Origin of the sequence: Arcticibacter tournemirensis (genome assembly GCF_006716645.1) — a bacterium.
Lineage (GTDB): Bacteria > Bacteroidota > Bacteroidia > Sphingobacteriales > Sphingobacteriaceae > Arcticibacter > Arcticibacter tournemirensis.
Window position 1 is genome coordinate 3,400,174 of record NZ_VFPL01000001.1, and the last position, 57,671, is coordinate 3,457,844.

Genomic DNA, 57,671 nt, shown 5'->3' on the forward strand with positions numbered 1-57,671 from the left:
ACAGCTACCCTGCAGGTTTAAATTACTATTATTTCCTCGCTAACTTATTAACGTTTGTACAGCAAATGATTATACGGCAGTGGGTGAATGATGATAAGATTCACGCCCGTATTCAGGAGAATAAAAAGAAGCCAACTACCGAAAAGAAGAAATCAAAGTTCCAGCAACGCATGGACGACTATATGCGTCAGCAACAAGCTAAGGCAAAGGAACAACCTAAGAAAAAATAAAACAGGTTTAACAACTGAAAGCAGACTGCTTTCAGTTGTTATTCTTAAAATCATCCCGTTTACGTAACTCCTTCACCAGATAAACCCTTCATCAACAGATCCACACCTGGCTTGTTAAAAGAGTTAATTGAGTTATTGAACGCCGTTTCAGGCTTTCAACCTTACGCTGTCAACTCTTAACTTTATTCTGTGAGGAAGCCTAAAAAGACACTATTGTCTGTCCTTCTTCATCAGCTTTTTCCTCTTTACTAATACATAAAACAGCGCTATAAATGTAACCCCAGCTGAAAGGTAGAAGTTTAAGGGAATGTTACTGATAACATCCTGATAGATCCAGCCTGCGAATAACGCTCCGAGGCCAATACCGGCCTCAAGTGCGATATACATCGTTGCCATTGCTTTTCCGCGGCGATCGGGATGACTCAGGTCGGCGGTCCAGGCATTGGTTGCCGGCGACAATACACCGGTAGCAATGCCATAAACTACAGAAGCTACAAGCAACATGCCGACGGAGGTTGCATACCCTATCAGGATGAAAGCCACTCCAAGAATAAATAAAGCCACTATAATTACCTTGACGCGTCCATACTGATCTGACACTTTTCCTGCCACAAAGCGGATAAGCAAAGAAGATATCGTAAAGGTCATGAAGAACAAGCCTTTGTTCGCTATCCCGAGGTGATCAGCCCAGTCTGGCACCAGCGTGAGCAAGACGCCATAACCCATATACGAGAGGAATGTTACCAGGGCAGCGGGAAGTACTCGGCCCTCAATGATCTCATTTGGAGAGATCTTTAGAAGTGAAAAGCTAAACTTATGCTTAATCTTCACCGTCTCTTTCATGTTCATGAGAATAACGATAGACATGAGAGCAAAAAGCGAGGAGCAATAAAACAATACATTTATGGAATAATATGCTGTAATAGCGCTTCCTATAGCCGGCCCTATAGCCATTCCTGTACTAAAACACAATCCATGGATTCCGATTGCTTCTCCCCAACGACTTACAGGAATAATATCCGCGACATATGCAGCTGTTGCGGTAGGTTTAAATCCGGTCGAAAACCCATGCAGTAAGCGCAGAAAAAGAAAACCAGAAACGGTGGTTAACACAGGATAAAGGAACCCACAAACAAAACATACTATTGATCCAACCGCCATTACCGGTACACGTCCTATAGTATCGGTTAGCTTTCCGCTGAAGGGTCGTGATATGCCAGCCGTTACAGTGAACAATGCGATAATTAGACCTTTATATTCCGCTCCTCCCATGGCGCTTAGGTAAGCCGGAAGTTCAGGGATGAGCATGTTAAAGCTGGCCGAGAAAAGCAGAGAACTGAGGCAAAGAAGGCCGAACGACCAATTGTATATAGGGTGATGTTGTCGCAACATAATGAAGGCGCAAAAGTAAGAACTATCCGAATAAATTATTAGCTATCTTTGTATTATATGTTTACCAATGCAACGAAATACAGCAAACTCATTAAGGATGAAGCTTTAAAGCTTGGATTTATGTTCTGTGGTATTTCAAAAGCTACCTATCTTGAAGAGGAGGCTCCACGACTCGAGGCATGGCTTAGTCAGGGCAAGCATGGTAAAATGGCATACATGGAAAACCACTTCGATAAGCGACTCGATCCACGTAAGCTGGTAGAAGGTGCAAAGTCGGTAATTTCGTTGGGACTTAATTATTATACCGATGCCCAACCAATCGACACCATGGCCCCGAAAATTTCTAAATATGCTTATGGCAAGGATTATCACGATGTTATTAAAGAAAAGCTGAAAGAACTGTTTAAGATAATGTCTGATAATATAGGCGATATAGGAGGACGCGCATTTGTAGACTCTGCACCGGTTCTTGACAGGGCGTGGGCCAAAAGGTCCGGACTGGGGTGGATTGGCAAAAACTCAAACCTCATCAACAAGCATAGCGGATCATTCTTCTTTCTGGCAGAATTAATTGTAGACCTGGAACTGGAATATGATATGCCCCTCGCCAAAGACCACTGTGGCACCTGTACCCGGTGTATTGATGCCTGCCCTACCGAAGCTATTGTAGCTCCACAAGTTGTTGATGGTAGCCGATGCATCTCCTATCTCACCATTGAGCTGAAAGAAGAGCTGCCAATTGAATTTAAAGATAAGATGGATAACTGGATGTTTGGATGCGATATCTGCCAGGACGTTTGTCCATGGAATCGTTTCTCTACCCTGCATAATGAAGCTGCGTTTACACCGCATCCATCCTTGCTTGACATGAATAGAACCGAATGGGAGGAGATCACAGAAGATATATTTCAACAGCTATTTAAAGGATCGCCTGTCAAACGAACGAAATTTACCGGACTAAAGAGAAATATCGATTTTCTGAGAACTCTCGAAAATGTCCCCTCCTTTACAGAAGGGGACTAAAATATCTTATTTACCGAACTTCTGTTTTAAAAGCTCAAGCATATCAGTTGTAATAGGCTCTGCTTTTTCTTTCTTATATTCGGGTCTGGGATTGTTAGGTTTAAAATCTCTCTTTTGAAACTGAGGTCTTGGTGCAGCTTCTGGTTGCGGCGCCTTCGCATCGGGCCTGTCTATCACAACCGTTTTCTCAGTTTGCTGTTTAATAATCACCTTCTTTTCGTTCCAACGTATCCAGATTTTTTCAAGGCATCGTTTGGTATAAAGGGGAAAATCTCCCTGCTGCATCCACGAATAATAACTTGGTTCTGCATGAAAAACATCTTCAACGCATTTACCTTTATGTTTACCAAAATTAAACACTTCTATACCGTCTTCATTGAACACAATCCTGCCGGCAAAGTCAACCGGCCTGCTCAAATTCGTAAAAGTGTGCAGTGCGTCAATGTCGTTCTTAACAGGAACAGAAATGTTTCCTTTTTTATCTTCCCATTCCTTGTCTTTATATTTATCCAGCTGCGCTAGTAATACTTCATAGGTTGCGAGTGTATCAGCTTCGGCCGAATGAGCATTTTCTATCTTTTTGCCGCAATAAAATTGGTAGGCTGCTTTCAGCGTACGCTGTTCCATCTGGTGAAAGATATTCTGAACATCCACAAAACGCCTGCTTTCGAGATCGAACTCTACCCCCGCACGAAGAAATTCCTCCATCAGCATAGGGATGTCAAACTTGTTTGAGTTGTAGCCGGCAAGATCGCAGTCGGCCAGAAACTCTGCAAAGTCTGCAGCAACCTGCTTAAATGAAGGTGCATCCTTTACGTCTTCATCAAAGATACCATGTATCATTGACGTTTCGTAAGGGATAGACATCTGCGGATTGATTCGCGAGCTTTTCATTTCCTTTGAACCGTCGGGCGATACCTTAAGTATTGCTATCTCAACAATTCTGTCTAATCCAATAATGGTACCCGTGGTTTCGAGATCGAAAAAAGCAATCGGACGTGTAAGATTAAGATTCATTACTAATTTGTTAAAGGCAGAAGAGCTCCTGCCCTGCTTGCTGTTTTACAAAAGTCGGAAATTTATATCAGATAATTCAGTTCTGTGTGATTTTGATTTTTAACGCTTTAAATATTTTACCCATAAAAATTTGAAATACAATAATCACTACCTATCTTTCACCAACCAAATATCCTTATTTCAATGAACAAGTTTTTACTTATCATGGTAGCAGTAATAAGCACCACTTATGCTGTTGCCCAACCTGAAGAATTTCCTTTTGCCAAACCTACCCCAGCCGAGTTTGACTTAAAGAAGTATGATCGTGATACCACTGCAAATGCAGTAGTTTTGAGAGAATACGGTACAGCCTACATCAGTACAAATGTGGATCTGCGCCTTGTTTTTGAATACCATGTCCGCATTAAAATATTTAATGAAAAGGGGTTTAATGCAGGAGATGTAAAGATCCGGCTTCACAAAAATGACAATAACACATTTGAGACTGTCGGTGATATAGAAGCGATTACGTTTTACCCAGACGACCAGGACCTGATCAGGAAGAGCGTTCTGGATCCGAAACAAATATTTAAGGAAAACAGTAATAAATATACTGATGTTACAAAATTTGCCATGCCTAACCTTCGTTCCGGCTGTATTATTGAGTATAAGTACCGCTTAGAATCTCCCTTTATTCACCACTTTCGCAGTTGGGAATTTCAGGCGGAAATCCCTAAGATCTACAGCGAGTATTTCGTCCGTATCCCCGCGGTATTTAATTACAATATCTCTCTCCGTGGCCCCTATAAACTCACTAAAAACACGGGGAGAGTCGAAAAAGATTGTTATAGCGGAGGCGGCTTTAAGTCAGACTGTTCTGCTATGACTTATGTGATGGAGAATGTGCCCGCCTTTGTCGAGGAAGATAATATGACTTCCCCCGCGAATTTCCTGTCGGCTATGTATTTCGAGCTTTCTGATTATGTAGACCCTCGCGGCATTACGCACAAGTTGACTAAAGAATGGAGCAGCATTGACCAGGAAATGAAATCATACGAGTCTTTTGGAGGACAGCTAAAGAAGAGAGATTATTTCAAGGATAAATTAGCCCAGGTTACTGGCGGAATAACCGACCCTTTAGCCAAAGCAAAGGCGATATACAACCATATGCATACATGGTTCAAATGGAACAATTTTTATGGCATCTATAGCGATAACGGAATAAAAAAGGCCTACGAAAGCCATACAGGCAATGTTGCAGATATTAACCTTTCGCTTACTGCATTCATGTTAGCTGCCGGTTTGGATGCCGAAGCCGTTATGCTTTCTACACGAAGAAACGGGCTTATAAACAAGCTGTTTCCGGGAACAAGCGACTTTGACTACGTGGTTTCAAAAGTGAATATAGCGGGCCAGTCGTACCTTCTGGATGCGACGGAACCTCTTCTACCATGGGGACTGCTTCCCATGCGTTGCATCAACGATCAGGGCCGTGTAATGAGCCTTAAAAAACCATCTTACTGGATCGATCTGAAGGCCTCACAAAAGGACCAGAAAACATATACACTTGCACTAACCCTGCAGGAGGACGGAAAGCTAACCGGAAAGATCACCTTTATATCTTCGGGATATGCGGCATATAAGAAAAGGAATTCTATCAAAGCAAATAACTCCTTAGAAGAGTATGTAGAAAAGCTGGAAGAGCGATGGCCCAAAATGAAGATCCATAAATTCAATATCGTAAACGTCGACTCGCTGGAAAAACCAGTTTACGAAGAATACGAAGTGGAAACGAATGCATTCGATAACCTCAACAAAGAGAAATTATTTTTCAATCCCTTCATATTAGATCGCATTTCAGAAAATCCCTTTAAGCTGGCTGAACGAAGCTACCCCGTTGACTTAGGTGCAGCGTCGGAAACCAGAGTAAATATGCAGCTAACCTTCCCTGCTAAGTTTGAGGTCGCAAGTAAGCCGGAGACCGTCGGACTGGCGTTGCCAAATAAGGGTGGTAAGTTTGTAATGCAGGTTAGCGACGAGGGGAATGTGCTTAGTTTGTATCAGTTCACCCAACTCGACAAATCGGTTTATGACGCCAGTGAATATCCTTATTTAAAGGAATTATTTAATAAAATAGTGCTATCTCAAAAGGCCGACATTGTGTTAAAGAAAAAGATATGATCCGATTTGTAATCGCTTTCCTTGCCTTATTTATCTGTAATGCAACTATGGGACAGGAAAACTACGCCGTTTCGGCTATTCCGAAAGCCTTACTTACACGTGCCTCTGCGGTAATAAGAAACGACGAGCTGACGATACAGGTAAATGGACTTGATGACGTCACCCGCCATAGAAAAACAGCTGTGACGATTTTAAACAGCGCGGGCGATGATGAATCCCAGATTGTATTGTTTTACGATAAAAACAATCAAATAAAGTCTTTGAAAGGCATAATTTACAATGAGTTCGGGCTTCCTGCCGGCAAGTTCGGTGAAAAGGACTTTAAGGATATGAGTGCCGTCTCCGACGGCACTCTATACCAGGATGACCGGGTTAAAGTATTTGAGCCGGCACAGACGACCTATCCCTATACCGTTGTTTACGAGTATGAAATAAAGTCGAAACAAAGCCTGTTCTTTCCGCGATGGAAGCCGGTAACGTCAACCGGCGTGTCCATAGAGAAAAGCTCGCTCCGCTTTATTTGTCCTCCCGACTTTACCCTTCGGCATCAGGAGATCAATTACCCCGGCAAACCAGATGAAAGTACAGGCAAGGATACCAGGATCTTTACCTGGCAGGTAAAAGATGTTCAGGCTATCCGGTCTGAGCCTTTTAGCCCCGATCCTGAACGATTTATGACGTCTGTTAAACTCGCTCCTGAGAGCTTCGCCTATCGCGGCTTGAAAGGCCGTTTCAGCAACTGGACCGAATATGGAAAATGGATGTATGAAAATCTGCTGCGCGAAAGAGAAGCATTACCCGAAACCACAAAGTTATTTATAAATGAGCTAGTTAAAGATATTCCGGATCCGAAGGCAAAGGCAAAAAAGATCTATACTTACATGCAGGATAAGACAAGGTATATCAGCGTCCAAATTGGGATTGGCGGCTTCCAGCCCTATCCGGCAGCTGATGTAGATCGCTTAAGTTACGGCGATTGTAAAGGCCTTGTGAATTATACGAGAGCGCTCTTAAAAGCTGTAAATATTGAATCCTATTATTGCATAGTAAATTCCGGGTCTTTTAAAAAGGATGTATCAACCGACTTTGCCAGTATCAACGACGGCGATCATATTATTCTATGTCTGCCATTTAAAAATGACACAACGTGGCTCGAATGTACCAACAAACGTATTCCTTTTGGTTTTCTCGGTGATTTTACGGACGACAGACTTGTATTAGCCTGTACACCGGATGGGGGCAAATTGCTGCGTACACCGAAATTTACCTATTCGGATAACAGGCAAACCCGGAAAGCCAGCTTCTCCCTTGAAGAGAACGGCAATCTGAAAGGTAGTATTACTACGCGTTTTGAGGGCACTCAATACGACAATCATGATATTCTTGAAGAAGAGCCCTTTAAAGAACAGGTAAAGCACTTAGCTAAATTGTATTCCATTCCAAATTTTGACATTCATTCACTTGAGTTTAAAAAAGAAAAAGACGTTAAGCCGGTCACAATAGAAAATATAAATTTTTCATCGAGGGAGTACGCTTCTTTAAGTAACGGTCGTATGTATTTATCAATGAATGTGTTGAATAAAGAAGATCATACAATTCCGGACATTCGAAATCGAACAAACCTTGTTTATATTAACCGGGGGTTTCTGGATGAAGACGAGTACATATTCGAAATTCCAGCAAAGTTAAAGGCGGAACATATCCCAGGAAATACCGTTATAGAGAAACCTTTTGGGAAATACTCGGCTGTTATATCAATAAAGGGCAATGTTATAACCTATCATCGTACCTTGCAGTTTAATGAAGGAACATATCCAAAGGAGCAGTATAGCGACTTGGCAAAGTTTTATCAGGATATTGTCGAGGCTGATAACTCCAGGCTGGTACTAAAACTGTAATGTATCAGAAGGTATTTTATTAAGCTACCTCGGCCTTTCAGGATAATTGACTGATTTGTTGTCATCGACAGAACCGCAACGTGAAAAGTACTTATAATACCAGGGATCTTTTAAATCACTGATAATTACACCGCGACTGGTAGATACGTGAACAAACTTATTGTTATGGAGGTATATTCCCACGTGATCAAATTTCTTACCACTGAAATCAAAAAAAACAAGGTCTCCTTCTTTTAGTTCTTCCTCGTATTTACGTTTTACAAAATCAGCCATTCCACTTGCAGTCCGCGGCATGGTCCGGTTATAGATCTCCTTCTGAAGAATTGTCGTGAAGCCTGAACAATCTATACCTCCTTTGTCCATCCCGCCGGCCCGGTGAGGAACGCCCATCCACGAATCAATGAACTTATATAGTTTTTCATTAGTAATTTCGTTCTCGGGTATGTTAAGCAGAACTGAATAACGCTCTTTAACAGTCCCAGAAACGTTCTTTCCTCTAAGTCCCGACGCATCAGTGATAACCTTCCTGGTTTTGCATGAAGACAAAACGATACAGAATATAAAAAAAAGAAAGATCGCGGGCCGTTTAAAAATTACCATATCAGCACTTTAAATTTATCCTTTCAGTATCCTTTGTATATCATCAAGCTTCATCAAAGCCTCCACCGGCGTAAGCGTATTTACGTCGAGATTATTAAGCATATCTCGTATTTTCACTAAAACCGGGTCATCAATAGAGAACATCTGCAACTGGTAGGCCTGCTGTTGCACCTTTTTTATGCTGTCTTTTATATGCTCGCCACCTGTGCGCTCCTGTTCGAGCCTTTTTAAAATTTCGTTGGCGCGGTTTATGAGCTTTGGCGGCATGCCGGCCATTTTAGCTACATGGATACCGAAACTGTGTTCGCTCCCTCCCGGAACCAGCTTACGGAGAAATATGACCTTGTTACCAACCTCTTTAACAGAAACATTATAATTTTTTATCCTGTTAAAAGAACCTGCAAGTTCATTTAACTCATGGTAGTGTGTTGCAAACAACGTTTTTGCCTTCGCTGTGGGATGGTTATGAAGAAATTCGGCAATAGCCCATGCAATGGATATACCATCGTAAGTGGATGTTCCGCGACCAATTTCATCAAGTAATATCAAACTCCTGTCCGACAGGTTATTCAGAATACTTGCGGTTTCGTTCATTTCGACCATGAACGTAGATTCTCCCGACGATAAGTTGTCAGAAGCCCCTACCCTGGTAAAGATCTTATCCACCAGCCCAATGCGGGCTTCTTTCGCAGGTACAAAACAACCCATCTGAGCCATCAAAACGATTAGTCCGCTTTGACGAAGCAAAGCCGATTTACCGGCCATGTTAGGACCGGTTATGATAATGATCTGTTGCGTTTCGTTGTCGAGATATACATCGTTCGTTATATAATCCTCCCCAACCGGTAAATGTTTCTCAATAACAGGATGCCGACCGCCTTTTATGTCCAGCAGGTTATCTTCTGTGATTTGCGGTTTTACATAAAAGTTCTTCGTAGCAACAGTAGCAAAACATAATAAAACGTCGAGCTGAGCTGTTAGCTGGGCATTTAGCTGAATAGGCTTAATATACTCTGATAAAGTATATACCAGCTCATTATATAACCTCGTCTCCAGGCTAAGAATCTTTTCCTCTGCACCGAGGATCTGTTCTTCATATTCTTTCAGCTCGGGAGTAATGTACCGCTCGGCATTTACAAGCGTTTGTTTACGGATCCAGTCAGAAGGAACCTTGTCTTTATGAGAATTCGTTACCTCCAGATAATAGCCAAAGACATTGTTGAAAGCTACTTTCAAAGACGGAATGCCGGTAGCCTCTGCTTCTCTTTTCTGAATTTCAACCAGATAACCTTTCCCGCCGAACGCTATTTTCCGAAGGCGATCAAGTTCTTCGTTTACACCAGATGATATGACGCCTCCTTTTGCGATCATTACCGGGGGCTCTGCGTGAAGTTCCTTTTCTATTTTCTCCCGTATAAGGACACAAGGATTGAGCTGTTCTCCAATGGTTTTAAGTGACTCGCTTGAAGAAGATGTGCAATAGTTTTTGATATTTTCAATAGAGTACAGAGCCTTTTTAAGCTGGCAAACCTCTCTTGGATTGGCTTTCTGAAGGCCTATTTTGGAGATCAGGCGTTCCAAATCGCCTATCTGCCTTATCTCCTGAAGCAGGTTTTCGCGTAATTCTTCATTTTGAAGAAGGAACTCTACAACATTTAGCCGGTCTTCAATAGGCTTACGTTCCTTTAGTGGCATAATGATCCACCGTCTTAACATACGGGCCCCCATAGGCGAGCAAGTATGATCAAGCACATCAACCAGAGTTACAGCATTTTCATTTGCCGATCCAATCAGTTCAAGGTTCCGGATTGTGAAACGGTCGAGCCACATGTATTTCTCTTCCTCGATCCGGGCAACCGATGAAATATGTTGCAGGTTGCGGTGTTCTGTTTCATTCAGGTAATGCAGTGCCACTCCCGCTGCGATAACTGCTAACGAAAGCCTCTCGATACCAAATCCCTTCAGCGACTTTACCTCAAAATGCTTAAGTAAACTTTCGTAAGCATAGTCGCCTGTATAGGCCCATTCATCAAGTGCATAAGTATAAAAACGATCACCATACGTTTCGGTAAACTCTTTGTACCTGCTCTTTGGAAAAATAACTTCACTGGGCTTAAAACTCTGAAGGAGCTTATCAATATAGTCGCTATTGCCCTGTGCAACAAGGAATTCACCCGTTGATATATCTATAAACGCAATTCCGGCGCTATTTTTCTCAAAGAATAGCGAAGCAAGATAGTTATTCGATTTTTGCTGAAGTATGTTATCGCTATAAGAAACTCCAGGGGTAACAAGTTCTGTCACTCCGCGTTTAACGATGGTCTTTACCGTTTTCGGATCTTCAAGCTGATCGCAGATAGCGACTCTTTGCCCGGCCCTTACCAATTTCGGAAGGTATGTTTCGAGTGAGTGATGCGGGAAGCCTGCCAGCTCGATATGCGAAGCAGAACCATTGGCCCTTTTGGTAAGAACAATACCTAAAATACCGGATGCTTTTATCGCATCCTCCCCGAATGTTTCATAAAAATCACCTACCCTGAATAACAATAAGGCACCTGGGTATTTCGCCTTAATGGTATTGTATTGCTGCATTAACGGGGTTTCTTTCGTAGTGCTCTTTGCCAAGCGGTTCTCCTTTTTAAACCTGCTAAGTTAATTTATTATGTTTATCCCTTCTGTTTTTGTTGAAAAATGAATGAATGTGGAAAGGGTGGATGCAACCTGCTTTAACAATAAATCGTCTTTATCATAGTTGAGTAACAATTAAGAGAGGAAAACATAACGGATAAACCTTTATAAAGTTAACTCATCAAACACATAAACACACACGAAGATGAAAGTATTAAAGAGAGTTTTGCTGCTTTGTCTATTGTTTCTGATAACAGGCAGTCTTACAGGTACAGGGAGAGCGGCTGCACAGCCAGGGGTAAGTGTCTCTTTTCAGTCCTTCTACGATGAACTGGCCCCCTACGGGCGATGGGTCGAGAACCGTGACTATGGGCGGGTATGGATTCCCCGCGTCGAAGCGGGATTTCAACCTTATGGCACCCGCGGGCACTGGGTAGTTACCGAATACGGGAATACCTGGGTATCGGACTATGAATGGGGATGGGCGCCTTTTCACTATGGCCGATGGGTTTTTGATGACTATTACGGATGGATCTGGGTTCCGGGAGAAGAATGGGGACCAGCATGGGTAACGTGGCGATCCGGAGGCGGCTACTACGGCTGGGCACCACTATCTCCAGGGCTTGATATCAATATCAACATTAACATCCCGCTATTACGATGGATTTTTGTGCCCCAACGCTACATTACGAGCCACTCGGTGTACTCCTACTGCGTTCCCCATCGTCATTCTGTAAATATTTACCGGTCTACTACGGTGATCAATAATATCTACGTCAATAATAACAGACGATATTTCTACGGGCCCCGTCCGCAAGAGATTGAAAGGGTTACCAGGAGCCGGGTCAGGGTACATCATATAGATAATATGGACCGCCCGGGAAGAGCAATGGCAAACAACGGTTCTCTAAGAATATACAGGCCAGAGATTCGCGACGGAAGAAGTTCAGACCGTGAAACAGGCAGGCCTTCCTCCTACAGAAACAGAAGTAGCGATTATCATCCTTCCGCTCCGGGAAATACAAGGCCCGATCGTAGTCGTCCTGACGTTCGAAACGCTTATCCTGAAAACGAAAGAGATAACAGGCGAAATAACCAAGATGCGGACAATAACAATATGAACCGCGAAATGCAACGTCCACCCAGGGAAGCCAGGCCTTCTCAGCCGTCCCGTGATCAGAACGACGCAGAGGTGGAACGCAGAGAGCAGTATCAGCGTCCCGTTAGAACAGCGCCCCGGCCAGAATCTTCAGGAGCAGAACGAAACAATATTGATCGCCGGCGGGAAGAAGCGCCTCAACGTTTAAACACTCCCTCCAGGCCTTCCCGATCCGAACAAGGCAGACCGCAGGGTGGATCAGGTAACGGTGAAAGCAGAAGATCTGGTGGCGACCGGCCTTCAAGAACCGGAGGAAGATCCGTTTAGTTAGTGTCCTGATTTCTACTAGAAAGAAGAGCAGCTGTTTAATACGCTGCTCTTCTTTTTTATAAAATAAGTACCGCCAACCCTGCTGATGCGACCTACTGATCTTCTTTTAGCTTCTTATCTAGATTGATCTCAGCTGAAGCCTTATCCAGGTTTTCGCGGAAATTTTCGCGGAGATTATCTGCGGGATATTTCGCCTGGTCTTTAGTCATATCGCCTGTGTTGCCAGAATCAAATGCCTTTTGCTCACTTCCCGGAGGGTTGTCACCTAATAGATTTTTAGAAACAGGCCTGTCATCTCCTGCTGGTGCATATCCCTCTCCACCAGGAAGCTCCCTTTCGGTATAGTCATTTAGCTCTTCTTCGCCCGGCGAGGGCTCATCTATAACTTCCTCTTTATCGTCATAATCATCGTTTAACGGGTCGTTTTCTTCTTCAAGCCGTTGTACGAGATCCTCATCGTTTCGCTGCTCCTGTTCTTCAATACTCATGGAGTTAACATCATTCAGGTTCTGATCGTCCTGTCCGGGAAGTTCATTGTCCTCCATAGGAAAATTTTCTTTTTCAATCATAGGTTCGTTTTCAATTTGCAGATCTGCTGTAAAAACAGGCAGAACGATCAATTGTTCTTGAAATAGCCAATTGCCTGTGTATTTCCGCTTCCCGAACTACGAACCTCCAATAGCGACTGTATTTAATGTTTCAGTATCCGTTCTATACTGTTTAGTTCATCTTCGCTGAATGTTAAATTTTCAAGGCATTTCAAAGAATCGGTTACCTGCTGAGGTTTGCTCGCACCGATCAGCACAGACGTTACGCGCGGATCTTTAAGCACCCAGGCCAAAGCCATCTGCGCCAGACTCTGATCACGCTGCAATGCCAGCTCGTTCAGCTTATATATTTGCGTTAACCGTTTTTCGGAAAGATCGCTTTCTTTCAAGAAGACGCCTCTTGAAGCTCTTGATCCTGCCGGTATGCCATCCAGATATTTATTGGTAAGCATGCCCTGTGCCAATGGAGAAAAAGGAATGCAGCCCACTCCCTCCTCATCAAGTACGTTTAACAGACCACCTTCAATCCAACGCTCAAACATAGAATATTTAGGTTGATGGATCAGACAGGGTGTTCCAAGCTTTTTCAATACGGCAATGGCTTCCTTCGCTTTCTCTGCAGGATAGTTGGAAATTCCCGCATACAACGCCTTCCCAGATCTAACGATATAATCCAGTGCCTGCATCGTTTCCTCCAGGGGCGTTTCCGGATCAGGCCGATGATGATAGAAAATATCAACATATTCAAGTCCCATTCTTTTTAAGCTCTGATCAAGACTGGAGATAAGATACTTCCTCGATCCCCAGTCGCCATACGGCCCTTCCCACATGGTGTAGCCGGCTTTCGTAGAAATAATAAGCTCGTCGCGACAGGCACGAAAATCGTCCCGGAGGATCCTTCCGAAGTTTTCTTCAGCAGATCCAGGCGGCGGACCGTAATTGTTGGCAAGATCGAAATGAGTAACGCCGTTGTCGAATGCTGTGTGCAGAATACGGCGACTATTTTCAATTACATCAATATACCCGAAATTATGCCACAATCCCAGCGATAGTGCCGGTAACTTCAATCCACTATTGCCGCAGCGGCGGTATTTCATTAAATCGTATCGTGTTGAGGACGGTTGATAAGACATTGCGTGTTTTTTTTATAAAACTAAGAATCTTTTTTTTGCAAAACGGGTAATCTTATTTGGACTGATTATAAACAATAGCTATCTTTGTTATTATCATCAAAGAAAATGCAGGGGGAAATCCATTCACAGCTAATTGAAATTTACAGAACGGAGTGCGGCGCTGTTTTCCAGTGTAATAAAAACAACAGCTTTTTATTGGAATTTGGCGGAAGGAATTCAACTTTTAAAACAAGCAACTTTCTCGACTTCATAAGTCTGGTAAAAAAAATAAACCTTACAGAAATGGCCAAAAATCTATCACCCCATGCAGATATAGCTATCCTGATGCCCCATTATACTGAACGATGTTTTGTTCTTACAATGAAAGATGCAATTGACCTCAAAGCGTTGTTGGGTGGTGCCAAAGCGATGATCCAGCTAAACAGCATGGTGAAAGAATGCCTTCAACCCTACGTCTGCTAATATTTAGATTCAATCTTTATTACATTAAGGTGAATACTTTTCCAACAAATTCTTGTTAAATTTATTTTATAGTAAATAAAAAATGAATTTGTATGAAAGACCTTCTAAGATTACGAACTTCACTTTCTGAAGAAATTGAAGTTCTCTTAAACGAACAAATAAAGATGGAGGCCTATTCTTCGGCTGTATATCTTTCCATGTCTTCCTGGTGCAACCGTAATGGCTTTGATAACAGCGCAAGCTACCTCGAAAAACAGTCAGGCGAAGAGCGGGAACACATGCTCAAGATTTTCAGGTTTGTGAACGATATGGGCGGACGCGCCATATCGCCCGAAATAACTAATATTCCACAGGAATTTGAGTCGTTCAAAGGAGTATTTGAGATGGCACTGCAACAGGAAATTAATGTAACAGCTAGTTTTAACAGAATAGCCGACCGCTGCTTTAAAGTAAAGGACTTTATGACTTTTCAGTTTCTACAGTGGTTCCTAAACGAGCAGAGAGAAGAAGAATATGTAGCACGGCGGATCCTCGAGCTCTTCGACGTTATTGGCGAAGAAGGCACCGGACGCTGGCAGATCGATAAAACCATTCCTTCGGTAAGTTATACAGAATAAACTTCTCAGTTTTTTGGCATGATGTTTATACATATAATGTGAATCAAATCTTTGACTTATGAATATGAAAAACAGATCAACAATCGCAGGAGTTGTGCTGGCCGGGCTGGCAACAGGGGCTGCGGCCTGGTATCTTTTAGGTACTTCAAATGGGAAGGACGTGTGTAATAAGGTATTGGGTTCGGTTAAAGACTTAAGCAGTTCTTTGGCAGATAAAGCCAGTGATGCCATTAGTGAGTTGTCGGGAAAGGCTGATAATGTAACTAAAACAGTAATGGCATAAGAATTCGCATAAAATATCCTATTTTTGAGGCCCTTATAAGGGCCTTTTTTATTTACATAAATGAGGTAGCTCTTTAGCTTTTTGCTGATCTTTAATGAATGGTTGTTGCATTAACAATAGTACGATATCCCAAGATTTATATTCCGATAGCTATCATAGCTATGGCAGTCCACAGGATTCCGCTCTTACTACAAGCAAGGTGCTCATTCTGGAAGCTGCTTGGTTGCGGTAAAAACGGAAGTTTTGACCTGCAGCCCGACCTGCAGCAATGGGGGCTGCTTTCTGTCTGGGATTCACAAGAGGACTTCGACTTATTTTATAGTCGTTCTTTTGTAAGCCGCTGGTGGAGAGCATTCACAGAAGAGCAATGGACTGTTTTTTGTTCTCCCCTGGAGACGAGGGGGAAATGGGATGAGAAGGAGCCATTTAAGCCTGTTGTAGCTGATGATGACTATGATGGCCCGGTCGCGGTGCTAACCCGTGCTACCATACGACTATCACGTATAAAGCGCTTTTGGTCTAATGTAGGAAGGGTTTCAGATCTGATGTCTTCAGCAGATGGTTACGTCTTTTCTCTTGGAATAGGCGAAGCACCGGTATTCAAACAAGCTACGTTTTCTGTATGGCGTTCAGCAAAAGAGATGAAGCTTTTTGCATATTCATCTGCAGAACATCTTGACGTAATAAAAAAAACACGAAATGAAAACTGGTACAGCGAAGAACTCTTCGCGCGTTTCAAACCAGTCGGTTCTTTCGGATCTCTTAAAGGGCGCGATCCTCTAAAGGAGTTTTTAAATTCATAAACATTTTCATTAATAGATTTCACCATGCGTATAGTTGCTGAATTGCCGAGACCTGATTGTAAAATAACTATCTTTTCAATGAACATGAAGTTCCTGGTCAAGTTCGAACAGGGTAACCTCGAGCAAACCTACAAGATTTCAGAAATGGATGTAACAGGAGGCGTAAATGGCGTATTCCAAATTCTTGACGAAGAATTTATTGAAGCTGTAGTGAAACGATTCGAAGGAATGAGAAATGATTTCTCTTTAGCCTGGAAGAGATATGAAGCGTAATTTAAATTAAACAAACAAATTAAATAATACCATATAGAACACTGTATAATAGTTAATTAACTATCTGTTAAGAATATAATTTGGCCGTTACCTATATCAAAACAGGCTACACTAGTTATTATGTTAAATTATTATTTATTTAAATCTATATAACTTAATAATAACAAGCAGATTAAGAATAAAACAAAATAATATTCTGGGACATACATACAGCCAAATCTTTCCAAAAGAAGCTATTTGACGAATAGGGCCGAAAAAATAGCTACTCTACTGATCACAGAGCTTAAGAACCTAGAACGCACTAGTTTTTAAGCCCGGCTTACGGAATTGATGAGCTTATCGGGGCTGGGACGCAAACGAAGAACGAACACTCCTTGGCGGTTCGGGTGATTAAAAAGCTGGCTACCCATTATACCAACCTTTGCCCCCGGTATAGACCGATCTTTATTAATGCCACTAATACACTGCTTATGTTCCGCTCAGAGCCCGCCTTTCGTATATAAAGGCGGACTTTATGCAGGATTTAGCCAGTAATCCGGTTGTCTTCTTTATACTGTGTTTAAATTGCGAATTTGTCTTGACCTTTCTGTTGTATTATCTCAACTTTACTTTGCAAACCGGCAGCTCCGGCGCCCATGACCCTCTGGACCTTCGATTCAATCATTCTCCCCCGGGCCTTAACGACGCTTCAGTTAGCCCTTTAATAACGATTATGGCAATTTTAGAGAAAAATGGTGCCCTGCGCGGAACGGCAGGGACGGTAGTATTCCGAAGGTTCCGTACCCATACGGTAGTGCAGAAGCTTCCCGAGAGAAAGAAAGGACAGACCCTGGCCAGCCGTGCCAGCGCCTGCGAGTTCGGACTGGCCAGCACCTCGGCGGCCTCTATCCGCGATGCCCTGAAGCCTGTCTTCCGCAACCGTCACGACGGGGCTATGGTGAACCGCTTCAACAGTGCGGTATACCACAGCATCTTAGGAAGCAGAACGGCTGCCCGGGGCAACCGTGACCTGCACGATGGCGACCTGGACTGCCTGAAAGGTTTTGAATTCAATGCTGAAAGTCCCCTGAGTGAAGCCCTGAAGGTAAAACCGGTGGTATCCCTTAGCCCTGAAGGAAGGATCCGCATCCAGATGGATGCCCTCCACAGCAATACAGACCTGAAGGTACCGGCAAAGTTCAGGGAGATGACCGGCAGGTTCCGGCTGCGCTTTCTGGTCACAGCCCTCAACTTCCGCAGCGAATACTATGAATATGTAGCTGTAAAGGATGTGACAGTGATCAACGGGATGGCCCTGGAGGCACAGGACTTCGAAATGGAAGGGACGATACCGGAAGGATGTATGGTGTTGGTAACCTTGTCGCTGGAATGCCTGATGCGGAATAGTACGGACGATGCCATCGAGCTGATCAATACCCTCTCGTTCAGTCCTGCAGCCATTTTAGCGGCGTTTCAAATCGCTGAGGCGACGCCTATGGGTCAATCGGCAGAAGCAAAGAAGCAGGCCTGGGACGATTATTCAATGATGGAAGGGTACAACGGGAATACCTTGTTAGTGAAAATGGCCGAACTGGCCGAACTGGCGGCTGCAGGTCAGAAGGAACAGCGGCGGGGGAAGCCATCCGAGGGTGGTACTGAAGAAAGGGATCCGGGCAGGATGAAGAAGCAGGCTGTCAGCACTTCGCAAAGTGATGAAGGGGCTTCTTTTGTGGTGATTGGCAAGAGGTTTGGGTTTTAAGGAGTTTGTACTTTTGTACTTTTTTCTTTGACCGCAAAGAAAAAAGCTACCAAAAAAGAAACTCGCGGCTGCTTTCATTGCTTTGAAAGGGTGTGCGGATACGGAGTTTAGCGCTGCCGCAATGAAAAAGGCCGCAGGATCGGTTATGGCAGGGTGGTGATAGCAAATCGGAATAAGGGATAGGGCTGAAATATAGAGGAACTAGAGATAGATACAGAGTTGGACTATTTGGTTACTGTGACCGCAATGAAAAAGGCCGCAGGATCGGTTATGGCAGGGTGGTGATTCACAACCAGAACAGAAGATAACGCTGAATACATCGGAACAAAAGACAGATGCAGAGTTGGCCTATTTGGTTACTGCTGTCGCAATGAAAAAGGTCGCAGGATCGGTTATGGCTGGATGGTGATAATAAATCTGAATAATTCATAAATATCGCTTCAATGCGGCTTTTATAGCGCCAAGGTATGACCGGCCAAAAAGATTTAAATGAATTAGCAAAGGATACAGATTCCAGAGGTCTGTCCTCTCATTCCAGTTCTTTTCAAGAGGAAAATGATGATTATATGATTCGTAGAAAATCTCGTCAAAACCGCCGAATAATTTACTCATAGCAATATCGCATTCCCGGTTTGCGTAAGCAATGGCCGGATCGATTAAGACTGGGGTCTCTCCTTCTCCGATCATGTAATTGCCCGACCAGAGATCTCCATGGACTAGAGCGGGTTTTACTTCGGGAAGAAACTCCTTCATTCTGCAAAAAAGGAGATTGAACTTATTTATAGTATCCTGATCTATAAGCCATTTGTCAGCTGCTATCTTTACCTGAGGTTTAAGTCGTTCTTCAACGAAAAAATCAACCCATTCGGCATGGGGCCGGTTTGATTGGATCAACGAGCCCATGTAATTAGTATAGTCTAAGCCAAAACCAGAAGCTGAATGATGATGCAAGGCGGCCAGGCCCTCGCCCAGCCTCTCCTGGGCACGCGAAGTATTTGCACCGGTATTTATCCACTGCAATAAAAGAAACTGCTCGTCGCCGGCAGCTCCATAGGAAATTACCTGGGGAACTAAAATAGAATGCGTGCTATCCAGCAGTTTAAGCGCCATCGCTTCTTTCATAAACATCTCCGGATAGTCCCTCTGACTATTGACTTTCAGAAAAAAGCTCTCCTTGCCGGATTTCAGCCGGAAACACCGGTTTATACTTCCTCCATGTATTACACCGGCCACAGATAATGGTCCGCTAAGCCGCTGGCTTTGCTTAAGCGTCTGATTAATAGTATATAATAATTGTTCGCTAATAAACATTCTCTTTAAATCAAGTCGTCATTAAAATATGGATGCAATAAATTATCTTTGCGCTTCGAATGAAACATATCCGGAATTTTTGCATCATTGCCCACATCGATCACGGGAAGAGTACGCTGGCTGATCGATTGCTCGAATATACAAATACCATCAGTCAACGCGAAGCGCAGGCTCAGCTGCTTGACGACATGGATCTTGAGCGCGAGCGCGGCATCACCATAAAAAGTCACGCTATCCAGATGAAATATAAACTGGATGGCCAGGATTATGTTTTGAATCTGATTGATACACCGGGACATGTCGATTTCTCCTATGAGGTTTCCCGTTCTATAGCAGCCTGCGAAGGCGCGCTATTGATAGTTGATGCTTCGCAGGGAATCCAGGCCCAGACGATATCGAATTTGTATCTGGCCCTGGAGCACGATCTGGAAATCATTCCTATTTTAAACAAGATGGATCTTCCGGGTGCGATGCCCGAAGAGGTAAAAGATCAGATCATTGAGCTGATTGGCTGCAAACGAGAGGAGATTATTCCTGCTTCGGGTAAAACCGGACAAGGCGTTCATGATATTCTGGAAGCGATAGTTGCCAGGGTGCCCGCTCCAAAAGGCGACCCCAATGGAGAGTTGCAAGCCCTGATCTTCGATTCTGTTTTTAATTCTTTCAGGGGTATTATCGCTTATTTTAAAGTTATCAACGGCGAGATCCGCAAAAACGACAAAGTTAAATTCATTGCCACAGGTAAAGAATATATAGCGGATGAGGTTGGTACCCTCAAATTAACCCAGGAACCTAAAGATGTAATTAAGACAGGCGACGTAGGTTATATTATCTCAGGTATTAAAGAAGCACGTGAGGTGAAGGTAGGCGACACGATCACTCACGTCGATAAACCAGCTCTTGAAGCAATACAGGGATTTGAAGAAGTAAAACCGATGGTATTTGCGGGCATTTATCCAGTCGATACGGACGAATATGAGGAACTCCGTGAAAGTATGCATAAACTGCAGCTTAACGATGCGTCCATCGTTTTCGAACCAGAGTCATCAGCAGCTTTAGGATTCGGTTTCCGTTGCGGGTTCCTCGGAATGCTACACATGGAGATCATCCAGGAACGACTGGAGCGCGAGTTTGACATGACGGTGATCACCACCGTACCAAACGTTTCCTACCGTGCTTATACCACTAAAGGTGACCTGATTATCGTAAACAACCCCTCAGATCTTCCCGATCCAAGCAAAATGGATTACGTGGAAGAACCTTATATCAAGGCGAGCATTATTACAAAATCGGAATTTGTTGGTCCCGTAATGTCTCTATGTATCCAAAAACGCGGAATAATTATCAACCAGTCCTATCTTACATCAGACCGGGTTGAGCTGATATTCGAAATGCCAATGGGCGAGATCGTTTTTGATTTCTATGACCGACTGAAGACTATCTCCAAGGGCTATGCTTCCTTCGATTATCATCAGATCGGCTACAGACAATCTGACCTGGTACGGTTAGACATAAAGCTTAATGGCGAGGCTGTAGATGCCCTGTCGTCGCTGATTCACAGAACAAATTCGTACGACTTTGGAAAGAAGATCTGCGAAAAGCTTCGTGAGCTCCTTCCCCGTCAGCAGTTTGAAATTATTATCCAGGCATCTATCGGAGCAAAGGTTATCGCAAGGGAAAGCGTAAGAGCCTTACGTAAGGACGTGACAGCTAAGTGTTATGGTGGCGATATCTCACGTAAAAGAAAGCTCCTTGAAAAGCAAAAGAAGGGAAAGAAACGCATGCGGCAGGTGGGTAACGTAGAAATACCACAGTCGGCGTTTATGGCTGTGTTGAAATTGGATTAGCGTTCTAGTATCGAGTAGCTGGTATCAAGTATCAAGACTTTAGATTTTAAAGAAATGAAACAGCCTCCAGTACTCATCTTGACACTAGAATCTTGATAATTGATACTAAAATAAAAAATGCAATTACTAGACGGAAAATTCGTATCTGAAAAACTTAAACAGGAAATTGCGGCTGAAGCGGCAGCTATACTTGAAGCAACAGGCCGCAAGCCACATCTTGTAGCTATACTGGTTGGGCACGATGGCGGCAGCGAAACGTATGTTGCCAGTAAAATGAAGAACTGCGAAAAGGTTGGCTTTAAATCTACCCTTTTCAGGTACGAAGAAACAGTTACAGAAGCCGAGCTTCTCAACAAGATCGAAGAGATAAATAAGGATGAAGACGTAGATGGACTTATAGTTCAGCTTCCATTACCTAAGCATATTGACCCTGAAAAGGTTACAGAAAAAATAGATCACCGGAAAGATGTAGATGGATTCCATCCTGTGAACCTGGGCAGAATGATGAGAAATCTACCCTGCTTCGTTCCCGCTACTCCCTACGGCATTCTGATGATGCTTGAGGAATATAAGATAGATACGGCAGGCAAACATTGTGTCGTGATAGGAAGAAGTAATATTGTGGGAAGCCCGATGAGTATTCTGATGGCGAGGAATACTTATCCTGGTAATTGTACCGTAACATTAACTCATAGCAAAACCCGGAACCTGAAAGAGATCGTCGGCTCTGCTGATATCATCGTTGCAGCTATAGGCAGAAAGCAGTTTGTAACTGCCGATATGGTAAAAGAAGGGGCCATAGTGATTGATGTGGGCATGAACAGGGAGGAGTCGGCGGTTACAAAATCAGGATATAAGCTTTACGGCGATGTTGATTTCGATAATGTAGCACCAAAGACATCGTGGATCACGCCAGTACCGGGAGGTGTTGGATTAATGACCATCGTTGGATTGCTCAAGAACACGCTTGCATCAGCTAAAAAGACCATTTATAAATAAGCGGATCAACGTTTATTTCCCTCTCCTCTTTTTACAAAATAAATTACGTATAACTTTTTTATTCTATACGTAATTTATATTTTTGTGAAAAATAAGGCCATGGACAGTAAAGTTACCCTTAGTTTCAGCACCGAGGTAATTAGTAAGGCAAAGCAGTATGCTGCAGACAACAACATCAGCCTTTCGCGGTTAATTGAGTTCTTGTTAACTAAAGTTACCTCAGAGCAATATCGCTCGCTTGAAGATTATCCAATCGCCGATTGGGTACATCAGCTCGCTGAAGGCGAAGCAGAATACCAAACAAAAAGAAGCCGGAAAGACCAGAAAAAAGAGTTCTTTGAATCAAAGAAATGAAAATATTCCTAGATGCGAATATCCTTGTTTCTGTACTAAATAAGGAATACCCTCTTTTCCCCTTTACCTCACGTATCCTAAGTCTGTCGGACAATAGTAGGTATCAGCTGTATACCTCACCTGTATGCCTTGCTATCGCTTTCTACTTCGCGGAAAAGAAGCATCGTACAACAATAGCAAAACAGAAGATGGATCTGCTGTGCCAGTATATTCGAATCGCTCCTGCTACAGAACAGGCAGTGTCAAAGACATTGAACAATCAGGCAATTCATGATTTTGAAGATGGAATCGAATACTATTCGGCAATAGAGAGCGGATGCCAATGTATCATAACAGAGAATACAGGCGATTTTTATTTTTCGGAACTAGAAGTCGCAGACAGCAGGGAATTTTGCAGCCGGTATCTCGTTAAACGTTAGGCAGTCCTTTTACAATAAATAAGTTTCCGGAATATTCAATCCCTCTTTTTCGTCGGTCCATACCATTGAAACAATCTGCCATCTCCCTTCAGCAAAAATAAACTGAACGAAATTTACGCCTCTTTTCCAGGGCTGTTCGGTTTCTGCGGTAAATGAATATTCATAAACACTGATTCGCTGGGCTGTATTCCCAAAAACCTCTGTATTATCTGATATCTCCTGCTGAGCGTAGAACGTGGCATCGCCTTCTTCTATACGGTGCATCAGCGCCTGTACGTAACTTTGGACAGTAAAGTCGAGCGGTTGGTCGTAGTTGTTATTGATTAGTTTGCCTGCGCCATAAAAGAGCTCCTGCAAATGATCAAATTTAGGATAATGCTCTTCGTTAAAACTTATGCAATCGTAAAACTGCTCTGTAAGCTTATCGATTTCCTGAATATTTACCATAGAGAACGGATTAATCTTCATAATAATAACCGCTGGAAGAAGAAATAGGTTTTAATTTATTAACCGGATAAAATCATTCTCCTGCAATATTATTCCTCTATGGGCTTCATCCCTTTCAAGTATTCGGTATATTTGCAGCCTCAATGACAAAAGTACCAGAAGACGGATCTTTATTGCCCTTAATGGAGGAGTTTTACACCATCCAGGGAGAGGGTTATCACAGCGGGAAAGCCGCCTATTTTATCCGCCTGGGCGGATGTGATGTTGGCTGCCACTGGTGTGACGTGAAGGAAAGCTGGGATGCTGAATTACATCCTCTTACACCAGCCGATCAAATTATAGAAAATGCAGCAAAGTACCCGGGAAAAGCAGTGGTAATCACGGGCGGCGAACCCTTGATCTATAATCTTGACTATCTTACCGCCGGGCTGCACGATAGGGGCATAAAAACGTTTATCGAAACTTCAGGCGCCTATCCTCTTTCGGGTGAGTGGGACTGGATATGCCTGTCGCCTAAAAAGTTTAAAGCGCCGCTTCCTGAGATAGCTCCAAAAGCAGGAGAACTAAAGATTATCGTCTTCAATAAAAGCGATCTGGCCTGGGCCGAAAAGTATGCCGGAATGGTATCACCCTCCTGTAAACTGTACCTGCAGCCGGAATGGTCGAAGGCTGGAGAAGTAACGTCATTGATTATAGACTACGTTAAAGAAAATCCTAAGTGGGAAATTTCCTTACAAACCCATAAGTATCTGAACATTCCTTAAATTTAAAGTGTTATATAAATAATAAACACTAAATTAAGCATCATAAACCTCCCGGTTGATGAGAGTACTGTTCATTTGTATGTTAATTTGTTCACCAATCCTGCTCTTCTCACAGCAGGGAGGCCGGACAACGGATAAGCAGGCTCAGAAATATTATGAACAGGCCAACCGGCATCTTTCTGCAGCCGACTATTCAAAAGCGATTGAAGAACTCACGAATGCGGTAAAAGCGGATCCGAGGTTTCCCGCAGCATTGCAGCAACTTGGAGATATTTATCGAAAACTTAAGAATTATAAAGAAGCAATCACTTTTTACCGGAAAGTAATTGCCATAGATCCCAACTTTCATTCGCTTACGTATTTCGGCATTGCAGAAAGTGAACTAAACTCGGGCGATTATTCTTCCGCATTACAACACTTCACAAAATACCTTTCATTTCCGGGGCTCTCTGATAACAGCAGAAAATTAACGGCCAGATATATAGCCGATTGTCATTTCAGTATTGAAGCTATAAAGAAGCCGGTAGAGTTTAAGCCCGTCAACCTCGGACCAGCGGTGAACACCACTTCTCAGGAGTACCTTCCGGTAGTTACGGCTGATGAAGAACGAATTATATTTACCAGAAGGGTCAATAATAACGAAGATTTTTTTCAAAGTATTAAGACCAATTCGAGCTGGGCGCCTGCCACCTATCTGAGCAGCGCCATTAATACAGCGAACTTTAATGAAGGAGCCCAGTGTATCTCTCCCGATGGTGTATATCTCTTCTTTACCGGCTGCAACCGTCCCGAGGGGCTTGGTAGGTGCGATATCTATGTATGCAAGCGCGAAGGGAATGACTGGAGTGAGCCATTTAATATCGGCGCCCCGGTAAATACGGCGGGCTGGGAGTCACAGCCTTCTCTTAGTGCAAACGGCCGTACCTTATATTTTGTAAGCAACCGGCCGGGAGGATTAGGAGGATACGATATCTGGAGTACAGAGCTCCTTGAAGGCGGAAAATGGGCGAACCCAGTGAATTTGGGACCGTCGATCAACACGCCATACGACGAGCATTCCCCTTTCATTCATCCGGATAACAGTACACTCTACTTTTCATCAAACGGCTGGCCCGGACTAGGGAACAGGGATTTATATTTCAGCCGCAAGAACTCTGATGGGCAATGGCAAAAGCCACATAACCTCGGCTTTCCCATTAACACCGCAGGTGAGGAAAGCGGTTTAACTGTGAGTGCCGACGGGCGCACTGCATTTTTTGCCTCCAACATGAAAGGCGGATACGGCGGAATGGACATTTATTCGTTCGAGCTTCCACCAGACGACAGGCCACAACCTGTTACTTACGTCAAAGGGAAAGTGGTTGATTCTGAGACTACAGAATCGTTAAATGCAGAGATAAAGATCACGGAACTAAAAAGCAGCGCAGTGATATTCCAGGAAGAAAGCGATCAGGTAAACGGAGAGTTTCTGGCCACTATGCCGGAGGGCAAGATATTTGGACTTACTGTGTATAAGGATGGATATCTTTTTCATTCAGAGAATTTTACTCTAGACAAAGCTGCTTCTGCGAGTAAGCCTTTCAGTCTTTTGATCGCGTTACAAAAGATTCGAACGAACGGTATTGTAGTGTTAAAAAACATTTTCTTTGAAACAAATAAAGCTGAATTATTGCCAGAATCTCTGATTGAATTATCACAGTTACTGAGTTTCCTTCGTTCACATCCCAACACGGTCATTGAAATCACCGGCCATACCGATAATACCGGCAACGATGCGGCTAACCAGACACTTTCTGAAAGCCGGGCAAGGAGCGTATATAACTACCTTGTTAGCCACGGTATAGCCCCGTTAAGATTAAGTTACAAAGGCAGTGGAAAAACGCGGCCTATCGCTGATAACTCCACAGAAGAAGGTCGCCGGATTAACAGGCGAACAGAGTTCAGGATCGTAAAGTATTAGTAGTCCTGCTGAAGCGCCGGGGCCTGTATCCACTCTTCATAGACGACGACAGCAGTTTTCCCTCTTCACTACCCATTTCCCCGGGCCTTTTCTGGTCATCATCGCCAGGCAAAGAGCGAAAAATAACGTCCCAAAGCATTGAACTCACTCCGAATCCTTTCTCGGGATACTTGTAATGATGCAGATGATGATTTCGCCAAATCCCTTTTAGTGCTTTTGGAGGAGCATAGGCATGAATAGCATAGTGCATCGAAACATACGCTAAATAACCGGTAATAAACCCCGGGAAATAGATAAAAGTGTAATTTCCGGTGCCGGTAAACAGCAACGAAAGTGCATAAATAACGGCAAATACTACCGAAGTAAGAATAATGCTGGGTAAAGGAGGCATAAACAAGCGCATCCTGTCACGGGGATATTCGTGGTGGTTACCGTGGAATATATACACAATCCGCTGTCCCCATTTACTGGTGGCTTCATAGTGAAATAAATAGCGATGAGCAAAATATTCGAAAAGGGTCCAACTGAACAAAGCGACAAAAAACAAGCCAGTGATAAAGCCGATCGAGTAACCAAGAGTATCATGACTATAATATAGGAACCATGCTGAGAGCGGTATATAGATACTGTAAATTACCCATGGACGCGTCTTGGTAAGACTTTCCAAAAAATCGTTCTTAAATAGCCTTGCACGACCTTTATTGTCAATTCGTTCAAAATGCATAAAACAACCCTTTCCTTGAAGCTAGATGGTAAAGCCACTTTACGTTTCTAAACTTATTGATCGGGTTTTTGTTTTAAAGAATAGGGTATTGAATCGGATAGGAGGAACGGGATTAATTCCCGTTCCGACCTTCCACAGCACCGCACGTACCGTTCGGTATACGGCGCTTCCCTAAGTTGTAACACAAACTCGCTTGTATTCTGCCAGTAAAGATGGGTATCCCAGTTGTTTAAGATAGTAGTTGGAAAGGGTTGTTGTCAGTATCCAGCTTTTTGCTGTGTGCCAGTAACTTTTCCTTGTATGTGCCCATTCGTACGCCTTGTACTTACTTACGCCTAGTTGTACTAAGTTCCTAATTTTAGACTTGCTATGTTTCCATTGTTTCCATTTGACCATACGTAGCCTACGACGGTACCACATATCCAGTTGCCCCAGTTTCGTCCCCATGTCCGCTAGTTTAAAGTAGTGCATCCAGCCTGTGAGGTATTCCCTCAAGTAGAGAATTCGCTGTTCATCGCTCCAACCTCGACTGCGGCCCGTTAGTCCTTTAATCCTAGCTTTCATCTTCCCTAGACTTTTAGGGTGAATACGTAAGCGCGACTCCCCTCTGTAATTGTAGAAACTATAGCCTAGAAATTTAATCGTGGATACATGACGAACGACGCTTTTCTCTTTATTGACTTTAAGCATCAGCTTACCTTCAACAAATTTTGTGATCGATTCCATAACCCGTGAGGCACTCCGTTTACTACGACAAAGTATCATAAGGTCATCAGCGTAACGTACAAATTTGTGTCCTCGAGATTCCAGTTCTTTGTCCAGTTCATCAAGCATAATATTGCTCAAAAGTGGGCTTAGTGGGCCTCCTTGAGGTACACCTTCTGTAGTTACTATAGTCCTTCCGTTTATTTCTACACCTGCTCTCAAGTATCGATGGATAAGTGAGATCAGTCTTCCGTCTTTGATCGTGCGTGATAATAATTCAATCAGTTTACTGTGATTCACCGTATCGAAGAACTTCTCTAAGTCCATGTCTACGGAATAATTATACCCCTGTTGAATGTATTCCTTGCATTTGATAAGCGCTTGATGCGCGTTGCGACCCGGACGAAAACCATAGCTGTGGTCACTGAATTCAGGTTCGTAGATTGGTGTCAGGATTTGACTAATGCCCTGCTGGATGAGCCGATCAACTACTGTTGGGATGCCCAGCATTCGCTTTGACCCATTGTCTTTAGGAATTTCAACACGTCTTACTGCAGAAGGATAGTAACTCCCTTGCTTGATGGATGTTAAAAGTTTCTCCTTATGCTCTCTAAGATAATCCCCAAGGGATTCGACGCCCATCTTATCGATACCTCCAGCACCACGATTACCGACCACTTGTACATAGGCAGCATTTAGGTTCTGACGGTCAAGAAGTTGTTCTAACAGTTCATCTACTCGTGTGTTTGTGTCTGTGAGGTTCTTTTCAATCATCCTAATAAAAGTCTGCCCTCCCACATAGCATTCGGGTTCCGCCCTATTCTTTTGTGATCAGGTTGATAAACGTTATCAATTTTCTGCATTCTATCCTTCATTAGGTAATTCTCATTTATTGATCACTAACTTAAGGTTCATTCCTTCCTTGCTTTGCCGTAAGCAAGTACTACGAAATCGGCTGACTTCTCACAGCTAGCTTTACTCCTTGCTTCTGAAAAAAAAACTTCCACAAGTCTGTGAGATCTCCCCGGGTAAGAACGATAACTTTCCTCTCATGTGTCTGCTACATTTACCTTGATGCTTCTGTACAGTATAGGACTTTAGTTTGTGTTGCAACCTCATCCAGCATCGTAGGCCTTATATGTAGTTTCTGTCCGTCAGACCGAGAATTTGCCTGAGGCTTCCTTCAGATTCCACCTCACGGTGGACACCCTTGCCTTCGGCTAACACTTCCAACTGTAATGGCGTGTTCGGGACTTGCACCCTAGAGTTATCGCCCATGCCGGGCGCACCACAAAAATGCCCGCGGAATACCGCAGGCATTTTCTTATTTGCATATATCAGGCTTTTTCAGCCAGCGTTATCGCAATCTCTTTCGCTTTTTCCAGTGCAGCTTCCAGTCCGCTGCTATCCTTTCCTCCTGCAGTAGCATAGAAGGGCTGGCCGCCGCCGCCGCCTTTAATCTCTTTGGCGAGCTCACGAATAATGTTTCCTGCATGGAACCCTTTTTCTACCAGATCCTCAGATATCATTACTGTTAAAGCAGGTTTACCTTCATTATCGTTCCCCAGTACAAGGAAAAGATTGTCTACACTTTCTTTTAAAGAATATGCCAGGTTTTTTATAGCATCTGCATTTCCAAAGTCCAGCTTTCTGGCTATAAAACTGATTGCCCCGATCTTCTCTGCCTGCGCAGCGAGTTCATCCTTAAAACCGGCTGCTTTCTCGTACATATTTTTTTCCAGCTCCTTCTTTAGCTTCGAATTCTCTTCGAGAAGGCTCTCGACGGACCTCGTGATATCTTTCGGATTTTTAAGAAGCGTTTTCAGGGTCGCAACCAGCTTGTTCTGTTCGTTGATAAAAGCTTCAGCAGCTTTACCCGTGATGGCTTCAATCCTTCTTACTCCCGCAGCAACGGCACTCTCTGATACAATTTTAAAATAGCCGATCTGACCGGTTGCCTTCACATGCGTCCCGCCGCACAACTCTTTGGAATAGTGATCATCAAACGTTATAATCCTCACAAAGTCGCCATACTTCTCGCCGAATAGCGCTGTTACTCCCCTTTTTAAAGCCTCCTGAAATGGGACATTACGCTCTTCCTTCAGCTGAATATTTTCCCGTACTTTTTGATTTACAATAGCTTCAACGCGGTCGAGTTCTTCGTCGGTAACCTTGGCGAAATGAGAAAAGTCAAAACGCAGGTGATCTTCGTTAACCAGCGAACCCTTCTGTTGTACATGCGTCCCCAAAACCTCCCTCAGCGCAGCCTGGAGCAAATGGGTGGCAGAATGATTATTTTGGATATCGCTACGGCGTTCTTTGCTGATGACGCACTTTACTTCCTCCTGAAGCTTAAAGCCTTCCGGGATCTCATCTGTAAAATGAATAATTAGTGCATTCTCCTTTTTCGTATCCGTTATCCTGATTGAATTTTCGTGCTCCTGACTACCGGCCGATGCAGGATATAAAAATCCAGTATCACCTACCTGGCCACCGCTTTCAGCATAAAAAGGTGTGCGGTCAAGAACTATCTGGTACTGCTCCTTCCCTTTCGCTTTTATCTTCCTGTATTTTAGGATATGAGCAACAGTTTCCTGCGAATCATAACCTGTAAACTCATTTTCTTCACCTTCATTAACCGCAATCCAGTCACCCGTATCAACAGCGGTGGCAGCACGGGAACGTGCTTTTTGAACCTCAAGAGCCCGGTTGAAACCGTCCATATCTACCGTAAGGCCTTTTTCGCGGGCCATTAATTCGGTTAGATCGATCGGGAAACCAAAAGTATCGTATAATTCAAAAGCGAAATCGCCATCAACTATATTGCCTTCAGCAACATACTTATCAAACCGCTGAATTCCGGTAGCCAGCGTGCGGAGGAAAGAAACCTCTTCCTCCAGTATCACTTTCTGGACAAAATCCTGCTGAGCCTTCAATTCAGGGAACACACCGTCAAACTGATCAGCGAGAATAGGCACAAGTTTATTAAAGAATGGCTCTTTGAAACCTAAAAAGGTGTATGCATATCTTACTGCCCGTCTGAGGATACGACGTATTACATAACCTGCCTTAACATTTGACGGAAGCTGACCATCGGCAATTGCGAATGCTATTGCACGGATATGATCAGCCATCACACGCATAGCAATATCCGTTTTTTCGTTACTTTCACCTTGGTTGTACGCGATGGCGCTCTCCTTTGATATAAACTGGATCAGAGGCTGAAAAACGTCGGTATCGTAGTTCGATGATTTATTCTGAAGTATTCTTACCAGGCGCTCGAGCCCCATTCCAGTGTCGACATGTTGAGCAGGCAAAAGCTGCAGCGATCCATCTTTCAAACGGTTAAACTGCATAAACACGTTGTTCCAGATCTCGATAACCTGTGGATCGTCCGCATTCACCAGCGCTTTTCCATCCTTATTCTTCCGCTCAGCATCCGGCCGGCAATCCACATGTATTTCAGAGCAGGGACCGCAGGGTCCGGTGTCACCCATCTCCCAAAAATTATCTTTCTTGTTGCCAAGAAGGATCCTGTCTTCATCTATCCACTGTTTCCAAAAATCATATGCTTCCTGATCTTTCGGCAGGCCCTCCTTCTCGTCGCCTTCGAAAACTGTTACATAAAGCCTGTCTTTCGGAATGCCATAAACACCGGTAAGCAGCTCCCAGCTCCAGGCTATGGCTTCTTCTTTAAAATAGTCGCCAAAACTCCAGTTCCCGAGCATTTCAAACATAGTATGATGGTAGGTATCGATACCTACCTCTTCCAGGTCGTTGTGTTTTCCGGATACACGCAGACAACGCTGAGTATCAGCTACCCGGGCATATTTCACAGGGGCTTCGCCTAAAAAGATCTCTTTAAACTGGTTCATGCCAGCATTGGTAAACATCAGCGTGGGATCATTCTTCACCACAATGGGCGCTGATGGCACGATCTGATGCCCCTTACCTGCAAAAAAATCTAAAAAAGCCTGCCTGATTTCCTTCGTAGTCATTCCGTAATATTTTGATCGCAAAGTTAATAAGCTTAGGGAAAGTTGAAAGTGTTAATATATACAATGTTAAAACCTTGTATCTCTGCTGGATCGTGTAGTTATTGTTGCACGTATTATTAAAAATCATCACAGCTCAAATAAAACTCGCCATCATAAAAACTATATTTGTATATGCCATACAAAGAAAGAGACATCAATAAGCTCTATTACACCATGGGCGAAATAACAGAAATGTTCAACGTGAACGCCTCACAAATAAGGTTTTACGAGCGTGAGTTTGAAGTTCTTCAACCAAAGAAGAACAAAAAGGGAAACCGGCTGTTCTCGCCTGAAGATGTGGAAAACCTGAAGATCATTTTTCATCTTGTAAAAGAAAAAGGATTTACATTACAGGGAGCAAAAGAGCATCTGAAAGGTAACCGGACGGAAATCAGAGAAAATCAGAAAGTGATCGACTCTCTCGAGAAACTTAAAAAGTTCCTGCTGGAAGTAAAAGAACAACTATAATATCGTTTCTGTGTGAAAGTATTGTTTATCATTAATACAAAGTCAGGTAACCAGGGCAGCTCAGGCTTAGAGAGTATGATCTCGGCTGAATCGAGGAAGAATGGTTTTGAATTTTTGATATACCGTTTAGAAAAAAACGCCGAAGAACATATTAAAAGCGAGATCTCAGATTTTTCACCAGATATAGTAGCCGTAGCTGGAGGCGACGGAACCGTCAACCTTATGTCTAAAATACTATGCAACACTTCCATCCCGCTTCTAATAATTCCTGCCGGCTCTGCAAACGGCATGGCAAAAGAACTTGGTATAGGCAACAGGATTGACTATGCTTTCAGCCTGATACAAAACGGAGTCAAACGCAAGATTGATCTCTTAAAGATCAACAACATCCACTGTATCCACCTGGCCGACGTGGGCTTGAATGCCAGAATAGTGAAACGTTTCGAAGACGATGTCAAAAGGGGAATGCTTACCTATGCGAAACATCTGTTGGCAGAAATATTTCTGATCAAGCAGTATCGTTTTCATATTGTGTCCGACGGACATGAATTTACCAGAAAGGCTGTCTCTTTAACATTTGCAAATGCTTCGAAATATGGAACAGGCGTGGTAATTAATCCTGTGGGTAAGCTTGATGACGGAAAATTTGAGCTGGTGATTATAAAGCCATTTCCGCGCGTAAAACTTCTTTCCATAGCCTGGAAAATGCTCCGTGGTAACCTGCATAGCTCAGAGTACGCTGAAGTACTCCCAAGCAGTAAGGCCATTATACGAACCTCTAAGAAAACCACCCTGCAGATAGATGGTGAAGTTATCGGCAAAACCCGGCTGATAGAAATTGAGATTCTTCCCGGTGCACTCACCGTTATCGTCCCACCTCTTTCTGAGCAGTAAAGCAACAAAACATAAGCTATTCAGCCTCAATACCATCAGATAACGTTTGCCGGTTTTAAAGCAACTTTTTAAAACTCTTTCATTTTAATTAAGTTAAAAAGTAAGCGATCAGTTAATAATTGCTTCAACTTAATTTAATACTTATGAAAACAGCAGCTAATGAGAATTCTAAGGTATTGCATTTGAAACAAACAATAAATCGTATCTGTCAATCGTAAACCAACCCTGGGATTTCTCTTAAAATCTTTCATCACCGGCAGATCATACTGCCTCTATACGGTGGGCCAGCGCGGCTCTATTAACAATAAATTACATCTTAAATTTTGATTATGGCAAAAAGTAAAACAGGGTTTGTTCCTCCCAAAGGAAAACCAAGCGGTAACGGCAAGGAAACACATGGATTAAAAAATGCTTTTGCAGTAACTGATCTCGAACAGGATAACGCAATTGCTGAAAAGTATACAGACGGGGCCGACGAGCTTTCTCCGAATGTGAACGTCCGGCATGTGAACCGGAACTTGAGTAAAGGAGAAGATAATTCAAACGACAATAAATAAACAAGCCAATGATTATCACGAAAGAAGAATTCAGCGAGCTTGCCAATCATCAGGCTCAGGACTGTGTTACTATATATATACCTACGCACAGTTCAGGATATGGAGTAAACGAGAAACACGATATAATTACATTCAAAAATAATCTTCAGAAAGCCAGGCAGCAGCTTGAAGAAAAGGGGCTGGACCAGGCAGCGATAGATAAAGTATTGAGAAAGGGATTCAAATTACTTGACGACGACGAAGGCTTCTGGAAAAACCAGTCTGCAAGCCTTGCTGTTTTTCTGTCTGAGAAAATAGTAAAGGTCATAAAGCTACCAATACAGGTAAAAGAGAAGCTAATGGTTAATTCGTCATTTTTTATTGCGCCGTTACTTCCGTTAATGAAGGCCCGGAAGCCCTTCTATCTGTTGGTATTGAGCAAGCATGACGCTAAGGTGTACGAGGCGGATGCTTACGGAATGAAAAAAATAGAAGTTGAAGGTTTGCCCGATGGCATAGATGACGTCGTCCGGTTTGAAGAGAAAGGCGGCAAACAACTCATGAGAAGAGCCGGTGCAAGTGCAGGGTCGGGAGCCACAGAAGGGGCTAACTTCCACGGGCATGGTGCAGGCCTCGCCGACGACGACGAATACCTGGATCAATACCTGAAGGAAGTTGATCAAACGCTATGGACAGAGCTTCTCTCTACCCAGAATGTGCCTCTTGTAATAGCTGCGGTTGACTATGTACTGGCGGCTTATAAACAGGTTTCTAAGTATAAATACATCTGGAACGAGCACCTCACGGGCAACTTTGAACATGAAGAGAGGAATTCGCTTTACGAAAAGATCCGCGGCAAAATGGAGCCTTATTTTAAGGAGGACACAAAGAAAGCGCTTCTTAACTACTATAACAACTCCGCAAATGAGTTAACGTCTTCGATTCCGGAAGAGGTTATACCTGCCAGCCATTTCGGGCAGGTGTCTGACCTTTTCGTCCAGAAAGACCAGCATATCTGGGGAAGATTTAACGAAGCCGATAATGAGCTCCTCATTCACGAGTCGAAGGGACCGGATGACGAATGTCTTATTAATAAGGCGATTGTCAAAACCATCATGAATGGCGGCGCTGTTCATATGCTCGACAAAGAAAAAATGCCTGCCGATACAGAAATTGCTGGATTTTACCGTTATTCCACCTAATGCAGGAGAAACATCGTCTAAAGAAAAAGCCCTGCGTTCTGAGCAGGGCTTTTCTTTTTTAAATATAAGTTGAGTCAAACAAACAGACACTACCTATTTTAAAGGATGTACCTCCATTCCTGATGTTATATCCCCCGGATCGACACTTGCCTTTACCTCCCTATTGATGGATTTCGCTGAATCAAGATGCACCTTCAATACCGGAAGTATTTTTGCAGCATAGGCCTTCAGATCGGCATCCGAACTTTTTTCTGCAACTTTTTTGAAGTCCGAAATATCGTGCCTATGGTCAGAGAGCATCATCTTCATATATGACTTATCAAAATCCACTCCTTTCTTCCTCTTCATTTTTTCAATATCTTCCCGGTGTTTCTCTGTTACAGAGGCGGGTAGCATCCAATTCCTCTGCGAAGCTAATGCTTTCAATTCCTCTCCGGCCCTGGTGTGATCTTTTACCATCATTGCGCCGAAGTTTTTTACACGGTCATTCAGGGCCTGTTTCTCAGCCAGCTTCCCAAGCTCTATTTCCATCATGCCCCCCATCGCCGCCTTGTTCACAAATTCAGAATCCTCATGAGTAAGGGCCCCGCTGTCAACAGCAGTTGTGTCTGTGTCGCCGGTTTTGTTTTTTCCTGAATTATTGCATGCAAAAACAAGAAATGAACCAGCGATTAACAAAAGACTTAACTTTTTCATTTTCCTTTCGTTTAGTTTAATACATAACAACTATGAAGACTAAAATGTTCTTATTAAGTACTTTATATGAGCTTCTTATAAGAGAAACTCTTTTTCTTACGGTTTAGAGCGAGTACCAGACCGAGAGCGGTTGCCGCTCCAATGAGCACGGCACCCGCAAGTAATTTAGGGTTCACCACCGCCTGCGGAATATATTGAACGCCATTCTTATTTGCTCTGGCAGACTCTTTTACATACCGACCATAGGAAGGCACCGCCTCTTCTTCAAAGTTCTCTGCAAGTCTCCTGAGCGACGATCTTAATTCATCTCCATACATGGGGTATCCGTGCCCACTTGCCGCGCTCTCTGGTTCCAGGGAAGCAAGAATCTGAACAGATCGTTTCGAAGCAACCCAATCTGTAGTGAAATACTTAGGTGGGCCCGACAGGCGCTTCATCTGAGTGATTACGGAAAATGCCGATTCTTGTCGTGTAGTGACAAATGCGTCAGCAGCTATCAGCGTTTTATCCGAATCGCGGTAGAATGAAACCTGTCCGGGCGAATGGCCCGGAGTGTGAATGAACCTCCAATCGGGCAAACCAGGAACCTTATCATCTGTACCTAGCCGGTGAACTCTCTTGCCCAGATCTTTAGGACTCCTGGGATACATCCACGACATCATACTCATTAAACCACCTCCAACCATCGGATCAGGTGGCGGATAGCTTGAGATACCTTTCAGGTAAGGTAGTTCAAGATAATGCGAATAAACAGGGACGTCCCAAACGGCCAGCAGTTCCCCGAGTGCTCCAACATGATCAAAATGCCCGTGAGTTAAAAGAATAGCTGCAGGCTTAGTGCCAGGCCCAAATATATCTTCGGCCATTCGAACGATCTTCTTACCTGAGCCTTTCAATCCTGCATCAACGAGCACCCAACTATTCCCTCCTTCATCGCCTGCTGCGATGATGTAGACGTTTACAAACACGATTTTCATCCCCCACACATGCGGGGCGACTGTAAAGTATTCAAGATCCCGGCTTTTGATCTTCTTATAACCGTTTTTTTCTTTTGTTTCCATAAAGGCAGAATGAATTTAGTAAGTAACAGCCTATCATTCTGCCTGTTTTAAAAACTTACGGATTGGCCGGATAATCCTCGTTTTCGAGTATTTCCATCTGCCATATTACTTCTTCCTCTTTTACCGGAAAGGGTTCATTATTTCTGACAGTGGAATATACGGCATTGAACAGATGATTATAATTGGCTCTTAAAGAAGTGATATACTCGGTTTTTCTTTTCCCTTCTTTGTCAATTGTAGTGAGACGACCTTCAGATCCGTCAGGTTCTATTCCATAGCCGGAGTCATTTGGAGACATTCCCTGATCGAGCTGCGTTTCCTGAACGTCAGCCCTGGATTTGATAAAAGAGCCCTCAGTACCATGAACTACAAACGACGGCAAAGGATCGGCAACAAGAAGGCTTGACGTAATGAAAACATTCAGATTGTCTGGAAATACCAGGTGGTAATGTATATAATCGTCTACTTTCGAGTCCGGCCGGAAACTACCACTCGATCCTCTCACAGCTAAAGGTTTTCCAAAGAGGCTGATGACCTGGTCGATAAGATGAGGGCCCAGATCGTACCTCAAACCACTCGCGGGCAGCGGCTCCTCTTTGAAAGTTTTTTGACTTATCTCTCGCCTGTAACGGTCAAAGCGAAAATTGACCTCTATCAACCGGCCCAAGCTTCCGTCCTGTATTACAGATTTAACACTTTGGAAGTCAGAATCAAATCTTCTATTCTGATAAACCATCACTTTACAGCCGTTCTGTCGTCCGAGATCAAACAATTGCTTTGCCTCCTCCGAAGATGAAGCGAAAGGCTTTTCTACAAGGATATGCTTTCCGGCTTCAAGAGCTTTCTTTGCGAACTCAAAGTGCGTATTATTAGGCGTGTTAACGATTACCAACTCCACTTTGGGGTCGCTAAGAAGCTCGTCAACCGAATTATAGCTAATAACGTTCGCATAACGTTCCTGCGCCTTTTTTTTATTTCGTTCGGTTACGGCGTATAGATCAAATAAGGGATTTATATCAACAAAAGGCGCATGAAAAACGCGTCCCGACATCCCGTACGAGAGGATACCTGTAACAATCGGATGGCTCATAAGTTATATATTTACAACTGCAATATAAAAATTTTACTCTATTCAGCCTGCAGTGTCAGAATTTTCATTGTATCACATCATTATATTCCAACAGGCTCCTTAACACCCACAAATATGGTCTTCCAAATGAGATTGAAGAACGACTTTTCAAGCGGGCGTTCATAATAGGAATTAAATGTTTGGGCTTCGTCTCCCTTTTTCGGATAACGCTCATTGATTTTAAAGTTGTTTGCAATGAAGCTTACAAGGCCCCTCTTTTTCAACTTGCCCTCATCATCCTTTTTTAACGCATTAATCTTGAGGTCGTTGTAAGTAATAAATATTTTGCCCTTTGCATTATAATTGTTTCCGCTAATATTCGCTTTAAAACGCTTTATCGCAGCCGACTTGATCTCTACAGAACCCAGAGGAACCGTCGCCGCATTGAGAGCCTTACCATCCATTTGCCCGAGGTCGGCATAAACAGAAAATATCCCTTCCTTTTGCCTGGCAAGATTAAACCTGAAGCCGGCCTTAAGCGCCCCCACTTTCATAAACTGAGAAGTGGCATCAATTTTCAATACTTCATTTTTCCGGATCAGTTCAGGGATATTGGTGACATTTGCAACAGTGGCATATGTGTTCCTGAAAATGATATCCCCCTCCTTCCCTGTTTTTGTATTCAGCTCACTGTAAGTGACATCCAGGTTTCTAACGTTGATCTTTTCAATATGCAGTGGCATGTTTATCTTAAACAATTTCTGATGAGGATAGCCTCCGAGCTTCTTTTTGTTTCCCGCAGGAATAGCCTTATCGCTGTATATTTCAATCTTTCCATCAGAAATGCCCGCATCTTCAATAAACAAACCTTCGTCGGCGATAAATTTCCACCAGTCAATATTTTTCATCCGTACGTTGTTAACGGTTATATCGTAGCGGTCCTGCCTTATTTTAACCAGTTTTCTGAAAGCCGTTTTGCCAGCCCTGGGTTCAACTTTAAGTCTTTTAATGTTCACCTCACTTTTAGCGGCAAGAATAGAAATACTGTCGAACCGGATGTTATAAATGCTGTCGGCCGTCTTATGGACGAAATCTTTCAAAGAAATCACAGCGTCCTTCGCATACAGAAAACGGGTTGTGTCCAATTGCGTGCTTTCATCAATCAGGATGTCGTCCAAATCAAGATACAGATCCTTGAAACTACTTTGAACTTTGTCTCCAACGTTATGATAGGTAAAATCGACATTCTTAAGCGAAAGCTTGTTCAATCCAAAACTGCCAAGCTCTTTCCTTATAAGCTGATAAACGCCTGGAGAATCTTTCTTCTTCGTATTAACTGCATTTTTATGATGGTACAGATGTATAACGGGCTTATTAACATACAAAATATTCAGTCGGATATCTTTCCTGCTGATCACATCTTCCGGTTTGATGCCATCTACTGCCAGAGATGTTAGCTGGATATCAAAAACATCTTTGGGCGCACGATTCGACTCCAGAAGCTGTGCGTAGACTGTCGAGTCATAGGTGATATGAATATCCGAAAGGATTACACGGGCATTAACCACATCCACATTTATCTTACCCACCTCCAACTTATAGAGGCCGCCAGAACCCTGTGTAACAATTTGTTGAAGTTTCTGCTTGAGGTTAGGTTCAAAATCGTCGAGCTTTCGGTATTTGAGATACAGATAGGAACCTATTATTATAAGCACAATTAAAGCGCCTGAAACCAGTAAAATTTTCTTCATCACCACAACAACAAGCAACTGCCTCTAAAGTTGTACCGCAGCAATAAATAAGAAAGGGATGCAGATGTTATTGATACGATATTGCCTTTATATCTGAGGGATCGTAAAACAGCGGTTCAAAACCCTCATCGCACAGCTCACAACTGGTTTGTATCGTATGACAAAATATGTTGCCGAATAAGTTAGCTATGGCTGTATCAGCTGCGTCCCTGCCGGAAGCTATTTTGATAAAGCCATTTAAAGGACATAGTTTAGTGGGGTCAAAAACCACCCAGTGCCCTCCCAGGTACGCTTCAAAACAAGCGTGAAAATCAGGTGGATTTAATTGATAAGCATACCCGGTAAAGTATCGTGCGGGAATAGTAAGAGCACGGCAAAGAGCTATTCCGAGATGTGCAAAATCACGGCAGACCCCCGCCTGCTCAGTTACGGTATCATAAGCGGAAGTCTGCGAGTCGGTCGATCCGCTTAGGTATTCAACATTTCGGAAAATCCATTCTGTAAGAGCCATAACCTTGGCATACGGATGTTCTATATTGCCAAACTTATTATTTGCAAGCCTGTAAAGCTTATCCGACTGGCAATACCGGCTTGGAAATAAAAACGGAAGAACAGATGCATCCATCGCTGCTACAGGCACGTCATACAAGTCGTCCCGCGTCAAAACCCTATAGGAATTATCTACAAGAGCCTGGTAAGAAAAGCCGACTTTTGTATTGGCCGGTACTTCTATCCTGGCTAAGCGGTTTTCGCCCTGCTCCGAAACGAGTTCCTCTATTTTGAAGTACGGTTCCACGGTGAACGATTCCTCCAGTACAGTCTGCCCGGGAGTGCGCAATGCATGAATATTCAATATGATAGTTGAGTCGGAATACGTTTCGTACACTATATCCCCGGAAACCTTAAACTTCATAGGTAACTTAATTAACAATCTTTAGCGACGGGCACCTTGCTGAATGCTGCATTCATCCAGTCATCCGGAATATTTAAAAGTGCCGTTTTTAGTTCCTCCGCCCACTGAGCAGAAATATATTCCAGATCCTTCTTTTCAAACCGGTGTTCTATGATGTCAAAACTATCTTTTCTGTAAAGCACTACATCAATTGGAAATTCCACATCGTTTGAACTCATCCGGGTAGAATCGAAAGACAGAAAACCGGTTTTCAGAGCAAGTTCCATACTTGAGTTGTCATCAAGGGTACGGTTAAGGATGGGCTTTCCCGGACCCGAATTGCCAATAATGACGAACGGAGAGCCCTGATCGAGTTCAACCCAGTTTCCTTCAGGATACAACTGAAACAGCTTGTGTTCGTCATCATCCTTCAACTGGCCTCCGATAATTGTCGTCAGGTTAAACTTAAAGCCCGACTTTTCCAGTGCAGCCTTGTCTTCTTCTGCTACCCTTCGCACCTGTTCGCCAAATGCATTAACCGCTTTATACAACTTATTATATTCCGCTCCCTGATCTATTTGTTCTTTAAAATAGATAATAGCTTTATCTCTTACCGACCTCAATCCGCTGGTCATTATAAAAAGAGAACCATTAGCTTTCTGCTCAACAAAAAGTTTCTTTTTTATTGTGGTATCTGTACCCGAAGTAATGCGGGTGTCAGCGATGCCTACCAGGCCTTCTTTAACTTTAATCGCAAGGCAATATGTCATAATCTATTTATCCGGCCACACCGGGTTTCTGGTTCGAATATAAAGAATGTGGCTCATTGATAAAAGTTTATTGGCTGGACGGGTCAACAAAAAAAGGATAGCTTTCACTATCCTTTTGTACTAAAGAAGATTAAACAACCTTTTTTTACTTTTTCAATGCGTCATTCACTTCTTTAGCCGAAGCGAGGTGCGCATTTAGAACCGGAAGTGTCTTAGATGCAAAAGCTTTCACATCCAGATCTTTTTCATTTTCAGAAGCCGATTCGAACATATCTATAACTTTCTGATGATCGTTTACCATCATATCCATATAGTGTTTATCAAACTCGGCACCAGTCATTTTCTTCATCTCTTCGAAATGCTTCTGATGTTCCTCGCCAAGTGTAGCCGGCAGCGTTACGTTTTTCGTTGCAGCAAGGGCTTTCAGCTCGTCGTTTGCTTTAGTATGGTCTTTTACCATCATGGCTCCAAAGTCCTTAACCCGCTGATCGCTGGCATTCTGCTGAGCGAGATTGCCTAACTCAACCTCGGCCATACCTGCATCTGCAGCTTTCACCATAAAGTCGGAGTCTTCCGGATGAACATTGTCTTTTTGCTCGTTAGCCTCCGCTGCCTGTTCGGTGCTGTCGGTCTTACCTGAATTGCTATTGCCGCATGACTGGAACGCCAGCATACCCGCGGCTAAAATTAAAAGGAGATAATTGCTTTTTTTCATAGTTTCAGTAAATTGATTCAGTAAGCTAACACCTTAAATCAAAGTCTGTTTTTAATTTTTAAGCAATTACCTTTTCCCCTAGGCTACATTTCTGCCTGCGTTAACAATGCCATACACCGTTCTGATAATTAATTTATTAAGTATGTTAACGGTTTCCTCATCATTATTTTTTGACTCGAGCTGCTGAAGCGCATAATGCTGGATGATCACCAACGGTAAAATAATTTTTTCCCTTAAGGCTATAGACCGCCGTTCTACAGGATATTGCTCCATCAGAACAGTAGTACCGGTAAGTTCAAGCATCAGTCTGCGGGTAAGGTCGTATTCGTTCTTGAGACGGGTCCAGAAAGGCCCGAACACCGGATCTGACTCCAGGTACGCAGTAACCCTGAAATCGGCTTTCGACATCGACATGATGCAGTTATCCATCATGGTCTTAAATTGCCCCGACGACTCGTAAAGCGCTTTCACATCATCCCAGATCCCATCTTCTTTCGCCTTCTTCAAAGTCGAGCCTACTCCATAAAATCCCGGGATATTCTGTTTAAGCTGCGTCCAGGCAGTTACAAAACTGATTGCTCTTAAATCCTCAAGTTTTAATTCGCCACCCGAATTCCTCTTAACAGGCCTGCTGCTTATATTGATTTGAGATAGCAACTTCAGAGGGCTATGTTCTTCGAGGTATTTAAGGAAAAGAGGGTCTTCTCTTAACGAAACAAACGCTTTGTGACTTGTATCAGCCATTGAAGCAAGAAGGTCTTTCTGCTTAGTGGTCAGCGTGTTCTTGTCGTTTTCATCGTAAGAAGAAAGAACGCCCGCATTGATCATCTGCTCGATATTAAAATGAGCCGTGTCAAACGATCCGTACTGGCTGCTGATGGTTTGTCCCTGTATAGTAAGCTGAATCTGGTCGTTAGCGATTTCTTTACCCATGGTGGCATAAAAGCGATGAGTTTTGCCTCCGCCACGTGCAGGAGGCCCGCCGCGACCGTCGAAAAACGCGAGCTGAATGCCATATTTCCTTGCCAGAGCGGTGAGTTCCACTTTTGCTTTATAGATTGACCAGTTCGCCATCAGATATCCACCATCTTTGGTACTGTCTGAAAAGCCGAGCATGATAACCTGTTTATCATCCCTGTTCTTCAGATGCTCCTTGTAGAAAGGATTCGAATAAAGGCGTTCCATAACGGTACCGGCAGCTTTAAGGTCTTGCACCGTTTCGAACAGAGGAACGAAATCAACCGTTAGCTCTTCCTTTTTCCAACCGCTCCACAAGAACATATTAATTAGCTGCAGAATATCCGAAGCCTGCTGACAGTTACTAATAATAAACCGGTGAGAAGCCTTCTCTCCTCCCGCACTTTGCATGCGCTTCATCAGTCTGATGGTACTGAACGTGTCCGTACTCAGGTCTTCGTAACCCTCTGCAGGAATATCGGCCTCCTCGAAATTAATCAGCGCTAGTTTCTCCTCTTCGGATAAAGAATCGTAATCATCGGGTAACAGTTTTTTTAAATGAACCCGGCCTTCCTGATGAGCTTTTCTGAGTACCCTGCTGTCCTGGCGGATATCGAGAGACGCAAAATAGCATCCAAACAATCTTACCTTGTGTACCAGGTCATCAATTCTGTCGGTAAATAAACCATCATGCACCTTAAGAAGCACATCTTTCACAGCTTCCAGATTCTCGATGATCTCATCTTTTTGATTTTTAGGCTCACCCGCTTTCACAAAGCTGTTTTGATAAAACAGGTCCTGCAGCCGGTTCATATAATCTTCCACCCCTCTGAAGGTGATACGGCGGCGGAGCGATCTGAAATCGCGGTAGTAACAACGGAACAGGATCTCCCTTAGCAGCTCCGAAACCTCCTTTGTACTTTGAGTGGTAACATTCGGGTTGCCGTCGCGGTCGCCGCCGGGCCAGAAGCCAAGTTCGATGAGCTGGTGAGCATTAAAGATCGGACCTTCGAATTCATTCTCGATTTCCTTCTGCAGATTCGACACCACGTGATAAAACACGTTTTCAAGGAACCATGCCAGGCTCGCCGCCTCGTTTACCGGGGTCGGCTTGCTCTTATTGAAAAAAGGAGTTTTGCCCAGCTGCTGCAGCAAAAGGTGTATTTCGTTGATATTATTTGATTTAATTGCTTCGGTAAGGTCGGTTATAATAGCAAGCACCCGTCCAGGATAAAACTGTGTGGGGTGAGCTGTAAGCACCAGCCTTAAAGAAAAATCCTGAAGTTTCTGCCTCAGCTTCGCCTTTGTAGAAGAATTCGTAGAACTCTGCTGCAATAGAGCGATCAAAGAACCACTTTCTTCGGGACTATGTGTTTTGTTGAAAGCCGAATCCTCGATAGCATCAAAGAGAACCACCTGGCGTTCGATATACTGAATAAACCTGAACAGAAGGTCGAAACGGTCGGCCGCCTGTACATACTGTTCATATTGCCCGAAAAAACTTTCAATAATTTCAGAAGGAGCAATATTCTGCCTGACACTTTCTTCGCAATGCGATGTAAAAAAGGGCAAGAGGGTCCCGGTATGCTTTACCCGGTAAAACGGAAGAGTTAGAAATAAGCTGTTATAAAGCTCAAATCGTGTGACCACTTCACTGGCAAAAACTGCTTCTTTTTGACTTAGTTTCATTATGATACTTTGGTTGTAGATAGCAAAAATAACAGGTTTAAGCCTTTAGCGAAATTTTTATTATACAGTAAGTTAAGGAGTTAACAAAAAGGCCCGGTTTATTCCTGATAATCCGGGCTCATTTTATTCGCTTATTGCATTGATAACTAAATCTTTATCCTGTTGAAATATTTTAAAAATTACTGCTTCAAGAAATTAAATATTATAATAAATATTACAATTTATTAACCGTTTTTTAATTCATGTCTATCCATTTATTATTTCTCCTCCATTCGGATGCAGTACCTGGCCGGTCATGTAACTTGAATCTACCGACGCCAGAAACACATAACAAGTGGCCACTTCTTCGGGCTGCCCGGCGCGTTTCATTGGAACGTCGGTACCGAAGGTAGCAACATGTTCTTCGGGAAAGCTGGCCGGAATCAAAGGAGTCCAGATAGGTCCAGGAGCTACCGCATTTACTCGAATGCCTCTTGACGCCAGTGTCGACGACAGCGACCTGGTGAATCCAACAATAGCTCCTTTTGTAGATGCATAGTCTATCAGATGGCTGCTGCCCCGGTAAGCGGTTACGGATGTTGTATTGATAATGGCGCTTCCCTTCTGCAGATACTTCAACGCTGCCTTCGTGAGAAAGAAATGAGGAAAAATATTGGTGCGAAACGTCCTTACAAGCTGCTCCTCTGTAATGTCTTCCAGGTTTTCCTGCGGATACTGAACCGCGGCATTGTTAACCACAATATCCAATCTTCCAAATTCTCCCACGGCTTTTTCTACAATATCGATACAATGAGCTTCGGTACTGATATCTCCTGCGATCAGAAGGCATTTCTGCCCTTCCCTTTCCACCTGCCATTTTGTTTCCTTTGCGTCCTCATGTTCATCAAGATAAGATACTACTACGTCTGCCCCTTCACGGGCAAATGCCACGGCAACAGCACGGCCAATACCACTGTCGCCACCAGTAATGATAGCAACTTTACCTGCCAGTTTAGAAAATACGTCCTGCTGTTCACCCTCATAGGCTGGTCTCGGGGTCATCTCCGACTCAATCCCCGGCTGTCTCTCCTGATGCTGTGGTGGCTGTGCACCCTGCAATTCATTTTGTTCCTGCATGTTCTGTTTTTTAGATAGATGTTGTTAAACTACTTATTTAACAATGGAAAGAAACGAGGGTTTTTAATTTTGAACCTTAAGCATTTTAATTAATATTGCCTCATGTTGTTCGACGACACCTACAAAACGATAGCAAAGCCAGCAGAAGGGGTTTTTCGGGATAAAGGAAGCAAATTTATAGCCTATGCATTCCCTGCCGGCACAGAAGAGGAGGCAAAAGTATTCGTTGCAAATGTAAGATCTGCACATCCCAAAGCAAGGCACCATTGCTGGGCGCTGCGCCTCGGCCCTGACAAGACATCCTTCAGGATAAACGACGACGGTGAGCCGTCGGGAACAGCAGGACGCCCAATTCTGAACACATTATTATCAGCCGGCCTCACTAACGTCATAGTCATCGTAGTGCGCTACTTCGGTGGCACGCTGTTGGGCGTTCCAGGCTTGATCAACGCATACAAAACCGCAACTTCAGAAGCTTTAAAAGTAGCTGAGGTTGCAGAGAAAACAATAAATGACATTTATAGATTTAACTTCGACTACCTGCAGATGAATGACGTAATGCGGATTATCAAGGAAGAAAATCTGCATATCCGGAAGCAGGACTATGATAACGATTGCTCTGTTGAAGTTGAAATACGCAAAAAACAGCTAAACACTGTACTTGAAAGGTTTAGCAAGGTAGATGGATTAAGGCAGCGCTACCTGTATACCGTATAAATTAATTACTTAATTTCCTGTCTATTCTCTGAGTGATTTCGCTGATAACAAAGGAAGGTATAGAGCCTTTTATGAGCTTCCAGCAATGATTGCTATCCTGAGCCAGCGTACACATATATGTTTCATTATCAAGCTCTACCTGGTATCCATCTACACCTTGGGTAACTACTAACTCATTAAACTCACCGTTATCAAACAGGTTTATAAAGAAATTAAAGCTGTTTGCCTTTGCTGCTGTTGATTCGTCAATGCTTTTCATACATCAAATTATTAAAGATCACATAAAAGATAAGAATACCGGATTAAGATCCGTCTTCACGAACAACACCAATAGTTCAATGAATGTATACTAGATAACATTTACAAACCGAAAAAGGTTCTTCAGAAACTAAAAATAGTTAATAATAATTTAACATTCAATTCCGGTTCAAAGATTCATACATAAAAGCGTCCTTTCTTACGAAAACCGACTCTTCAGCGCAGCCAGCTTGCTGTTAAAATCCTCCTCCGGGACCCTCTTTTTTCCGACTTTAGCAGCAGGCTTGTTTACCGGTCGCTGTTCCTCCGTTTTCATAGACAGCGAGATCCTTTTGCGGCTGGCGTCTACTTCTGTGACCGTGACCTCTACTTTCTGATGCACTTTTACTACTTCGTTGGGATCCTTGACGAAGCGGTTTGAAAGCTGGCTTAAATGAACAAGCCCGTCCTGGTGTACGCCAATATCTACGAAAGCGCCAAAATTCGTAATGTTGGTAATGATTCCGGGGAGCTTCATCCCCACCTTAAGATCCGCTATGTCATTCACACCTTCCGTAAAGCTAAATGCTTCAAACTGCTCACGCGGATCACGACCTGGCTTTGCCAGCTCCTGAAGTATATCCTGTAAGGTAGGCAGTCCGACGGCATCACTCACGTATCTTTCAGGACGGATCTTCTTACGTAGGGTATCATCCTTCATCAGGTCCTCCAGGCGGCAATTCAAGTCTTTTGCCATCTGTTCGACCAAGCTATAACGTTCCGGATGTACTGCGCTTGCATCAAGCGGGTGCTCTGCATTCCGGATGCGAAGGAAACCAGCCGATTGCTCAAACGCTTTATCGCCCAGGCGAGGCACCTTTTTCAGTTCATCACGTCTCTTAAAGGCGCCGTTTTTATTACGGTATTCCACAATGCCCTTCGCGAGCTGCGGACCCAGACCCGAGACATAGGAAAGGATTTGTTTAGATGCTGTGTTCAGCTCAACTCCTACTGCGTTCACACAGCTTATAACAGTGTCATCCAGTGATGTCTGCAACTTATTCTGATCGACGTCATGCTGATATTGCCCTACTCCAATCGACTTGGGGTCAATCTTCACCAGTTCGGCCAGGGGATCCATCAGCCGTCTTCCGATGGACACTGCGCCCCTTACGGTGATGTCCTTATCCGGAAACTCCTCCCTTGCCGCCTCCGATGCGGAATAGATAGAAGCCCCACTCTCATTCACCATCACCACATTTACTCCGGGAAGATTTAACCGACGTATAAAAGTCTCTGTTTCACGTCCTGCGGTTCCGTTACCTATAGCAATAGATTCAATGGAATACGTATGGACAAGATGGTAAATAGTCTTTTCCGCCTCAGCAACACCGCCTGAGCCGGTATGCGGATAAATGGCAGTATTCTCCAGCAGCTGCCCCTGTTCGTCAAGACATACAACCTTACATCCTGTGCGGAAGCCGGGGTCTATTGCCATGATTCGCTTTTGCCCCATGGGTGCCGAAAGCAACAGCTGACGTACGTTCTCTGCAAATACCCTGATGGCCTCTTCATCAGCCTTCTTTTTGGTGAGCAGACGAACCTCTGTTTCCATCGAAGGCTTCAGCAGCCTTTTGTAACTATCGGTAAGCGCCAGGCGCACCTGATCGGATGCCGCATTATTTGACTTCACAAAAAACCGGTCGAGTATGGCGATTGCATCGTCTTCAGGCGGAAACACATCCAGCGAAAGAACAAGCTCCTTTTCACCCCTTCGCATGGCCAGAATACGATGGGAAGGCGCGGTCTTTACCGGCTCCTTCCAGTCAAAGTAATCTTTATACTTGGCGCCTTCAATCTCTTTTCCTTCAATTACTTTAGAACTAAACTCGCCTTTTTCTATAAACAGTTCTCTGATCTTCGCCCTTGTGTCTGCATTCTCACTGATCTGTTCAGCAATAATATCACGGGCACCTGCCAGAGCTTCTGCATCCGTAGTTACACCCTTCTCCTGATTTATATATTTAGCAGCTTCTTCAAGAACATCAAATTTATGCTGTTCCATCAGAAGATCTGCAAGAGGTTGCAGTCCCTTTTCCCTTGCCGCACTGGCGCGGGTCTTCCGCTTGGGCCGGTAAGGCAGGTACAGGTCCTCAAGAACGGTCATTGTTTCTGCCTCTTGTATCTGCTTTTCAAGCTCCGGGCTCAGTTTGCCCATTTCAGCAAGCGATTTCAGGATAGCATCGCGGCGTTTATCAAGTTCCCGTAGTTGTTCAGCGCGGTCGCGGATAGCAGCTACCTGAACTTCATCAAGACTTCCCGTCAATTCCTTACGGTACCTTGAGATAAAAGGCACAGTAGCGCCTTCATCTAGTAAAGCAACTGTAGTACTAACCTGTTTTTCGCTTAAAGAAAGCTCCTCGGCTATCTTCTTAAAATGTGAAATCATATCTTTCCAAGCAATCAGTAAAAGTCTGCGAATTTGCGGCTATCTCCGGATAATTCAAAATTTGCTTATCCACATTCCCTGCAGAAACGCAGAATATTTTTCAATGCATCTTGTACGTAACCTTAACTTAAAACCTGCTACGGCACTTTAAACTTTCAACTTTGAACTTTAAACTTTAAACCTTCAACTCACCGGAGTCCCGTTTTAACAAGCAACCCAACGGTGATGGCTGTAGCAACGCTGATGAGCGTCCCGATAAGAACGTACTCTGTGCGTTGCGGGGCATCCTTGGTATCGCTAAAGCGAAGGATAGATTTTGCGGCTGTAAGCAAGCCTATAGCGGCATACTGATCGAATACTACCAGTACAAAAATAATGAGGCGTTCGAGGATACCGATCCATTTTCCTGCATTACCCAGGGTAAACTCCTGCTGCGGGATCTGGTTTCGCCATTTTGAAGTAAGCATTCCGATCATGATTCCCGAAGGATACGAAAGAAAGATCACGGCCAGCGTAACCAGCCAGTAAGGTTTGCTGTTTACCACCGACAGCACTGTCTCCGCCGTAGGTATTTCTGCGGGGAAAAGCAAAGCACCCAGGGCGGCAATTACAGCCAGATGCAGAAACTGGTCGGCAAAGAAATAAATTAACGTTGCGGGACGGTATGATTTCCAGAGATCTATGAGAAAATGACTGATCAATATAACAAAAAGCGTTATCCAGCTACTGAAGCCTGTAAACAGGGCGGCTGCAAAAGCCGTTAAGCCAGCATGGATATAGAGATATTTTGATTTCCAGTGGTAAGTTGTCCTGCTTTCAACCCACAATTTGGGCTGTAAAACAAAATCAGTAAGCAAGTGAGCGGAAAGCATTTTAATGCACCAGAGAAATAACATAGGTTTATTCAGTTATCAGTGATACAAGTTTACGATATATTCCGATAGCTTTTTCCATTTCACTCCAATTAGCCGCCTTCGCCAGCTTATTTATGGTCGACTGGCTCTTCTTCAGCTTTTTGGCTGCTTCCATCTGGGTAGCACCCATCAGGAGCTCTCCCACTGTTTCAGCCTGCTTTGACGACATCTTTTGCATTAGCAGATCCACAAAAACGGCTATTCCCTGCAATCCGGCGTCTATCTTTTTATCGGCACAACGCAGGGCAAGCCGGTCGCTTGTCTTGCTTAACAGGTCGAGTTCCCTCCCTGAAAGCATAAAAGCCTCCCCTTTGGCCGTCGCCATATTCTTAATGGGCTCTTCAACTGGACCTATTCCAATCGCGATCCGGATATCAATATCCTCGCTTTTATCCTTTGGATCACTCTGTTTAGCTATCGCTCTTAACCTGAGTGCCAGCGTTAAAGCCTGTTCTATATCGCACAAGGCATGAAAGCTGTCGCCCCGGTAAAAGTCGCTTTTCGCCTTTTGCCCCTTAAGCTCGGTTTTAACAGCAAAAAGCAGCTCATCCAACTGCTTCTCGCCGAGTGTACTCGAATTTACAATATCTGCCGTAAGTACTGCTTTCTGTGGTTTCATATACGAATATAGTCATATCTGGCGATATTTTAACATTATAGCCAAATATGGCGATAATTAGAAATTATCACCAAAACCGGCGATACATAGAAACACCAATAAAAACTTCATTTTGACGCAGAAGAAAGAAAAGAGAAGGAAAATTTGAATTAGATTTCCATCAAATCATTTTTATTGTATTTTTGCAGCGGAATACAGAAAACCATTCTGGTTTTGTTCTTATAGTCTTGTAGTGTAATGGTACCACGTCAGATTCTGGCTCTGAAAATCTAGGTTCGAACCCTAGCAAGACTACAAAAAAAGCCCCCTGCATCATATAATGCAGGGGGCTTTTTGTTTAAGACGGCCGTAATGTTATACCGATTTTCTTACAAACCTGGTAAGGATCACAATCGTGTCGCCGTTTATCTTCCCTTCTATCTGGTCGGCATTATCAGGCACCAGCTTAATTTTCCGAACCATCGTTCCCTTGGGCGCGATGTAACTTGTTCCTTTAACGTTAAGGTTCTGAGTCAGGATCACCGAATCGCCGGTTTCAAGAACAACGCCGAAACTATCTTTATGAATCACCTTCCCGGCTTCCAGGGCGTCCTCTGCGTTAGCCCATTCCACCAGCGACTCATCCAGATATACCGATTCAATCGTATCCCTCGCCCATTCTTCGGTAGACGATAACCTGCTCATTATTTTATACGAAAGTACCTGCACTGACGGCACTTCGCTCCAGATGCTCCCCTCCAGGCAACGCCAGTGATGCGTATTGGTGTAATCGCCGGATGCTATCTGCCCGAGGCACTCAGAGCATAAAACAACCTGGTTTTCGATCGACTCGTTTCTGGGAGGAACAGTATAAGCGTTTAAATCACTATCCGGATTTAAGCAAAGCTCGCAGGCTTGATTACTGCGGTTCTGTAATTGTGGATTTATTGACATTTGCCCGCAAAAGTAATTTTAAAAATGGAAAATCAAATACATGACGCATTTGCCCACTTAAAAAGCCGGTTTCACCACCTCCAAAAGTGTAGAGTGAGCAGTACCTTTGTAATACACCAACGCAGAACCCTTGAATTATGGAAACAAAAACGGCAAGCAACAGGACTATTGGATTTTTGTCACTATTCGACATGCATACTACCTTTTTTCGGCGCGCTCTCGACGGCATATCAGAAGAAGACATGCATAACCGCTTAAATACCCAGGCCAACCATATGGGATGGATCAGCGGTTCTGTCGTCCAGCAACGTTACTTCATGACCCAGGAAACACATCCCGGCTTAAAACAAACCGGTGATGAGCTATTCAGAGAAAATCAGGGTATTCTCACCAATGCGAAATATCCTTCGGTGGCAGAATACCTGAAAGACTGGGAAACAATAAGCCCACTGGCACGGGAGGCTCTGGTAGCCATTGGAGATGAAAAGCTTGACAGCACGATGGACATGGGAGGCATGAAAATGACCTACTACGAAGTTATCAGCTTTACAATGTACAGGGAAGCAAACATGATCGGGCAGCTTGCACTATGGCGGAGGCTCCTCGGTTATCCTGCACTGAAATATGATTAAGTGCACCCCGCGCATCATAAAATTTTAATTACACAAGCGCGATCATATCTTTAATGGTTTATTTCATTATTTTTGTTGCATAGAGAGCTGCATTCAGCTGCTCTGTTCCGGCATGATGAGAGCCATTCTATAGGTTTATGAAGCGTGATATTTGCGGTCCTGACGACGTTGTACTTTTCGTAAATGAGTTTTATGTCCTGGCATTGCAAGATCCGCTCCTGGGACCTGTTTTTGCACATGCGATAACCGACTGGACCCCGCACTTAGACCGGCTATACAAGTTCTGGAACAGCGCTCTGTTCGAAGAGCTCACTGTCACCGAGCAATCTATTTCAAGTCACAGCACATTAAATGTTGACCGCGCCCACTACGACCGCTGGTTACTTCATTTTAACCGGACTATAGATACCTATTTTGAAGGGGAAGTTGCCAATCGGGCTAAGAAGAAGGCAGCACAAACAGCCGGATTATTCTTATCGCACCTGAAAGCGTCAGGACGTTAATAAAATCAGACATTTTCAGTCCTCCTTACTCACTGATGGCAGACTGCTGGCAGTCTGACGGCAGGCTGATGGCACATTTGTTCGAGAATTCATCGACTGGGCATGCTGATTTCATCGAGAATTCATCGACACGGAGTCGTATAACCAGGCTCGGGCCGTAGTATGGCTGAGCAATAAACCTGAGAGCAGTCTGCCGTCAGTCTGCCAGCAGTCCCGAACTAGCCCCCCTCCCTTGAATAACTCACCTGGCGTACTGCTGCGTGACGCGACCTGGAGGTTCACTGCGAATCCTATGCTGAGAATTACTCAGTTAAAAGATCGCCTGAACTCGAGCGGAGAAAGGCTGGTCTTTGTTTTAAAGAGCTTACTGAACGACTGCGGATGTTCAAAACCCAGCGCATAGGCTACTTCACTTACAGATAAGCTGGTAGTAGAAAGTTTTTCCTTTGCCTTTTCAATCAGTTTATCATGAATGTGCTGCTGTGCATTCTGCCCTGTTAGGGTACGAAGCATATCACTTAAATAGCTGGGCGAAAGATTCAGATTCTCGGCCAGATACTGAACCGTGGGGATACCCTTGCTTAAAGCGTGTTCATTATTAAAATAACTGTTTAGCAGCTCCTCCAACCTTTGCAGAAGATCGTGATTAACCACTTTCCGGGTAATGAACTGGCGCTTATAAAAACGGTTGGCATAATTCAGCAATAGCTCAATCTGCGAAATGACCACGTCCTGACTAAAGTCGTCAATGCGGCCGTTCAGCTCCTCTTCCATAATCCTGAAAATAGAGAGGATAGTAGTTTTCTCGTCTTCAGAAAGGTGCAGCGTTTCGTTGGCTGTGTACGAAAAGAAGCCATACTGACTGATCTTCTTCGCAAGCGGATACCCCAAAAAGAAATCAGGGTGAATAAGCAAGGTATAAGCTGAGCATACCGTTCCTTCGCTCTCCACTCCTCCCATTACCTGGCCTGGAGAAGCAAACAGCAAGCCGCCCTCATCGAAATCGTAATAGCCCTGTCCGTATTTTAATCTGCCACCGAGTTTAGGTTTATAAGAAATCTTATAAAACCCCAGTACATGATGAACAAAGGGTGGTATTACTTCCGACCATGAAGGCGCCCCGTTGATCATGCTGATCAACGGGTGCTTAGGTTGAGGCAATCCAAATGCGCGATGGGCATCAGATAGTGTCTCAAATTTATGCGGGCTTTTTTCGTCCTTTTTCATTAGAACAATTTGTTTTAAATGGCACTGAAGCAAACATGAGCACTTTATTGATGCCGGTTTGTGAGCTTCTGAAAATGCTCATGATGGTTTCACTTTAAATAAAATAAAAGATAGACTGTTTTAATATGCAAGTTACAAATTTATTCAGCAACGCCCTGCGCTGAACTTGAAACAGCATCCCATTGTTCCCAAAGGGCTAAACGTTCTTCATAAGCAGCCTTCACCCACGATAGATTCTGACTACCTAAATTGAATCGTAGCGGCGGCTTTTCGGCATCTACAACTTGAAAAAGTGCTTGTGGTGTAGCATTCGGATCACCTTTTTTCATGTCTTTCAGTTGTCCAAAAAATTGAGCTTTGAAGTTCGCGTAAATATCCATTCCTTCAGCGAACTTTAACGAGGCCTCACTGCCGAATTCCGTAGCATAAGCTCCCGGTTCGATGATGGTCACTTTGATCCCAAAATCCTTAACCTCCAGTGCCAGGCTTTCGTGAATAGCTTCAAACGCCCATTTAGATGAGCAATAGTAGCCAATTACCGGGAGAACCACATGACCAAGATTGCTGGACGTACCGAGGATATGTCCTCCACCCTGCTCACGAAGCAAAGGCAAAGCAGCCTGGATAACAGCAAGCGTTCCGAAAACATTGGTTTCGAACATTGCCCTTACATCTTCTGCACTTGCCTCCTCTATTGTTCCCACCAACGAATACCCGGCATTATTTAGCACAATATCCAACCTTCCAAAATACGCATACGCCTCGTCGACTGCTGCTTTTGCCTGAGCAGGGTTCGTCACGTCCAATTCGAGCGCTAAAACGCTGTCGGCATACTTTTCTTTCAGTGCAGCTAAACTATTAACATTACGAGCCGTAGCTGCCACTTTATCGCCACGCTCCAGGGCGGCCTCCGCCCAAATACGTCCAAAACCACGCGAAGCGCCGGTAATGAACCATACCTTACTCTTCATTTCATTTTCCATATCTGATATTTCTTATTGATATAACAAATATCAGAATGCAGGGCGCGTGACATGTAGTCTAATTGAGGACTTTTGTAGCCTAATTGAGGAAACCAAAGATGAGCACTGTTCATCCAAAAGGGGCAGAATCAAAAACTCAAGGCTCCGTAACAACCTTAATATCCATAATGGAGGTATCAAAATCATCCGGTTTTACCAGGGCTTTAGTTTTGATTCTGAATTTGTATGTATATACCGTATTAACGCTATACTCAAGTATTTTGGCAATCGTCTCGTTATCAGTAATTCCGAGCCTTACCAGTGCGAATATCCTTAAATGTGCGTTCAGCACTTCGTTATCTCTGGGCCAGATCTGGTCTTCCGGCTTTAAGAGTGCGTTGAAAGACTGAACGAAGTTGGGAAACAGCTTTAAGAATACGCGGTCGAATGTACGAAAGAGATGATCGCGCTCCTTTTTAATATTAATCTGGCCAAAGAGCGCAAGAATGTCTTCGTATTGCTGGCTTTTCATCTTTCGTTCACCATTTCTTTTGAGTTTTTCGAGCTTCAAGATATATTCAGAAAATATATTGAAGAAATAACCTATGTATTCCTCTTTAATGCGAGCATCTTCCGACAGCCTGACATTTATCTTTTCTAACTGACTGTTCTTCTCTGCGATGATCCGTTCCTTAACACGCAGGCGTTTAAGCTGAATAAAGACAATGAATGATATAAGGCTTATAATAACTACGATGATCAGGCTTGTTAAAAGATATATGATGAATTTATTTTTAGCATTCTCGGTTATCAAAATTTTATTCGCAGCGATATCCGGCAAGATAGACGCGATCTCAATTTTATGGAGGCGCGATCCGTAAAATTCGGCATTGTTCAACGCCTCCTGCATAAAAAAGTAGGCATCCTTTACATCTCCAACTCTATACAAATTTCTTCCAAGCTTATAAATGGCCACCGTTTCTTTTATGGAAGACTTTATATCATTGATGGCGGCAATATATAATAGTCTCATGCGCTCATCCCCTTCATAATGATCGGCCAGAGCTGCAGCAATCATAGCCGTTTGATGCTGAGTGAGCTTATGACGATAAAGCAGCTCCTCATAGTACTTATAATTACTCAGCTTTTGCCCAGCGGTATCCGGGACCTCTGCTTTGTACATAATTTGTTCAAACGATCCCTTCTCAGCCAGTGCAATCGCGCTGTCGAGGTATTTATGTGATTCTTGCCGATAATGTTCGGCGTAATATTTATCATTATTATAGTTGGCAAGTTCAGCGTAAAACACACATTTTAGCCGGTAATAAAGCCTCTTCGACTTTGGATCAAGAATTTTTGGATCAACCTGATCCAGGCAATCCCGGGTTTCTATAAACATACCCGACGACATCAGAATAATACCCAGCTTTATTTTACTTTCATATTGCTTAGGTAAATCATGCATCGCCACACTCAGCCTGATCATTTTCTGAGTATACACATATGCAGAATCATACTGGTAGCTCTTATACTCTTCAAACAACCTGTTGCATAGCTGATACTTCCGGTCAAGATCGTTAGATGCACACCGTTCAAGTTCCAGTTTCAGACCAGCGATCACACGCTCTTTCTGATTGTCGTAAACGCTCTTTCTAGCAAGTTCGGCCTTCAGCTGAGCCATCAGCTTCGCATTCCCATTTTCGCCCCTTACAGCAAACGAAATCAATAAAAATAAAAACGGGTAAAAAAGTTTCATCATATAAAAGTTCTTGCGCAGTCTAATCTAGAATTAATAAAATGGTAACTATCAAATATATTACAATAAAAAAAACCTGCAAGTTGGTACCTGCAGGTTTTTTTATTGGATATGGTTCTTTTACCACTGTATTGCCTGATCGTCGTCAGGAATAGTGATATTTCTTCTCCGCTCCATAGTCATAGATCCTTCCGCTTTGTACCGGATAGGCATATTCGGAATAGAGGTAATGTCGTTGTATTTGTATTTGATATTGACAGTAGTGTATTCACTAACCAAGTAAGGCAAGGTAGGATCTACAACCTTTTTGATCTGATATGTGGGCTGGCTCAGCAATTCAAAGTTAATTGCAGGATTTTCGGCCTGGACTGTAAGGGCACCTGTTCTGCTTCCGTCGGCGTTTTCAACCGGCTCGCCAAAACGCATAAGAATCTTGTAATCACCACGCTCTTCTGATCGTTCTTCCACCATACCGGCATAAAAGAACACGGTATTTTCATCTACCACCCAAGCGTTCTTTGTACTCATAACCATTGTTTTTGGTTCCGTATCACTGTCAAAAACAATGTTCATAGATGTTGCGGAATAGCTTCCTGAATAGTCATTGAATGGTTTCACATACAACAACGCCTTTCGCCATCCTTTACGGTAATTAACTGCATAGGAAGGGTCGTCCTTTATTGTAAGCGGAAGCACCCAGCGTTCTACGAGATCAAGGTTGAAGAACTTGAATTTAATCTTGTGGTTCGCGGTATGCGAGCCTTTCGGAATAAAACAGGGACCAGCAGGCAGTTCAAAAAATTGAGCAGGCAACTGTTTAAAATATAAATCAGTACGGTACTGATATTTTCCCTGATTAAATATGTTCAGGGTGTCGTTGTCAACCTCAACTTGTACGTTGAGATCCTTTTGATTCTCCTGCGTTCCGCTCACAATTACAGGAAGATTATACTCAACCTCTCCATCCTTCTTGTAACGGAGATATACTTCCGTCACTCCTTCACTTCCAATAGGGGCTTTAAACGAAACCATGTTGGTAAACAATTCCTCCTCCCACTCATCATTGCATGCAGCGAAGGGCATAATCAATGTCAGTGCTACGATA

General features: G+C 43.6%; 53 protein-coding genes and 1 tRNA gene (2 of these 54 only partly in view). 25 read left to right on the top strand and 29 right to left on the bottom strand.

Going from position 1 to position 57,671, the window contains the following annotated elements; genetic code table 11:
- Positions 1-230 carry the final stretch of a membrane protein insertase YidC gene (yidC, locus tag BDE36_RS14315; RefSeq protein WP_128767506.1) on the top strand. It extends 1,615 nt beyond the left edge of the window, so the window shows 230 of its 1,845 coding nt (coding positions 1,616-1,845); the start codon falls outside the window, past its left edge; it ends in the stop codon at positions 228-230.
- Positions 231-440: 210 nt separating this feature from the next.
- Here yidC and BDE36_RS14320 read toward each other — a convergent pair whose 3' ends face one another.
- Positions 441-1,622, bottom strand: coding sequence for an MFS transporter (locus tag BDE36_RS14320; RefSeq protein ID WP_128767507.1), 1,182 nt, complete (start codon positions 1,620-1,622; stop codon positions 441-443).
- A gap of 57 nt (positions 1,623-1,679) precedes the next feature.
- Between BDE36_RS14320 and queG the strand changes: the two genes are divergently transcribed.
- Positions 1,680-2,645 carry a tRNA epoxyqueuosine(34) reductase QueG gene (gene queG / locus BDE36_RS14325; protein ID WP_141815420.1) on the top strand — a complete coding sequence of 322 codons (966 nt, stop codon included), beginning with the start codon at positions 1,680-1,682 and terminating at the stop codon, positions 2,643-2,645.
- 6 nt (positions 2,646-2,651) lie between these two features.
- On the opposite strand, the gene BDE36_RS14330 is transcribed toward queG, so the two are convergent.
- Positions 2,652-3,662, bottom strand: a complete 1,011-nt coding sequence (locus tag BDE36_RS14330; protein WP_141815421.1) for a 3'-5' exonuclease — start codon at positions 3,660-3,662, stop codon at positions 2,652-2,654.
- A gap of 183 nt (positions 3,663-3,845) precedes the next feature.
- Between BDE36_RS14330 and BDE36_RS14335 the strand changes: the two genes are divergently transcribed.
- Both BDE36_RS14335 and BDE36_RS14340 read left to right on the top strand, forming a co-directional pair.
- On the top strand, positions 3,846-5,822 hold the full coding sequence (locus BDE36_RS14335; protein WP_141815422.1) for a DUF3857 domain-containing protein: 1,977 nt from the start codon (positions 3,846-3,848) through the stop codon (positions 5,820-5,822).
- Positions 5,819-7,720: a DUF3857 domain-containing protein gene (locus BDE36_RS14340; protein ID WP_141815423.1), complete on the top strand. Its 1,902-nt coding sequence runs from the start codon at positions 5,819-5,821 to the stop codon at positions 7,718-7,720. Before BDE36_RS14335 ends, BDE36_RS14340 begins: the two co-directional genes overlap by 4 nt.
- Positions 7,721-7,744: 24 nt before the next feature.
- On the opposite strand, the gene BDE36_RS14345 is transcribed toward BDE36_RS14340, so the two are convergent.
- The gene (locus BDE36_RS14345; RefSeq protein WP_141815424.1) at positions 7,745-8,320 is read right to left on the bottom strand and encodes a C40 family peptidase; all 576 of its coding nucleotides are present in this window, start codon (positions 8,318-8,320) and stop codon (positions 7,745-7,747) included.
- Positions 8,321-8,335: 15 nt separating this feature from the next.
- The gene (gene mutS / locus BDE36_RS14350) at positions 8,336-10,945 is read right to left on the bottom strand and encodes a DNA mismatch repair protein MutS (protein ID WP_128767513.1); all 2,610 of its coding nucleotides are present in this window, start codon (positions 10,943-10,945) and stop codon (positions 8,336-8,338) included.
- Positions 10,946-11,153: 208 nt separating this feature from the next.
- Between mutS and BDE36_RS14355 the strand changes: the two genes are divergently transcribed.
- A complete protein-coding gene (locus BDE36_RS14355; protein ID WP_141815425.1) occupies positions 11,154-12,374 on the top strand; it encodes a DUF6600 domain-containing protein in 1,221 nt (406 codons plus the stop codon).
- Between the two features lie 95 nt (positions 12,375-12,469).
- Here the strand turns inward: BDE36_RS14355 and BDE36_RS14360 are convergent, their stop codons facing one another.
- Together BDE36_RS14360 and mgrA are read right to left on the bottom strand one after the other, a co-directional pair.
- Positions 12,470-12,946, bottom strand: a complete 477-nt coding sequence (locus BDE36_RS14360) for a hypothetical protein (protein WP_141815426.1) — start codon at positions 12,944-12,946, stop codon at positions 12,470-12,472.
- Positions 12,947-13,068: 122 nt separating this feature from the next.
- Positions 13,069-14,058 carry an L-glyceraldehyde 3-phosphate reductase gene (mgrA, locus tag BDE36_RS14365; RefSeq protein ID WP_141815427.1) on the bottom strand — a complete coding sequence of 330 codons (990 nt, stop codon included), beginning with the start codon at positions 14,056-14,058 and terminating at the stop codon, positions 13,069-13,071.
- Positions 14,059-14,340: 282 nt separating this feature from the next.
- Here mgrA and BDE36_RS14370 point away from each other — a divergent pair, with 282 nt between their 5' ends.
- The 6 genes from BDE36_RS14370 to BDE36_RS14395 all read left to right on the top strand — a co-directional run bounded on the left by BDE36_RS14370 (position 14,341) and on the right by BDE36_RS14395 (position 18,234).
- Positions 14,341-14,520 (top strand): hypothetical protein, encoded by a 180-nt coding sequence (locus BDE36_RS14370; protein ID WP_141815428.1) that lies wholly within the window; start codon positions 14,341-14,343, stop codon positions 14,518-14,520.
- A gap of 92 nt (positions 14,521-14,612) precedes the next feature.
- A complete protein-coding gene (locus BDE36_RS14375) occupies positions 14,613-15,137 on the top strand; it encodes a ferritin (protein WP_128767518.1) in 525 nt (174 codons plus the stop codon).
- A gap of 64 nt (positions 15,138-15,201) precedes the next feature.
- Positions 15,202-15,420 carry a hypothetical protein gene (locus BDE36_RS14380; RefSeq protein WP_141815429.1) on the top strand — a complete coding sequence of 73 codons (219 nt, stop codon included), beginning with the start codon at positions 15,202-15,204 and terminating at the stop codon, positions 15,418-15,420.
- A 161-nt stretch (positions 15,421-15,581) separates the two neighbouring features.
- Positions 15,582-16,223 (top strand): DUF3291 domain-containing protein, encoded by a 642-nt coding sequence (locus BDE36_RS14385; protein WP_235904490.1) that lies wholly within the window; start codon positions 15,582-15,584, stop codon positions 16,221-16,223.
- Between the two features lie 24 nt (positions 16,224-16,247).
- Positions 16,248-16,496, top strand: coding sequence for a hypothetical protein (locus tag BDE36_RS14390; protein WP_128767521.1), 249 nt, complete (start codon positions 16,248-16,250; stop codon positions 16,494-16,496).
- Between the two features lie 514 nt (positions 16,497-17,010).
- Positions 17,011-18,234, top strand: coding sequence for a hypothetical protein (locus BDE36_RS14395; protein ID WP_141815430.1), 1,224 nt, complete (start codon positions 17,011-17,013; stop codon positions 18,232-18,234).
- A 426-nt stretch (positions 18,235-18,660) separates the two neighbouring features.
- On the opposite strand, the gene BDE36_RS14400 is transcribed toward BDE36_RS14395, so the two are convergent.
- Positions 18,661-19,545: a fructosamine kinase family protein gene (locus BDE36_RS14400; RefSeq protein ID WP_141815431.1), complete on the bottom strand. Its 885-nt coding sequence runs from the start codon at positions 19,543-19,545 to the stop codon at positions 18,661-18,663.
- 59 nt (positions 19,546-19,604) lie between these two features.
- On the opposite strand from BDE36_RS14400, the gene lepA reads away from it, so the two are divergent.
- The 4 genes from lepA to BDE36_RS14420 all read left to right on the top strand — a co-directional run bounded on the left by lepA (position 19,605) and on the right by BDE36_RS14420 (position 23,164).
- Complete coding sequence (gene lepA, locus BDE36_RS14405; RefSeq protein ID WP_141815432.1) at positions 19,605-21,392, top strand: translation elongation factor 4; 1,788 nt, start codon at positions 19,605-19,607, stop codon at positions 21,390-21,392.
- Between the two features lie 117 nt (positions 21,393-21,509).
- Positions 21,510-22,391 carry a bifunctional 5,10-methylenetetrahydrofolate dehydrogenase/5,10-methenyltetrahydrofolate cyclohydrolase gene (locus tag BDE36_RS14410; protein WP_141815433.1) on the top strand — a complete coding sequence of 294 codons (882 nt, stop codon included), beginning with the start codon at positions 21,510-21,512 and terminating at the stop codon, positions 22,389-22,391.
- A gap of 99 nt (positions 22,392-22,490) precedes the next feature.
- Positions 22,491-22,745 carry a DUF6364 family protein gene (locus BDE36_RS14415; protein ID WP_128767526.1) on the top strand — a complete coding sequence of 85 codons (255 nt, stop codon included), beginning with the start codon at positions 22,491-22,493 and terminating at the stop codon, positions 22,743-22,745.
- Positions 22,742-23,164, top strand: a complete 423-nt coding sequence (locus tag BDE36_RS14420) for a type II toxin-antitoxin system VapC family toxin (RefSeq protein WP_141815434.1) — start codon at positions 22,742-22,744, stop codon at positions 23,162-23,164. Before BDE36_RS14415 ends, BDE36_RS14420 begins: the two co-directional genes overlap by 4 nt.
- A 9-nt stretch (positions 23,165-23,173) precedes the next feature.
- Here BDE36_RS14420 and BDE36_RS14425 read toward each other — a convergent pair whose 3' ends face one another.
- Positions 23,174-23,632: a hypothetical protein gene (locus BDE36_RS14425; RefSeq protein WP_128767528.1), complete on the bottom strand. Its 459-nt coding sequence runs from the start codon at positions 23,630-23,632 to the stop codon at positions 23,174-23,176.
- Positions 23,633-23,754: 122 nt separating this feature from the next.
- Between BDE36_RS14425 and BDE36_RS14430 the strand changes: the two genes are divergently transcribed.
- Entirely contained in the window at positions 23,755-24,375 is a 621-nt protein-coding gene (locus BDE36_RS14430) for a 7-carboxy-7-deazaguanine synthase QueE (RefSeq protein WP_141815435.1), read from the top strand.
- A 58-nt stretch (positions 24,376-24,433) separates the two neighbouring features.
- On the top strand, positions 24,434-26,335 hold the full coding sequence (locus BDE36_RS14435) for an OmpA family protein (RefSeq protein WP_141815436.1): 1,902 nt from the start codon (positions 24,434-24,436) through the stop codon (positions 26,333-26,335).
- Here BDE36_RS14435 and BDE36_RS14440 read toward each other — a convergent pair.
- From BDE36_RS14440 to alaS, 3 genes are all read right to left on the bottom strand, one after another.
- The gene (locus BDE36_RS14440) at positions 26,316-27,059 is read right to left on the bottom strand and encodes a sterol desaturase family protein (RefSeq protein ID WP_141815437.1); all 744 of its coding nucleotides are present in this window, start codon (positions 27,057-27,059) and stop codon (positions 26,316-26,318) included. The genes BDE36_RS14435 and BDE36_RS14440 overlap by 20 nt on opposite strands.
- 171 nt (positions 27,060-27,230) lie before the next feature.
- Positions 27,231-28,538, bottom strand: a complete 1,308-nt coding sequence (gene ltrA, locus BDE36_RS14445; RefSeq protein WP_202618236.1) for a group II intron reverse transcriptase/maturase — start codon at positions 28,536-28,538, stop codon at positions 27,231-27,233.
- 563 nt (positions 28,539-29,101) lie between these two features.
- Positions 29,102-31,762, bottom strand: a complete 2,661-nt coding sequence (gene alaS, locus BDE36_RS14455) for an alanine--tRNA ligase (protein WP_141815439.1) — start codon at positions 31,760-31,762, stop codon at positions 29,102-29,104.
- 171 nt (positions 31,763-31,933) lie between these two features.
- Here alaS and BDE36_RS14460 point away from each other — a divergent pair, with 171 nt between their 5' ends.
- The 4 genes from BDE36_RS14460 (at position 31,934) to BDE36_RS14475 (ending at position 34,901) form a co-directional block, all read left to right on the top strand.
- Complete coding sequence (locus tag BDE36_RS14460; RefSeq protein ID WP_128767533.1) at positions 31,934-32,269, top strand: MerR family transcriptional regulator; 336 nt, start codon at positions 31,934-31,936, stop codon at positions 32,267-32,269.
- A 12-nt stretch (positions 32,270-32,281) separates the two neighbouring features.
- On the top strand, positions 32,282-33,163 hold the full coding sequence (locus BDE36_RS14465) for a diacylglycerol/lipid kinase family protein (protein WP_141815440.1): 882 nt from the start codon (positions 32,282-32,284) through the stop codon (positions 33,161-33,163).
- Between the two features lie 329 nt (positions 33,164-33,492).
- Entirely contained in the window at positions 33,493-33,720 is a 228-nt protein-coding gene (locus tag BDE36_RS14470) for a hypothetical protein (RefSeq protein ID WP_141815441.1), read from the top strand.
- Positions 33,721-33,728: 8 nt separating this feature from the next.
- Positions 33,729-34,901, top strand: coding sequence for a baeRF7 domain-containing protein (locus BDE36_RS14475; RefSeq protein WP_141815442.1), 1,173 nt, complete (start codon positions 33,729-33,731; stop codon positions 34,899-34,901).
- Positions 34,902-34,994: 93 nt separating this feature from the next.
- Here the strand turns inward: BDE36_RS14475 and BDE36_RS14480 are convergent, their stop codons facing one another.
- From BDE36_RS14480 to BDE36_RS14520, 9 genes are all read right to left on the bottom strand, one after another.
- A complete protein-coding gene (locus BDE36_RS14480) occupies positions 34,995-35,597 on the bottom strand; it encodes a DUF4142 domain-containing protein (protein WP_128767537.1) in 603 nt (200 codons plus the stop codon).
- A 62-nt stretch (positions 35,598-35,659) separates the two neighbouring features.
- Positions 35,660-36,658 carry an MBL fold metallo-hydrolase gene (locus BDE36_RS14485; protein ID WP_141815443.1) on the bottom strand — a complete coding sequence of 333 codons (999 nt, stop codon included), beginning with the start codon at positions 36,656-36,658 and terminating at the stop codon, positions 35,660-35,662.
- Between the two features lie 55 nt (positions 36,659-36,713).
- Entirely contained in the window at positions 36,714-37,748 is a 1,035-nt protein-coding gene (locus BDE36_RS14490) for a Gfo/Idh/MocA family oxidoreductase (RefSeq protein ID WP_141815444.1), read from the bottom strand.
- Between the two features lie 80 nt (positions 37,749-37,828).
- Positions 37,829-39,478, bottom strand: coding sequence for a hypothetical protein (locus BDE36_RS14495; RefSeq protein ID WP_141815445.1), 1,650 nt, complete (start codon positions 39,476-39,478; stop codon positions 37,829-37,831).
- Between the two features lie 67 nt (positions 39,479-39,545).
- Entirely contained in the window at positions 39,546-40,391 is an 846-nt protein-coding gene (locus tag BDE36_RS14500; RefSeq protein WP_141815446.1) for a transglutaminase-like domain-containing protein, read from the bottom strand.
- 11 nt (positions 40,392-40,402) lie between these two features.
- Positions 40,403-41,140, bottom strand: a complete 738-nt coding sequence (locus BDE36_RS14505; RefSeq protein ID WP_141815447.1) for a proteasome-type protease — start codon at positions 41,138-41,140, stop codon at positions 40,403-40,405.
- 145 nt (positions 41,141-41,285) lie between these two features.
- A complete protein-coding gene (locus BDE36_RS14510) occupies positions 41,286-41,855 on the bottom strand; it encodes a DUF4142 domain-containing protein (protein WP_141815448.1) in 570 nt (189 codons plus the stop codon).
- A gap of 78 nt (positions 41,856-41,933) precedes the next feature.
- Positions 41,934-44,501, bottom strand: a complete 2,568-nt coding sequence (locus BDE36_RS14515) for a phosphoenolpyruvate carboxylase (protein ID WP_141815449.1) — start codon at positions 44,499-44,501, stop codon at positions 41,934-41,936.
- 246 nt (positions 44,502-44,747) lie between these two features.
- Positions 44,748-45,617: an SDR family oxidoreductase gene (locus BDE36_RS14520; protein ID WP_141815450.1), complete on the bottom strand. Its 870-nt coding sequence runs from the start codon at positions 45,615-45,617 to the stop codon at positions 44,748-44,750.
- Positions 45,618-45,719: 102 nt separating this feature from the next.
- Between BDE36_RS14520 and BDE36_RS14525 the strand changes: the two genes are divergently transcribed.
- Entirely contained in the window at positions 45,720-46,334 is a 615-nt protein-coding gene (locus tag BDE36_RS14525) for an IMPACT family protein (protein ID WP_141815451.1), read from the top strand.
- 1 nt (position 46,335) lies between these two features.
- Here the strand turns inward: BDE36_RS14525 and BDE36_RS14530 are convergent, their stop codons facing one another.
- From BDE36_RS14530 to BDE36_RS14545, 4 genes are all read right to left on the bottom strand, one after another.
- Positions 46,336-46,593: a hypothetical protein gene (locus tag BDE36_RS14530; RefSeq protein ID WP_128767547.1), complete on the bottom strand. Its 258-nt coding sequence runs from the start codon at positions 46,591-46,593 to the stop codon at positions 46,336-46,338.
- A gap of 198 nt (positions 46,594-46,791) precedes the next feature.
- The gene (locus tag BDE36_RS14535; RefSeq protein ID WP_141815452.1) at positions 46,792-49,020 is read right to left on the bottom strand and encodes a Tex family protein; all 2,229 of its coding nucleotides are present in this window, start codon (positions 49,018-49,020) and stop codon (positions 46,792-46,794) included.
- 188 nt (positions 49,021-49,208) lie between these two features.
- Positions 49,209-49,892: a DUF3307 domain-containing protein gene (locus BDE36_RS14540; protein WP_161987630.1), complete on the bottom strand. Its 684-nt coding sequence runs from the start codon at positions 49,890-49,892 to the stop codon at positions 49,209-49,211.
- Positions 49,893-49,920: 28 nt separating this feature from the next.
- A complete protein-coding gene (locus BDE36_RS14545) occupies positions 49,921-50,553 on the bottom strand; it encodes a nucleotidyl cyclase domain-containing protein (protein WP_128767550.1) in 633 nt (210 codons plus the stop codon).
- A 223-nt stretch (positions 50,554-50,776) separates the two neighbouring features.
- Between BDE36_RS14545 and BDE36_RS14550 the strand changes: the two genes are divergently transcribed.
- Positions 50,777-50,847: transfer RNA gene (locus BDE36_RS14550), tRNA-Gln, on the top strand.
- Between the two features lie 60 nt (positions 50,848-50,907).
- Here BDE36_RS14550 and BDE36_RS14555 read toward each other — a convergent pair.
- Positions 50,908-51,486, bottom strand: a complete 579-nt coding sequence (locus BDE36_RS14555) for a PhnA domain-containing protein (protein ID WP_128767551.1) — start codon at positions 51,484-51,486, stop codon at positions 50,908-50,910.
- A 137-nt stretch (positions 51,487-51,623) separates the two neighbouring features.
- Here BDE36_RS14555 and BDE36_RS14560 point away from each other — a divergent pair, with 137 nt between their 5' ends.
- Positions 51,624-52,118, top strand: coding sequence for a DinB family protein (locus tag BDE36_RS14560; RefSeq protein ID WP_128767552.1), 495 nt, complete (start codon positions 51,624-51,626; stop codon positions 52,116-52,118).
- A gap of 137 nt (positions 52,119-52,255) precedes the next feature.
- Positions 52,256-52,621: a group III truncated hemoglobin gene (locus BDE36_RS14565; protein WP_128767553.1), complete on the top strand. Its 366-nt coding sequence runs from the start codon at positions 52,256-52,258 to the stop codon at positions 52,619-52,621.
- 306 nt (positions 52,622-52,927) lie between these two features.
- On the opposite strand, the gene BDE36_RS14570 is transcribed toward BDE36_RS14565, so the two are convergent.
- From BDE36_RS14570 to BDE36_RS14585, 4 genes are all read right to left on the bottom strand, one after another.
- Positions 52,928-53,848, bottom strand: coding sequence for a helix-turn-helix domain-containing protein (locus BDE36_RS14570; protein ID WP_128767554.1), 921 nt, complete (start codon positions 53,846-53,848; stop codon positions 52,928-52,930).
- A 140-nt stretch (positions 53,849-53,988) separates the two neighbouring features.
- Positions 53,989-54,831, bottom strand: coding sequence for an SDR family NAD(P)-dependent oxidoreductase (locus BDE36_RS14575; protein ID WP_141815454.1), 843 nt, complete (start codon positions 54,829-54,831; stop codon positions 53,989-53,991).
- Positions 54,832-54,967: 136 nt separating this feature from the next.
- Positions 54,968-56,569: a DUF6377 domain-containing protein gene (locus BDE36_RS14580; RefSeq protein WP_141815455.1), complete on the bottom strand. Its 1,602-nt coding sequence runs from the start codon at positions 56,567-56,569 to the stop codon at positions 54,968-54,970.
- A 117-nt stretch (positions 56,570-56,686) separates the two neighbouring features.
- Positions 56,687-57,671: the 3' portion of a DUF4973 domain-containing protein gene (locus tag BDE36_RS14585; protein ID WP_141815456.1), read on the bottom strand. Its footprint extends 20 nt past the window's final position; only the last 985 of its 1,005 coding nucleotides appear in the window; the start codon falls outside the window, past its right edge; its stop codon occupies positions 56,687-56,689.

What these genes read in the sequence shown, in the direction of transcription:
- BDE36_RS14320 (WP_128767507.1), bottom strand. Translation starts at nt 1,622, where the DNA reads ATGTTGCGACAACATCACCCTATATACAATTGGTCGTTCGGCCTTCTT.
- queG (WP_141815420.1), top strand. Translation starts at nt 1,680, where the DNA reads ATGTTTACCAATGCAACGAAATACAGCAAACTCATTAAGGATGAAGCT.
- BDE36_RS14330 (WP_141815421.1), bottom strand. Translation starts at nt 3,662, where the DNA reads ATGAATCTTAATCTTACACGTCCGATTGCTTTTTTCGATCTCGAAACC.
- BDE36_RS14335 (WP_141815422.1), top strand. Translation starts at nt 3,846, where the DNA reads ATGAACAAGTTTTTACTTATCATGGTAGCAGTAATAAGCACCACTTAT.
- BDE36_RS14340 (WP_141815423.1), top strand. Translation starts at nt 5,819, where the DNA reads ATGATCCGATTTGTAATCGCTTTCCTTGCCTTATTTATCTGTAATGCA.
- BDE36_RS14345 (WP_141815424.1), bottom strand. Translation starts at nt 8,320, where the DNA reads ATGGTAATTTTTAAACGGCCCGCGATCTTTCTTTTTTTTATATTCTGT.
- BDE36_RS14355 (WP_141815425.1), top strand. Translation starts at nt 11,154, where the DNA reads ATGAAAGTATTAAAGAGAGTTTTGCTGCTTTGTCTATTGTTTCTGATA.
- BDE36_RS14360 (WP_141815426.1), bottom strand. Translation starts at nt 12,946, where the DNA reads ATGATTGAAAAAGAAAATTTTCCTATGGAGGACAATGAACTTCCCGGA.
- mgrA (WP_141815427.1), bottom strand. Translation starts at nt 14,058, where the DNA reads ATGTCTTATCAACCGTCCTCAACACGATACGATTTAATGAAATACCGC.
- BDE36_RS14370 (WP_141815428.1), top strand. Translation starts at nt 14,341, where the DNA reads ATGGCCAAAAATCTATCACCCCATGCAGATATAGCTATCCTGATGCCC.
- BDE36_RS14375 (WP_128767518.1), top strand. Translation starts at nt 14,613, where the DNA reads ATGAAAGACCTTCTAAGATTACGAACTTCACTTTCTGAAGAAATTGAA.
- BDE36_RS14380 (WP_141815429.1), top strand. Translation starts at nt 15,202, where the DNA reads ATGAAAAACAGATCAACAATCGCAGGAGTTGTGCTGGCCGGGCTGGCA.
- BDE36_RS14385 (WP_235904490.1), top strand. Translation starts at nt 15,582, where the DNA reads ATGGCAGTCCACAGGATTCCGCTCTTACTACAAGCAAGGTGCTCATTC.
- BDE36_RS14390 (WP_128767521.1), top strand. Translation starts at nt 16,248, where the DNA reads ATGCGTATAGTTGCTGAATTGCCGAGACCTGATTGTAAAATAACTATC.
- BDE36_RS14395 (WP_141815430.1), top strand. Translation starts at nt 17,011, where the DNA reads ATGCAGGATTTAGCCAGTAATCCGGTTGTCTTCTTTATACTGTGTTTA.
- BDE36_RS14400 (WP_141815431.1), bottom strand. Translation starts at nt 19,545, where the DNA reads ATGTTTATTAGCGAACAATTATTATATACTATTAATCAGACGCTTAAG.
- lepA (WP_141815432.1), top strand. Translation starts at nt 19,605, where the DNA reads ATGAAACATATCCGGAATTTTTGCATCATTGCCCACATCGATCACGGG.
- BDE36_RS14410 (WP_141815433.1), top strand. Translation starts at nt 21,510, where the DNA reads ATGCAATTACTAGACGGAAAATTCGTATCTGAAAAACTTAAACAGGAA.
- BDE36_RS14415 (WP_128767526.1), top strand. Translation starts at nt 22,491, where the DNA reads ATGGACAGTAAAGTTACCCTTAGTTTCAGCACCGAGGTAATTAGTAAG.
- BDE36_RS14420 (WP_141815434.1), top strand. Translation starts at nt 22,742, where the DNA reads ATGAAAATATTCCTAGATGCGAATATCCTTGTTTCTGTACTAAATAAG.
- BDE36_RS14425 (WP_128767528.1), bottom strand. Translation starts at nt 23,632, where the DNA reads ATGAAGATTAATCCGTTCTCTATGGTAAATATTCAGGAAATCGATAAG.
- BDE36_RS14430 (WP_141815435.1), top strand. Translation starts at nt 23,755, where the DNA reads ATGACAAAAGTACCAGAAGACGGATCTTTATTGCCCTTAATGGAGGAG.
- BDE36_RS14435 (WP_141815436.1), top strand. Translation starts at nt 24,434, where the DNA reads ATGAGAGTACTGTTCATTTGTATGTTAATTTGTTCACCAATCCTGCTC.
- BDE36_RS14440 (WP_141815437.1), bottom strand. Translation starts at nt 27,059, where the DNA reads ATGCATTTTGAACGAATTGACAATAAAGGTCGTGCAAGGCTATTTAAG.
- ltrA (WP_202618236.1), bottom strand. Translation starts at nt 28,538, where the DNA reads ATGATTGAAAAGAACCTCACAGACACAAACACACGAGTAGATGAACTG.
- alaS (WP_141815439.1), bottom strand. Translation starts at nt 31,762, where the DNA reads ATGACTACGAAGGAAATCAGGCAGGCTTTTTTAGATTTTTTTGCAGGT.
- BDE36_RS14460 (WP_128767533.1), top strand. Translation starts at nt 31,934, where the DNA reads ATGCCATACAAAGAAAGAGACATCAATAAGCTCTATTACACCATGGGC.
- BDE36_RS14470 (WP_141815441.1), top strand. Translation starts at nt 33,493, where the DNA reads ATGGCAAAAAGTAAAACAGGGTTTGTTCCTCCCAAAGGAAAACCAAGC.
- BDE36_RS14475 (WP_141815442.1), top strand. Translation starts at nt 33,729, where the DNA reads ATGATTATCACGAAAGAAGAATTCAGCGAGCTTGCCAATCATCAGGCT.
- BDE36_RS14480 (WP_128767537.1), bottom strand. Translation starts at nt 35,597, where the DNA reads ATGAAAAAGTTAAGTCTTTTGTTAATCGCTGGTTCATTTCTTGTTTTT.
- BDE36_RS14485 (WP_141815443.1), bottom strand. Translation starts at nt 36,658, where the DNA reads ATGGAAACAAAAGAAAAAAACGGTTATAAGAAGATCAAAAGCCGGGAT.
- BDE36_RS14490 (WP_141815444.1), bottom strand. Translation starts at nt 37,748, where the DNA reads ATGAGCCATCCGATTGTTACAGGTATCCTCTCGTACGGGATGTCGGGA.
- BDE36_RS14495 (WP_141815445.1), bottom strand. Translation starts at nt 39,478, where the DNA reads ATGAAGAAAATTTTACTGGTTTCAGGCGCTTTAATTGTGCTTATAATA.
- BDE36_RS14500 (WP_141815446.1), bottom strand. Translation starts at nt 40,391, where the DNA reads ATGAAGTTTAAGGTTTCCGGGGATATAGTGTACGAAACGTATTCCGAC.
- BDE36_RS14505 (WP_141815447.1), bottom strand. Translation starts at nt 41,140, where the DNA reads ATGACATATTGCCTTGCGATTAAAGTTAAAGAAGGCCTGGTAGGCATC.
- BDE36_RS14510 (WP_141815448.1), bottom strand. Translation starts at nt 41,855, where the DNA reads ATGAAAAAAAGCAATTATCTCCTTTTAATTTTAGCCGCGGGTATGCTG.
- BDE36_RS14515 (WP_141815449.1), bottom strand. Translation starts at nt 44,501, where the DNA reads ATGAAACTAAGTCAAAAAGAAGCAGTTTTTGCCAGTGAAGTGGTCACA.
- BDE36_RS14520 (WP_141815450.1), bottom strand. Translation starts at nt 45,617, where the DNA reads ATGCAGGAACAAAATGAATTGCAGGGTGCACAGCCACCACAGCATCAG.
- BDE36_RS14525 (WP_141815451.1), top strand. Translation starts at nt 45,720, where the DNA reads ATGTTGTTCGACGACACCTACAAAACGATAGCAAAGCCAGCAGAAGGG.
- BDE36_RS14530 (WP_128767547.1), bottom strand. Translation starts at nt 46,593, where the DNA reads ATGAAAAGCATTGACGAATCAACAGCAGCAAAGGCAAACAGCTTTAAT.
- BDE36_RS14535 (WP_141815452.1), bottom strand. Translation starts at nt 49,020, where the DNA reads ATGATTTCACATTTTAAGAAGATAGCCGAGGAGCTTTCTTTAAGCGAA.
- BDE36_RS14540 (WP_161987630.1), bottom strand. Translation starts at nt 49,892, where the DNA reads ATGCTTTCCGCTCACTTGCTTACTGATTTTGTTTTACAGCCCAAATTG.
- BDE36_RS14545 (WP_128767550.1), bottom strand. Translation starts at nt 50,553, where the DNA reads ATGAAACCACAGAAAGCAGTACTTACGGCAGATATTGTAAATTCGAGT.
- BDE36_RS14555 (WP_128767551.1), bottom strand. Translation starts at nt 51,486, where the DNA reads ATGTCAATAAATCCACAATTACAGAACCGCAGTAATCAAGCCTGCGAG.
- BDE36_RS14560 (WP_128767552.1), top strand. Translation starts at nt 51,624, where the DNA reads ATGGAAACAAAAACGGCAAGCAACAGGACTATTGGATTTTTGTCACTA.
- BDE36_RS14565 (WP_128767553.1), top strand. Translation starts at nt 52,256, where the DNA reads ATGAAGCGTGATATTTGCGGTCCTGACGACGTTGTACTTTTCGTAAAT.
- BDE36_RS14570 (WP_128767554.1), bottom strand. Translation starts at nt 53,848, where the DNA reads ATGAAAAAGGACGAAAAAAGCCCGCATAAATTTGAGACACTATCTGAT.
- BDE36_RS14575 (WP_141815454.1), bottom strand. Translation starts at nt 54,831, where the DNA reads ATGGAAAATGAAATGAAGAGTAAGGTATGGTTCATTACCGGCGCTTCG.
- BDE36_RS14580 (WP_141815455.1), bottom strand. Translation starts at nt 56,569, where the DNA reads ATGATGAAACTTTTTTACCCGTTTTTATTTTTATTGATTTCGTTTGCT.